At 70.5% G+C, this 57,671-nt stretch carries 46 protein-coding genes (1 of these 46 running past the window's edge); 36 read left to right on the forward strand and 10 right to left on the reverse strand.

Translation table 11 applies throughout. The features are described from left to right. The 4 genes from OV207_RS11255 to OV207_RS11270 all read left to right on the forward strand — a co-directional run. Positions 1 to 1,196 (forward strand): hypothetical protein (locus tag OV207_RS11255; protein ID WP_267554879.1); only part of this gene is annotated, 1,196 nt, incomplete at its 5' end. 55 nt (positions 1,197 to 1,251) lie between these two features. After that, positions 1,252 to 2,019: a DUF3592 domain-containing protein gene (locus OV207_RS11260; protein WP_267554880.1), complete on the forward strand. Its 768-nt coding sequence runs from the start codon at positions 1,252 to 1,254 to the stop codon at positions 2,017 to 2,019. A gap of 84 nt (positions 2,020 to 2,103) precedes the next feature. Then, complete coding sequence (locus OV207_RS11265; protein ID WP_267554881.1) at positions 2,104 to 3,936, forward strand: N-acetylmuramoyl-L-alanine amidase; 1,833 nt, start codon at positions 2,104 to 2,106, stop codon at positions 3,934 to 3,936. 16 nt (positions 3,937 to 3,952) lie between these two features. Further along, positions 3,953 to 7,525 (forward strand): DEAD/DEAH box helicase, encoded by a 3,573-nt coding sequence (locus OV207_RS11270; protein WP_267554883.1) that lies wholly within the window; start codon positions 3,953 to 3,955, stop codon positions 7,523 to 7,525. 378 nt (positions 7,526 to 7,903) lie between these two features. Here the strand turns inward: OV207_RS11270 and thiD are convergent, their stop codons facing one another. The 3 genes from thiD to OV207_RS11285 all read right to left on the reverse strand — a co-directional run bounded on the left by thiD (position 7,904) and on the right by OV207_RS11285 (position 10,700). Further along, positions 7,904 to 8,713 (reverse strand): bifunctional hydroxymethylpyrimidine kinase/phosphomethylpyrimidine kinase, encoded by an 810-nt coding sequence (thiD, locus tag OV207_RS11275; RefSeq protein WP_267554885.1) that lies wholly within the window; start codon positions 8,711 to 8,713, stop codon positions 7,904 to 7,906. A gap of 63 nt (positions 8,714 to 8,776) precedes the next feature. Then, positions 8,777 to 9,835, reverse strand: a complete 1,059-nt coding sequence (locus OV207_RS11280; protein WP_267554887.1) for a hypothetical protein — start codon at positions 9,833 to 9,835, stop codon at positions 8,777 to 8,779. A gap of 157 nt (positions 9,836 to 9,992) precedes the next feature. Beyond that, positions 9,993 to 10,700, reverse strand: a complete 708-nt coding sequence (locus OV207_RS11285) for a TVP38/TMEM64 family protein (RefSeq protein ID WP_267554889.1) — start codon at positions 10,698 to 10,700, stop codon at positions 9,993 to 9,995. A gap of 367 nt (positions 10,701 to 11,067) precedes the next feature. On the opposite strand from OV207_RS11285, the gene OV207_RS11290 reads away from it, so the two are divergent. The 7 genes from OV207_RS11290 to xerD all read left to right on the forward strand — a co-directional run bounded on the left by OV207_RS11290 (position 11,068) and on the right by xerD (position 17,190). Next, positions 11,068 to 11,526, forward strand: coding sequence for a general stress protein (locus OV207_RS11290; RefSeq protein ID WP_193348847.1), 459 nt, complete (start codon positions 11,068 to 11,070; stop codon positions 11,524 to 11,526). 39 nt (positions 11,527 to 11,565) lie between these two features. Beyond that, the gene (locus OV207_RS11295) at positions 11,566 to 11,901 is read left to right on the forward strand and encodes a hypothetical protein (RefSeq protein ID WP_193348848.1); all 336 of its coding nucleotides are present in this window, start codon (positions 11,566 to 11,568) and stop codon (positions 11,899 to 11,901) included. Between the two features lie 35 nt (positions 11,902 to 11,936). Then, a complete protein-coding gene (locus tag OV207_RS11300; RefSeq protein ID WP_267554892.1) occupies positions 11,937 to 13,205 on the forward strand; it encodes a sodium:proton exchanger in 1,269 nt (422 codons plus the stop codon). Further along, on the forward strand, positions 13,202 to 14,500 hold the full coding sequence (locus tag OV207_RS11305; protein WP_267554894.1) for a cation:proton antiporter: 1,299 nt from the start codon (positions 13,202 to 13,204) through the stop codon (positions 14,498 to 14,500). The genes OV207_RS11300 and OV207_RS11305 overlap by 4 nt, the downstream gene beginning before the upstream one ends. Before the next feature lie 47 nt (positions 14,501 to 14,547). Then, the gene (locus tag OV207_RS11310; RefSeq protein WP_193348850.1) at positions 14,548 to 15,168 is read left to right on the forward strand and encodes an L-threonylcarbamoyladenylate synthase; all 621 of its coding nucleotides are present in this window, start codon (positions 14,548 to 14,550) and stop codon (positions 15,166 to 15,168) included. Positions 15,169 to 15,277: 109 nt separating this feature from the next. After that, complete coding sequence (locus OV207_RS11315; RefSeq protein ID WP_415835062.1) at positions 15,278 to 16,180, forward strand: hypothetical protein; 903 nt, start codon at positions 15,278 to 15,280, stop codon at positions 16,178 to 16,180. Between the two features lie 74 nt (positions 16,181 to 16,254). Then, entirely contained in the window at positions 16,255 to 17,190 is a 936-nt protein-coding gene (gene xerD, locus OV207_RS11320) for a site-specific tyrosine recombinase XerD (protein WP_193348852.1), read from the forward strand. A gap of 27 nt (positions 17,191 to 17,217) precedes the next feature. Here the strand turns inward: xerD and OV207_RS11325 are convergent, their stop codons facing one another. The 4 genes from OV207_RS11325 to OV207_RS11340 form a co-directional block, all read right to left on the reverse strand. Continuing rightward, positions 17,218 to 20,355, reverse strand: a complete 3,138-nt coding sequence (locus tag OV207_RS11325; RefSeq protein WP_267554896.1) for a CHAT domain-containing protein — start codon at positions 20,353 to 20,355, stop codon at positions 17,218 to 17,220. A 124-nt stretch (positions 20,356 to 20,479) separates the two neighbouring features. Next, on the reverse strand, positions 20,480 to 21,880 hold the full coding sequence (locus OV207_RS11330; RefSeq protein WP_267554898.1) for a hypothetical protein: 1,401 nt from the start codon (positions 21,878 to 21,880) through the stop codon (positions 20,480 to 20,482). Positions 21,881 to 21,973: 93 nt separating this feature from the next. Further along, positions 21,974 to 22,222 (reverse strand): hypothetical protein, encoded by a 249-nt coding sequence (locus tag OV207_RS11335; RefSeq protein ID WP_267554900.1) that lies wholly within the window; start codon positions 22,220 to 22,222, stop codon positions 21,974 to 21,976. Between the two features lie 122 nt (positions 22,223 to 22,344). Next, positions 22,345 to 23,313 (reverse strand): RNA ligase family protein, encoded by a 969-nt coding sequence (locus OV207_RS11340; RefSeq protein WP_267554901.1) that lies wholly within the window; start codon positions 23,311 to 23,313, stop codon positions 22,345 to 22,347. Positions 23,314 to 23,371: 58 nt separating this feature from the next. Between OV207_RS11340 and OV207_RS11345 the strand changes: the two genes are divergently transcribed. Together OV207_RS11345 and OV207_RS11350 are read left to right on the forward strand one after the other, a co-directional pair. After that, the gene (locus OV207_RS11345; protein WP_267554903.1) at positions 23,372 to 24,415 is read left to right on the forward strand and encodes a hypothetical protein; all 1,044 of its coding nucleotides are present in this window, start codon (positions 23,372 to 23,374) and stop codon (positions 24,413 to 24,415) included. A 171-nt stretch (positions 24,416 to 24,586) separates the two neighbouring features. After that, on the forward strand, positions 24,587 to 24,949 hold the full coding sequence (locus tag OV207_RS11350; protein WP_267554905.1) for a DUF2019 domain-containing protein: 363 nt from the start codon (positions 24,587 to 24,589) through the stop codon (positions 24,947 to 24,949). A gap of 3 nt (positions 24,950 to 24,952) precedes the next feature. Here OV207_RS11350 and OV207_RS11355 read toward each other — a convergent pair whose 3' ends face one another. After that, a complete protein-coding gene (locus OV207_RS11355) occupies positions 24,953 to 26,146 on the reverse strand; it encodes a DUF4388 domain-containing protein (RefSeq protein WP_267554906.1) in 1,194 nt (397 codons plus the stop codon). A 244-nt stretch (positions 26,147 to 26,390) separates the two neighbouring features. Between OV207_RS11355 and trpS the strand changes: the two genes are divergently transcribed. The 23 genes from trpS to OV207_RS11470 all read left to right on the forward strand — a co-directional run bounded on the left by trpS (position 26,391) and on the right by OV207_RS11470 (position 55,276). Next, positions 26,391 to 27,404, forward strand: a complete 1,014-nt coding sequence (gene trpS / locus OV207_RS11360; RefSeq protein WP_267554908.1) for a tryptophan--tRNA ligase — start codon at positions 26,391 to 26,393, stop codon at positions 27,402 to 27,404. A 144-nt stretch (positions 27,405 to 27,548) separates the two neighbouring features. Further along, positions 27,549 to 28,424 (forward strand): segregation and condensation protein A, encoded by an 876-nt coding sequence (locus OV207_RS11365; protein ID WP_193348870.1) that lies wholly within the window; start codon positions 27,549 to 27,551, stop codon positions 28,422 to 28,424. Then, a complete protein-coding gene (gene scpB, locus OV207_RS11370; protein WP_193348871.1) occupies positions 28,411 to 29,406 on the forward strand; it encodes an SMC-Scp complex subunit ScpB in 996 nt (331 codons plus the stop codon). Before OV207_RS11365 ends, scpB begins: the two co-directional genes overlap by 14 nt. Positions 29,407 to 29,438: 32 nt before the next feature. Then, on the forward strand, positions 29,439 to 31,946 hold the full coding sequence (locus OV207_RS11375; RefSeq protein ID WP_267554913.1) for a pseudouridine synthase: 2,508 nt from the start codon (positions 29,439 to 29,441) through the stop codon (positions 31,944 to 31,946). A gap of 97 nt (positions 31,947 to 32,043) precedes the next feature. Then, positions 32,044 to 34,155, forward strand: coding sequence for a HEAT repeat domain-containing protein (locus OV207_RS11380; RefSeq protein ID WP_267554915.1), 2,112 nt, complete (start codon positions 32,044 to 32,046; stop codon positions 34,153 to 34,155). Beyond that, entirely contained in the window at positions 34,156 to 36,135 is a 1,980-nt protein-coding gene (locus tag OV207_RS11385; RefSeq protein ID WP_267554916.1) for a cyclic nucleotide-binding domain-containing protein, read from the forward strand. Between the two features lie 118 nt (positions 36,136 to 36,253). Further along, a complete protein-coding gene (locus tag OV207_RS11390; RefSeq protein WP_267554919.1) occupies positions 36,254 to 37,195 on the forward strand; it encodes a hypothetical protein in 942 nt (313 codons plus the stop codon). 6 nt (positions 37,196 to 37,201) lie between these two features. Further along, a complete protein-coding gene (locus tag OV207_RS11395) occupies positions 37,202 to 38,920 on the forward strand; it encodes a long-chain fatty acid--CoA ligase (protein WP_267554921.1) in 1,719 nt (572 codons plus the stop codon). A 12-nt stretch (positions 38,921 to 38,932) separates the two neighbouring features. Beyond that, positions 38,933 to 39,319, forward strand: coding sequence for a DUF4280 domain-containing protein (locus OV207_RS11400; protein ID WP_193348877.1), 387 nt, complete (start codon positions 38,933 to 38,935; stop codon positions 39,317 to 39,319). Then, positions 39,312 to 40,376: a type VI secretion system protein IglI family protein gene (locus OV207_RS11405; protein ID WP_267554924.1), complete on the forward strand. Its 1,065-nt coding sequence runs from the start codon at positions 39,312 to 39,314 to the stop codon at positions 40,374 to 40,376. Before OV207_RS11400 ends, OV207_RS11405 begins: the two co-directional genes overlap by 8 nt. 15 nt (positions 40,377 to 40,391) lie before the next feature. Further along, complete coding sequence (locus tag OV207_RS11410; protein ID WP_193348879.1) at positions 40,392 to 41,288, forward strand: hypothetical protein; 897 nt, start codon at positions 40,392 to 40,394, stop codon at positions 41,286 to 41,288. A 134-nt stretch (positions 41,289 to 41,422) separates the two neighbouring features. Continuing rightward, positions 41,423 to 42,061 carry a type VI secretion system contractile sheath small subunit gene (gene tssB / locus OV207_RS11415; RefSeq protein WP_193348880.1) on the forward strand — a complete coding sequence of 213 codons (639 nt, stop codon included), beginning with the start codon at positions 41,423 to 41,425 and terminating at the stop codon, positions 42,059 to 42,061. A gap of 38 nt (positions 42,062 to 42,099) precedes the next feature. Continuing rightward, positions 42,100 to 43,587, forward strand: a complete 1,488-nt coding sequence (gene tssC / locus OV207_RS11420; protein ID WP_193348881.1) for a type VI secretion system contractile sheath large subunit — start codon at positions 42,100 to 42,102, stop codon at positions 43,585 to 43,587. Between the two features lie 52 nt (positions 43,588 to 43,639). Beyond that, complete coding sequence (locus OV207_RS11425; protein WP_193348882.1) at positions 43,640 to 44,221, forward strand: hypothetical protein; 582 nt, start codon at positions 43,640 to 43,642, stop codon at positions 44,219 to 44,221. 85 nt (positions 44,222 to 44,306) lie between these two features. Next, positions 44,307 to 45,557, forward strand: coding sequence for a type VI secretion system baseplate subunit TssK (gene tssK, locus OV207_RS11430; protein WP_193348883.1), 1,251 nt, complete (start codon positions 44,307 to 44,309; stop codon positions 45,555 to 45,557). A gap of 4 nt (positions 45,558 to 45,561) precedes the next feature. Next, positions 45,562 to 45,951 (forward strand): GPW/gp25 family protein, encoded by a 390-nt coding sequence (locus OV207_RS11435; protein ID WP_267554929.1) that lies wholly within the window; start codon positions 45,562 to 45,564, stop codon positions 45,949 to 45,951. After that, positions 45,951 to 47,615: a hypothetical protein gene (locus tag OV207_RS11440; protein ID WP_267554931.1), complete on the forward strand. Its 1,665-nt coding sequence runs from the start codon at positions 45,951 to 45,953 to the stop codon at positions 47,613 to 47,615. Before OV207_RS11435 ends, OV207_RS11440 begins: the two co-directional genes overlap by 1 nt. A gap of 25 nt (positions 47,616 to 47,640) precedes the next feature. Continuing rightward, entirely contained in the window at positions 47,641 to 48,243 is a 603-nt protein-coding gene (locus OV207_RS11445; protein ID WP_267554932.1) for a hypothetical protein, read from the forward strand. 49 nt (positions 48,244 to 48,292) lie between these two features. After that, on the forward strand, positions 48,293 to 49,939 hold the full coding sequence (locus OV207_RS11450) for a type VI secretion system baseplate subunit TssF (protein WP_193348887.1): 1,647 nt from the start codon (positions 48,293 to 48,295) through the stop codon (positions 49,937 to 49,939). A gap of 12 nt (positions 49,940 to 49,951) precedes the next feature. Beyond that, on the forward strand, positions 49,952 to 50,593 hold the full coding sequence (locus tag OV207_RS11455) for a DotU family type IV/VI secretion system protein (protein WP_193348888.1): 642 nt from the start codon (positions 49,952 to 49,954) through the stop codon (positions 50,591 to 50,593). Between the two features lie 47 nt (positions 50,594 to 50,640). Continuing rightward, positions 50,641 to 50,940, forward strand: a complete 300-nt coding sequence (locus OV207_RS11460; protein ID WP_267554934.1) for a hypothetical protein — start codon at positions 50,641 to 50,643, stop codon at positions 50,938 to 50,940. A gap of 2 nt (positions 50,941 to 50,942) precedes the next feature. Continuing rightward, positions 50,943 to 54,761: a type VI secretion IcmF C-terminal domain-containing protein gene (locus tag OV207_RS11465; RefSeq protein ID WP_267554935.1), complete on the forward strand. Its 3,819-nt coding sequence runs from the start codon at positions 50,943 to 50,945 to the stop codon at positions 54,759 to 54,761. Further along, entirely contained in the window at positions 54,758 to 55,276 is a 519-nt protein-coding gene (locus OV207_RS11470) for a hypothetical protein (protein ID WP_267554936.1), read from the forward strand. Before OV207_RS11465 ends, OV207_RS11470 begins: the two co-directional genes overlap by 4 nt. A 10-nt stretch (positions 55,277 to 55,286) precedes the next feature. Here the strand turns inward: OV207_RS11470 and OV207_RS11475 are convergent, their stop codons facing one another. Together OV207_RS11475 and OV207_RS11480 are read right to left on the reverse strand one after the other, a co-directional pair. Further along, on the reverse strand, positions 55,287 to 57,410 hold the full coding sequence (locus OV207_RS11475; protein WP_267554938.1) for a hypothetical protein: 2,124 nt from the start codon (positions 57,408 to 57,410) through the stop codon (positions 55,287 to 55,289). Further along, a protein-coding gene (locus OV207_RS11480) for a hypothetical protein (protein WP_267554941.1) crosses the window boundary here: on the reverse strand, positions 57,407 to 57,671 show its end. The gene runs 1,667 nt beyond the window's last position; only the last 265 of its 1,932 coding nucleotides appear in the window; the start codon falls outside the window, past its right edge — the gene reads right to left on this strand; it ends in the stop codon at positions 57,407 to 57,409. The genes OV207_RS11475 and OV207_RS11480 overlap by 4 nt, the downstream gene beginning before the upstream one ends.

The following is a 57,671-nucleotide window of genomic DNA, read 5'->3' on the forward strand; positions in this document are numbered from 1 at the left end:
AGGTGTATGACCTCGACGCTGACAGCCGGAAACACACCTACTCGATCCCCTTCTTCGACCTGGTTCAGAAGAAGCATACGACCCAGGAGATGGAGGTGGAGTTCGCCACCGACGTCGAATCCAAGGCGATGTCGAAGAAGTTCAAGGGCAGCTGGCGGCAGGGCGGGAACGAGCTGGAGGTGTTCCTGGAAGGTGTCATCGACACCATCGTGAAGAGCACGCTGAACCGGACGTGCGTGCGGGAGGGGTTCGGCAGCCGTCCCCCGGAGATCATCGTGCTGGGGGAGCTGTATGGCGAGGACCTGAAGGGGAAGACCTTCAAGGGCTACCAGGTCATTGATGGAATGAACCCCACGGGTGACTCGCGGCACCGGTTCACGGTCCTGAAGAACGAGCACAGCCGCATCGATCGCATGGACCTGAAGCTCCATTCCTTCGACGGGACCTCGAACAACAACAAGAATGAAAAAGCCATCTGCATGACGCTGGAGGTGATGGGCTGGCTCATGGCGTTCGTGCACATCCCGAACGAGATCTGCAACAACAGCGAGAAGGTGGTCGCGTACCTGAAGAACAACGCCGTGCGTTCGACGGGCAGCGAAGAGCTGGATCTGGTGATCGGCGACACCAACCAGCAGCGCGACGGCTTCGTGCGGGAGGCCCTGGGGAACACGCTGGGCGGCACGGACTGGGTGACCAGCATCCACGAGGGCCGGCAGGAGCTGGTGGGGTACGGCGGGCACGAGACGTTCAGCATCTCCGGAACCAACAGCGGCTTTGATCGCCACTTCGACATCGCCTGCAGCCGCCACGTCGTCGTGAAGATCAAGGACAAGAAGATCGTCGGCTGCGATCCGAAGGAGCTGGAGAATCCGAACTACGAGCCCGTCTTCATCTTCCATGGGCTGACGGACAAGTTCACCCAGCTCAAAGGCAAGGCGTATGCCTACAGCGATCACAACGGCGTCATCGTCGAGGTGCTGCGCAGGAAGAACCCCCTGGCCTACAAGGCCTTTCAACGCGGGTTCATCTTCTGCCGCCTGTGCGATGAGAAGTTGCACGGCATCGAGACCCTCACGGGCATCCACCTCCGGTGCCCGACCCCGCGCCTGACCCAGGGGACGAAGCGCAAGTACGAGGAGTCGGAAGTCGACCTGGATTCGGGGCAGGCCCCGGTCAAGAAGTTGAAGCTGTAGGGGCGTCTGCCCGAAAAGCGGCGAAGCCTTCCCCCTGCGGTAGGCTCGCGGCCCCATGCAATTCGCCATTCCCCATGCTCCCCGCCGTGTGCGTCTGGCCCAGGTCCCCGGCGCGGTGGCGCGGCTGGTGCGCGGGGTGCTGGTGGCGCTGGGGGTGACGGCGCTCCTGGGGCTGGGCATCGGGTGGGTGGGGCGCTTCTTCGTGGAGGAGCAGCGCTTCGCGGCGCGCGCGGAGGAGGTGCCCGCGCTGGTGGCCCGCAGCCATGCGCCTCCGGCGTCCGCTCGCGAGGACGCGGATGGCACGCTGGACGTGCTCTACACGTTCGCGGACATGGAGCACACGGTGGCGGGGGTCCGCACCCGGGCGGACTTCGCGGCGGGCCTGGGGCCGGGCGCGCAGGTGATGCTGCTGGTGGACCCTTCACGCCCCGGGCAGCCGCGCGAAGCCGCGTATGCGCGCGAGCGTGCCTCCCGCATGGGGTGGATGCCCTGGGGCCTGGGGCTGGGCGCGCTGGTGGCCGCCGCTGGCTTCGGCTGGGAGGTGCGGCGGCTGTGGCGCAAGGAGGTGGTGCCCCTGCGCCTGGGCGCGCTGGTGTGGCTCACCCCGGACGACGGCCACCTGCCAGAAGGCAAGGGCGAGGCGGAGTTCCCGGCGCACTACTTCCGCCAGGAGGTGAAGCAGGCCGTGCGGGCGCGCTGCCGCCCCCAGCGGGCCCCCGTGCGCAATGGCGGCAAGGTGCTGGCGGCCGTCGTCCCGAGCGAGCCCGGGTGGTGTCGGGTCATCGACGAGGAGCTGGCGCGGAAGCTGGGCTGGGTGCGCTGAAGGACGTGCCGTCAGGGCCGAAAAGTTGCCGGCCCCCAGACACCGTGTGACACACGCCTGTAGCTGCAACGGCTGGAGGCCTTCATGCGCGTACGCTTCTCCCACCTCGTGCTGCCCGTGCTGATGCTCATGGCGCCGAACGCCGTCGGGGCCAGCAAGCGCAACGAGGCCGAGGAGGCGTACCAGCAGGCCCGCCGCGCCTACTACGCGCTCAAGGACGACGCGGCCCGCCGCAAGCTGCGCCACCACTGGCTCAACGTGGTGCACCGCTTCGAGGCCGTGGCCAGCCACTACCCCAAGAGCGACCGCGCCCCCGACGCCCTCTTCACCGCGGGCGATCTGCTCCAGGAGCTGAGCCGCATCTCGTTCGTGGAGGGGGATCTCCAGTCGGCCATCAGCGACTACACGAAGCTGCTGGAGGCGCACCCCAAGCACCGGCTCGCGGACGACGCGGCGCTGGCGCTGGCGCGCATCCACGTCAACCGCCTGGACAAGCCGGACACCGCGCGGAAGATCCTCACCGAGTCGCTGGCCACCAACCCCAAGGGCGACCAGGGCAAGGAGATCAAGGCGCTGCTGGCCTCGCTGCCCGCGTCCAACAAGGCGCCGTCCGTCCGGCCCGCCGTGAAGCCGCTGCCGCCGACGAAGGGCGCCCAGGGCACCGCCGTCGCCGAGGCCACCGCGCAGGACCGCTCCGCCCTGGTGGACGCCATCTCCAAGCTGGCGCGCGAGCCGGCCCCCGTGCCGCCGCGCCACGAGCCGAGCGTCCCCGCGAAGGAGCCGGCGGTGGTCATCGCGGACGCGCCGACCGTCGCCGACAAGGCCCTGGACGCGAAGGACGCTGGCCGTGCGTCCTCCGACGCGAAGGCCCCGGAGTCCAAGGCCCCCGAGGCCGTGGCCTCCGTGCGCGGCACCGTGCTCCAGCCGCTGAAGCCGGACGCCGCCCCCTCCGAGTCCCCGAAGCCCGCGGCTCCGGCGGTCGCGGCGGCTCCCCCGGCCTCCTCGACTCCGGCGACGGACAGCGCCACGGCGTCCCGCACGGGGTCGAAGCCGGCCGAGCCGGAGGTCGTCTCCTCGAAGCCGCCCCGCGCGGTGGCGGTGTCGCCCATGCCGGAGGCCCCGCGTCCGGTGACGGCGCCGGTGGACGCGCAGGTGGCGCAGGCGCGGCTGCGGACGGTGGCGAAGCAGTCCCGCAACGCGGAGCTGACGCTGGCGGAGCAGCTGGGGCTCAAGGTGCGCCGCGTGGTCATCGATCCGGGCCATGGCGGGCATGACTCGGGCGCGGTGGGCAAGGGCGGGACGATGGAGAAGGAGGTGGCGCTGGCCATCTCCAAGAAGGTCGCGGACGGCCTGCGGGAGAAGGGGCTGGAGGTCGTGCTCACCCGCGACGACGACACCTTCATCCGCCTGGAGGACCGCGCGAAGCTGGCGAACGAGGCGCACGGCGACCTGTTCATCTCGGTGCACTGCAACTCGGCGGCGACGCACAAGCTGCGCGGCATCGAGACGTACACGCTCAACACCTCCGCGGACCGCTACTCCATCCGCCTGGCCGCGCGCGAGAACGCCTCTTCCGAGAAGGGCATCAGCGACCTCCAGTTCATCCTGGCGGACCTGGCGACGAAGGCGAACACGGAGGAGTCGTCCCGGCTGGCGAAGTCCGTGCAGCACAGCCTGGTGAAGGGCCTGGCCAACAAGTACGACGGCATCAAGGACCTGGGCCACAAGGAGGCGCTGTTCTACGTGCTCCTGGGCGCGCGGATGCCGGCCATCCTGGTGGAGACGTCCTTCTTGTCGCACGCGGAGGAGGAGAAGCGCCTGGCGTCCGAGCGCTACCAGGACGAAGTGGCGAAGAGCATCGTGCTCGGAGTGGAAGAGTTCCTCGGAGACCGGCGCCGCGTGGCCAAGGTAGACTGACGCTCGCGTCGTCACCATGGCCGAGCAGTCTCCCCCGTCCGTCCCCCGTCCCTCGCAGGACCCGAGTGCACCTCCGTTCCAGACGGAGGCGGACCTGCGCGCGTGGCTGCGGGCGGAGGGGCTGGAGCACCTCACCCGTCTGAGCCTCGCGCTGCTCACCCCGCGCGTGGAGGCCGCGTACCTGCCGCAGGTGCGCGCGGTCATCTCCCGCCGGCGGCTGGTGGAGCTGCTGGCCACGGACTCGCTCGACCGCTGGACGGCGGAGATGCTGCCCACGCCGCGCATGCGGGACGTGCTGCCGAAGCTCGCCTGGCGCTACGTGGAGGAGGAGCGGGCGGGCGTGGCCGAAGCGCGCGCTTCGCTGTCTGAGCGGCTGGCCCCTCCCGCGGAGCCCCGCACGCACAAGGTCCACGGGATGCTGCTCGCGTGGCGCGCCCTGGTGCCCCCCGGCGTGGCGCCGCGTCCGGCGCGCGCGCTGTCGCTGGACGCCCTGGTGGAGGAGCCGGACCTGCCGGGCTTCCGCCTCAAGGAGACGCGCATCTCCGAGCTGCCGGTGGGCCCGGCGAGCAGCGTCTTCATCCTGCCGGACGCGCGGCTGACGTTCAGTCCGTCGGGCGTGGCGGTGGACTGCTCCTGCGGCGCCACGTTCTGCGTGCACCAGCTGGCGGCGGTGGACACCACGCTCGTCTGGTTGCGCCAGCGCTGGACGGAGGCCTTCGGCGAGACGCTGGAGGAGCTGGTGCGGCCCCCCTGGGCGCGGACGCTGCGCGCGCTGGAGCGGGCGGTGGAGGAGGGCCCGGGCGGCGGGGGTGTGGAGATCTCCTGGCGCATGGACGTCATCGAGGGCTACGGCGTGGAGGTCGCGCCCTACGTGCACCGGCGCACCAAGAAGGGCCAGCGCACGCTCGGGGCGAAGCTGGGCCGGCGCAAGCTGTTGCAGGAGTATGGCTCGCAGCTCACCCCCGCGGACTCGCGCATCGCGGCGCTGCTGGCGGACAATGAGGCCCCGGCGTCGCGCGCACTGCTGTTCGAGCTCATCGACCATCCGCGCATCTACCTGGAGGGCCTGGACCCGGACCTGCTCGTGCGCATCGAGCGCCAGAAGGTGGGGCTCGTCGCCGAGGACCGGGGCGGCACCGTCGTGGTGAACACGGGCGTGGATGGCACCGCGCTGCCCGCAGCGATGCTGGAGCGCGTGCGCAAGTCGCGGCCGGAGGAGGCGGTGTTCCTCTGGGACGAAGGCTCGCGCCTGCTCACCGTGCTGGACGTGACGCCGGAGGTGCGCGCGCTCACCACGGTGCTGTTGCGCCACGGCAACGCGTTCCCCCCGGAGAGCCACGGCGCGCTGCTGGAGCAGCTGTCCCGCTTCTCCATGCGCCTGCCGGTGGCCATGCCCCGCAGCGTGATGGGCGAATCCGTGGCGCCCGAGCAGCTCCCGGTGCTGCGGCTGGAGGGACAGCCCGGGGGCGGGGTGCGCCTGGAGCTGCGCGTGCGACCGCTGCCGGACGGGCCGTCGTTCCTGCCCGGAGAGGGGCCGCGGGACGTGCACGTGCGGCGTGGCACCGCGTCCTTCCACGCGGTGCGCGACTTCGGCCGGGAGCTGGCGGCGGCCACGGCGCTCCAGGCCCGGCTGCCCCTGCAGTCCGCGGAGCCGCAGGAGCAGCCCTTCTGCTTCCTCTTCCACAGCGCGCAGGGCGGGCTGGCGGTGCTGGCGCTGTGCGCGGACTTCAAACCCCGGCCGGAGCTGGAGTGGGTGGGCCCCTCCATGCGGCTGGTGGAGAAGCGGGGCGTCCAGGACCTGAAGGTCGTCCTGCAGCGCAAGCGGGACTGGTTCGGCGTGCTGGGCGGGCTGGCGGTGGAGGGCGAGCGGGTGGAGCTGGCGCGGCTGCTGGACGCGGCCCGGCGCAAGGAGCGCTTCGTCCAGGTGGACGCGAACACCTGGGTGGAGATTGAAGCCGCGCTGCGCGAGCACCTGGAGCGGCTGTCGGACCACACCTATGCCTCCCGCCACGGGCTGGAGGTGGGCCCGTCCGCGGCGGAGGCCCTGGCCGGGCTGGGCACCGCGGGCGCGGACATCGAGGCCGACGCGTCGTGGAAGACGCTGGTGGAGCGCATCTTCGCGGCCCGGGAGCTGAAGCCCCGGGTGCCGGCGTCGCTCAAGACGGAGCTGCGCGACTACCAGCACGAGGGCTTCCGCTGGCTCACGCGGCTGGCGTCGTGGAACGCCGGTGGGGTGCTCGCGGACGACATGGGCCTGGGCAAGACGGTGCAGGCGCTGGCCGTGCTGCTGGAGCGCGCGAAGCTGGGCCCCGCGCTGGTGCTGGCGCCCACGTCGGTGGCCTTCAACTGGCGGGACGAGGCGAAGCGCTTCGCGCCGTCCCTCAAGGTGACGCTCTTCTCCGAGACGGAGGACCGGGGCGGCACGCTGGAGCGGCTGGGGCCTCGCGACGTGCTGGTGCTCAGCTACGGCCTGCTCACGCGCGACGTGGAGCGGCTGGCCGCGCAGCGCTTCGCCACCATCGTCTTCGACGAGGCCCAGACGCTGAAGAACGCGGCCACGCACCGCTTCCGCGCGGCCCGGGCGCTCCAGGGGGACTTCAAGTTCGCGCTGTCCGGCACGCCCCTGGAGAACCACCTGGGCGAGCTGTGGGCGCTCTTCGCCGTCGTCTTCCCGGGGCTGCTGGGCAGCCTGGAGGCGTTCCGCGCCCGCTTCGCCGCGCCCATCGAGCGGCAGATCGATCCCACGGCCGCGCCCGCGCTGGCCCGGGTGCTCCAGCCCTTCCTGCTGCGCCGCACCAAGGCGCAGGTGGAGGCCCAGCTTCCGCCGCGCACCGACGTGCACGTGCCCGTCGTGCTGTCCCCACCGGAGTGGACGCTCTACGAAGACGCGCGGCTGGCGGCCCTGTCGGACCTGGAGACGCGCAAGTCGAAGCTGAAGGAGCAGGAGCGGCGCATCGAGGTGCTGGCCGCCCTGACGCGGCTGCGGCTGCTGGCGTCGCACCCCCGGCTGTACGACGCCAGCTCCAAGCTGGAGTCCTCCAAGCTCGAGCGCTTCATGGAGCTCATCCAGGAGCTGCGCGAGGAGGGGCACCGCGCGCTCGTGTTCAGCCAGTTCACGTCCCACCTGGCGCTGGTGCGCGAGGTGCTGGACGCGCAGGGCATTGCCTACGAGTACCTGGACGGGCAGACGCCCGCCGCCGCCCGCGCAGACCGCGTGCGCGCCTTCCAGGAGGGCGACGCGCCCCTGTTCCTCATCTCCCTGAAGGCGGGGGGCTTCGGCCTCAACCTGACGGCCGCCACCAGCGTCATCCACCTGGACCCCTGGTGGAACCCGGCCGTGGAGGACCAGGCGTCCGACCGGGCCCACCGCATCGGGCAGCAGCGGCCCGTCACGGTGTACCGGCTGGTGGCGCGAGGGACGATTGAAGAGCAGATGCTCGCGCTCCATGAGCACAAGCGCGCCCTGGTGACCGGCGTCCTGGAGGGCAAGGATGCCGCCGGGCGCCTGTCCACCCAGGAGCTGCTCGGTCTGCTCGCGCAGCGGCTGCCGGCCATTGACGGCCTGGACGCCGACGCCCCGAAGCACTGAGCCGGCTCCAGCGTGGCTTCCCTGGGTTTTTCCCAGGGCTTCCGCGCACCTGAACCGACACTGAACAAACATTGAGGCATTTTCGCGCCCGGCCAGGGCTGAACGGTCGAGCAGTCCTGTCTTCCTGATCGCGTATGCCTACATGAAAAGGCGATCAGGTGGGAGAGGGGGCCCTGGGCTGGCAAACAATCCGATGTAGGGAAAACCGCGCCTTCCCGCGCTCCTGCGCCACCGTGCCTACATGATCGGACTATCAGTGGGTCGGTGCCACCACCAAGACATATCAAATACAAAACATGTTTCAATCAAATGCAGACGCAATGAATTTAAGTGTCTGCAATTGAATGCAATCAATTGCATTTAATTTGTATCGATGTTTCACGACGGGTTCAGCGGGAAGAAGTGCCCGATGGGGCCGTTCCCGTGACCCACGGCGAGCGGGTAGCGCAGCGCCGCCGTGACGTACGTCTTGGCGAGCCGCACGGCCTCCAGCGGCGCGCTTCCCAGGGCGAGCCGCGCGGCGATGGCCGCGGACAGCGTGCACCCGGTGCCGTGCGTGTTCGGCGTCTCCACGGGCTCCACGGCGAGCGTCTCCAGGTGCGTCCCGTCGAACCACACGTCGGTGCCTCGCAGGGCGCCCTGCATGCCGCCGCCCTTCACCAGGACGGCGCGGGGGCCCAGGGCGTGGATGCGGCGGGCCGCCTCGCGCATGTCCTCCAGTGTCTCGATGTCCATCCCCGCGAGCAGCCGCGCCTCATGGCGGTTGGGCGTGAGGATCGCGGCCAGGGGGAGCATCCGCGCGCGCAGGGACGTCACCGCCGCGTCGTCGAGGAGCTGGGAGCCCGCGCGCGACACCATCACGGGATCCACCACGACGGGCCCCACCGGGACGTGGGCCAGCTGCTCCGCCACCGCCTCGATGATGCCCCGGTGGGCCAGCATGCCCACCTTGACCGCGTCCACGCGCATGTCCGACGCCACGGCCGCCACCTGGGCGGTGACGGACTCCGGCGGCAGCAGGTCCACGCGGGTGACGCCGCGCGTGTTCTGCGCGGTGACCGCCGTGAGGGCGCTGGTGCCGTGGACGCGGTGGAAGGAGAAGGTGCGGAGATCCGCCTGGATTCCCGCGCCACCGCCGCTGTCAGAGCCGGCGATGGTGAGGGCGATGGCGACAGGGAAGGGCGTCATGGAGCGGCATCCTACCGGGGCCGTCCGCTTCCGCGCCCGGAGAAGCGCATCCCCGCGCCGCCGCTAGAACTGGCCCTGGCGCGCCTGTTCGAAGCCCACGCGGTGCTTGAGGTACAGCGTGTCCAGCATGTGGTTGCTGATGGGGTTCGCGTTGCCGTCGGTGAAGCGGTGCACCACCGCGCCCTTGCCCGCGTCCTTGAGGAACGCCAGCGGATCCACGGAGCCCCCCAGGCCCGTGAGCGTGGGCACGGGGTCCGCGTTGTTGACGTAGTGCACGTACTTGGGACCGTCCGGGTACTTCGTGGACGCGGCGCCGAAGGTCTCCACGCTCAGGTGGTTCATCTTCGCCTCGACCTGGGCGGGGGACAGCCCGTCTTCGATGCGCAGCCGCTTCGCCACGTCGTTGAGCGCGCGCGCGGTGATGAGGCCGCCCTGGCTGTAGCCCACCAGATGCACGTCGCGGCCGGCCTTCAGCTCCGAATAGAGCGTGTCCGCCAGCGTGTCCACGGCGGGGTTCTTGCCCTTGTCCAGCTTGTCCGTCACGCACTGGGCCAGGTCCTTCACCAGGCCTTCGGTCGCGTTGTGGATGCCCACGACCTTGGCGCCGGACGAATCCGCCAGCGCCTGCATCTCGCTCACCTGACCCGGCGTCGTCGTCATGATGCCGTTGACGTAGAGGATCGTCTTGTCCGGGTTCGGGTTGTTCTTCGGCGTGACGCCGGGGACGTCACCCAGCTTCGTGCTGGCGGGCAGCGTCTTGCCACCCGCGCCCACGAACATGCCGTCCTGCGCGCGGTCCGGCTTGGGGCCCCCGAAGAGGCTGGTGACCTCCCGCACCGTGGTGGCCTCGAAGACGCCCAGGCCCATCTCCACGAAGCGGGGGATGTCCTTGATGCCGCCCACCACCGCGTCGAGGACGCCGCCCAGCAGGCCCTGCTTCTGCGCGGGCGCGGCCTTCGCGGACTGCGCGGCCACGGTGTTCCTGGGGGCCGGGGACGACTCGAACGAGGACTGCTGGAAGGCGGGCTTGTGGGGCGCCGACGTCGATGGCTGCGAAGGCTCGGTGGGCTTCCGGGACGTGGACGGCACGGCGAGGGGGCGGGCGCGGTCAATCGTGCTCATGAAAACCTCCAGCCACCGGGGGACGTGGGCTTGGGTAGGTTATCCGAAGCCCTGCCCGCGAAGTTGCGTGCCGGTGTCCTGCCCCCCGGGCCTCCACGCCCCGTCCGTGACGCGACAGGTCAATCCAGACGCCCCGGACTGGCGGAGGCGCCGGGCCTCACGGCGTGGTGAGCGGGACCTTGGCGCCGGAGAGCTGCTGGGCCGGAGATGCGCCGCCAAGCTCCGCCTCTGGAACGGGGGACTCCGCGGCCGCTTCGTTGACCTCCTTGTAGAAGCGGCGGCCGAAGACGACGCCCAGCACCAGCGAGACGACCATGCCGACCGCGGCCACGGCGGTCATCATCGTGCGGCCCTGCGCGAGCCCGCTGCCGAACTGCGCGGTGAGGATGGTGCCGGGGATGGTGCCCAGCACCACGCCCAGCACGGACGGCCAGAAGCGCGCGCCGCTGGCCGCGCCCGCCACCAGCATGATGTCCGTGGGGCACAGCGGGTTGATGCACGCCAGGAACGTGAACTGGAAGTCGTGCCGCTTCGCCGCCTTGGCGATCGCCGGGTACTTGCTGCCAGCCAGCCGCTGCATGGGCCGGGTGCCCAGCTTGCGGGCAACGAAGTAGAGCAGCGTGGCAGACAGGAAGCTGCCTGTTAGTGAATAGAGGCTTGCTGCGAGCGTCCCGAACATCATCCCACCGACGGCGGTGAGGATCTGCCCCGGCAGCAGCGTCAGGGGGCGGATCGCCAGGAAGGCCACGTAGGCCAGCGGCGCGTAGTCGCCCAGGGGCAACAGCAGCTCGCGGATGGTGCGCTGATCGATGAAGTCCGGCCCCAGGAGCCGGAGCATCACCAGACCGCCGATGGACACGACCATGGGGGCGAGGATCCGCAACCAGGTCGCTACCGCACTCCTGCCACTCGCCACCGAAGCCTCCCCCACGAGCGCCGGACGGTTGTGTCAGGCGTTGCGCACAAGGTGGGAACCGAGCAGGGAATCGGCAATGTGATCCGAATTGTTGTGAACAATGAGAGCGTCCTGCCGGGCAATCACCCGTCCAGTCCGGACGCCCAGCGAGCCTGACAAGCGCGCGAAATCCTTGGGGATTATGCATGCAATGTCAGGACGGAACGGCTGGCGGTGTACGGAGCTTGCTTGCATCGGGGCGCTTCCGTCCCAAGGTTTCAGGCAAGGGACACCGAGGCGCGGACGGGGTTGGTAGTCACCGAGAGGAGATACGGACATGTCGGACAAGGACAACAAGGGCAGCATGACGGTGGCCGAGGCGGGGCGTAAGGGCGGAGAGACGGTCCGGAACGAGCGCGGTCGCGAGTTCTACGAGACCATCGGCCGCAAGGGCGGCGCCACGGTGAAGGCCGAGCGCGGTCGTTCCTTCTACGAGGAGATTGGCCGCAAGGGCGGAGAGACCGTCAAGGCCGAGCGCGGCGCCAAGTTCTACGAGGAGATCGGCAAGAAGGGCGGGGACCGCGTCAAGGCCACCCGCGGGCCGAACTTCTACGAGGAGATTGGCCGCAAGGGCGGTCAGAAGGTCAAGAAGCTCATTGAGGAGGGCAAGCGCGCGGCGCTGGCGGCGAAGGTCGCCCAGGAGGCCGCGGCCGCTGGAGGCGCGCCCCAGCAGGAGGGCGCGGCCCCCGCCACCACCCCTCCGGCGGAGCCGACCACGACGCCCGGCAACGAGTAACGGGGGACAGGACACGCGCTCTTCCGGTATGAGGGTCGCGTGTACCTGGTCATCACGTTCCTCGAGCAGGTGGAGACGACCGAGCGGGCGATCGGTCGGCTCCGGGAGTTCGGCATCCCGGAGCCGCTGGTCATCCGGGCGCGCAGCGCGGCTGCCGCCCTGTCCGCGGAGGTGCCGGTGTTCGCCGGCCTGCGCAGCCTCGCGCTGGGCGCCGACGAAGATCGCATCGTGCTGGTGAGCGTGCTGCCCGGCCTCCCCGCGGAGGAGATGGAGCGGCTCATCCAGCGCGTGCAACTGGAGATGGACGCGGACGACCCACCCATGGGTCGGCTGGTGGCCCTGCCCGTTTTGGCGGCCCCCACCCACCGACGTTGATGACGCGCGGGGCAGGCCGGGTGTAAGCACACGTCGTGCAAGCGCTGCTCGTCTTCCTCATCGTCGCGGCGCTGTCGCTGCTCGCGTCGAGCCGTTCGCTGCTCGCGCCCGGCCGCTTCCCGGCCCTGGCGCAGCTGGCGGCGAGCGGCCTGATGTTCCTCATCTTCGGGGCCCTGCTCGGGCCGTCCCTGCTGGGCGTGCTCACCCCGGGGAACCTGGACTCGCTGCGCCCCCTGGTGGCGCTGGGTCTGGGGATGGCGGGCGTGCTGCTGGGACTCAACCTGGAGCCTCGCCTGCTGCGGCTGTTGCCCCGGCCCGTGTACGCGGCGGCGGTGGCGCACGCGGGCACGGCGTTCCTCTTCGTCGCGCTGCCCCTGTCGGTGCCGCTGGTGCTGTCCATGGGGCTGCGGCCCCTGGTGGCGGTGGGCGCGGCGGCGCTCCTGGGCGCGGCAGCGAGCCTTTCCTCGGGACACTTCGCGGTGCTGGGCTACCGCAACGGGCGGCTGGAGCGCTCGCGCGGCCTGGGCGTCGCGCTGCTCACGATGATGGACGACGCGGTGGGCCTGGGCGTGCTGGCGCTGGGCCTGGTGCTGGGCGTCACCGGCAACGTGGTGGAGGGGCTGGGCCTGCTGGGGCTGGCGCTGATCCTGGGCGTGGCGTGCGGCGCGCTGCTGGCGTTCCTCACCCACGCGCTGAAGGACCCGGCGGAGCAGACCACGGTGACGCTGGGCATGGTGGCGCTGGTGGGCGGCGCGGCGGCGTACCTGCGGCTGTCGGCGCTGCTGGCCGGCGTGGCGTGTGGCGCGACGCTGGCGCTGATGGGCGGGCGCACGGCGGAGCGGGTGGCCCGGGCGCTGTCGCGGGTGGAGCGGCCCACGTACCTGGTGCTGGTGTTCATGGTGGGCTGTCACCTGCACGCGCGCGACCTGGCGGCCTGGGCGCTGCTGCCCGCGTTCGTGGGCCTGCGCTTCGTGGGCAAGGTGCTGGGAGGGCGCTTCGCGCAGCGGCTCACGCGGGGCGTGCTCGACCTGCCTCCGCAGTTCGGCTACGCGCTCATCGCGCAGGGCGGGCTGGCCCTGTGCATCGTGGCGGAGTACGTGCTGCTGGTGCCGGGCTCGCTGTCGCAGCGGGTGCTGGACGTGGTGGCGGTGGGCGCGGTCGTCAACGAGATGCTCGCGCACGGCGCCTTCCGGCACGTGCTGGGCGCGGAGGCCGCCTCCCGCAGGAAGGCCAGCGCGCCGCCCGACGCTCCAACGGACGTCCCGCCCGGGGCGCCAGGCGCTGACACGGGGGTGGTGGCGTGAAGGGGTCCGTCTTCCGGTTGATGCTGCTGATGGCGCTGCTGGCGGCCATCACCCAGGCGAAGGTGATGCGCGCGGACGCGGGCACGCCGGTGCTGCTGGCGGCGGGCGCGCTGCTGCTGTGTGGCCTGTTCGCGGGCAAGGTGGCCAAGGGCCTGGGCCTGCCGCGCCTCACCGGCTACCTGCTGGTGGGCGTGGCGGTGGGGCCGTACGCGCTGGGCTTCATCCCGAACGCGGGCGTGAAGGGGCTGGAGCTGGTGAAGGGGCTGGCGGTGAGCCTCATCGCGCTGGTGGCGGGCACGGAGCTGCACCTGGGCCTGCTGCGGCGCGTGGGCGCGCGCGTGGCCATCCTCTGCGCGACCGTCTGCGGGGTGACGTTCGCGGTGTGCTTCGCGGCGACGTTCGCGCTCAAGCCCCTGCTGCCGTTCCTCCAGCCCATGACGGTGCCGCAGGCGCTGGCGGTGAGCGCGCTGATGTCCACGGTGGTGGTGTCGTTCTCCCCCACGGTCACCATCGCCATCGTGCAGGAGACGTCCGCGAAGGGGTCGTTCACGGAGTTCCTGATGGCGCTGGTCATCATCGGGGACCTGTTCGTGATGGTGGCCTTCGGCCTGGCGGCGGGCGTCACCCGGGCCACGTTCGGCGACGGGCTGGACGTGGCGGCGCTGGTGGGCGGGGTGGGGTGGGAGCTGTTCGGCTCGGTGGCGGTGGGGTGCCTGCTGGCGGTGGCCATGCTGCTGTACATGCGGGGCGTCAACCGCGAGCTGCCCCTGTTCCTGGTGGGCCTGTCGTTCGCGGCGGCGGAGGGCGGGGCGCGGCTGCACCTGTCGCCGCTGCTGGTGTCGCTGGCGGCGGGCGCGCTCATCGCGAACCTGGACGAGCGCGAGGGCCGGCGCATCCACCACGCCATCCAGCAGGCGGGCCTGCCGGTGTTCGCGCTCTTCTTCGCCGCGGCGGGGGCGGGCCTGAAGCTGGACGCGCTGGTGACGGTGGGGCCGGCGGCGCTGCTGCTCGTGGGCCTGCGGGGGCTGGCCATCTGGGCCGCGTGCCGCAAGTTCGCGCCCGCCGACGACCCGCGCCTCAAGCGCTACCTGTGGATGGGGCTCATCTCCCAGGCGGGCGTGACGTTCGGCCTGGCGGCGCTGGTGTCGCGCACCTTCCCCACGTTCGGGCCGCAGGTGGAGGTGCTCATCATCGCGATGATCACCGCGCACGAGCTGGTGGGCCCCGTGCTGACCCGGCGCGCGCTGCTGGGCAGTGGCGAAATCCGTGCGGAAGAGGCGCGCGGCGGCGCATAGTTGGCCCGCAGTCCCCGTCCTCTCCCTTCCAGGAGTCGCGCTCCGTCATGCCCCCCGCCGTCGCCCCCATCCTCGAGGTGGACGTGGAACACCCCTCGCCGCGCCACATCGCTCGCGCGGTGGAGGTGCTGGAGAAGGGGGGCATCATCGCCTATCCCACGGATACCTATTACGGGATTGGTTGTGACCTGAACGCGAAGAAGGCCATCGAGCGGCTGTACCAGCTCAAGGGCCGCGACAAGAAGAAGCCCCTGTCGCTGCTGTGCCCGGACCTGTCCGACGTCGCCCGCTACGCGCACGTGAGCAACTTCGCCTACCGCGCCATGAAGGGGCTCACCCCGGGGGCCTTCACCTTCATCCTGGAGGCCACGCGCCTGGTGCCGGAGGTGATGATGACGAAGCAAAAGCAGGTAGGACTGCGCGTCCCGGACGCCGCGCTGCCGCGCGAGCTGGCGAAGGCGCTGGGACGCCCGCTCATCACCACGTCCGCCACACATACCGATGGTACGGTTTTGTCAGACGCCCGGGACATCAAGGCCGCGCTGGGACATGGATTGGAGCTCATCCTGGACGGGGGCGTGACGTTGAACGAGCCGTCCACGGTGGTTTCACTCGTAGGCGATGCGCTTGAAATCCTGAGGCAAGGCAAGGGTAGGCTGGAAGCCTGAACCTGAACCAGAGGGGGGAGCCTTGGCCGAGGGGGAGCGTCAAGAAGCGCCAGTGATTGTGGATGTACCGGAGCGGGTGCCTGGGGCGCTCGCGCTGTTGGGGCTGCTGATGCTCCGGCCCATTGATTTGCACTACCGCCTGCGCGAGGCCGGCATCCGCCTGCCGGCGGGGCGCATTGGACAGTTATGGCGGGAGCAGGCCGAGGGCGGCCGGGCGGCCGGGGCCTTCGTCGGACGGATGCTGCTGCTGCTTGTGGTGCTCTCGCCGGGCCTCACGGTGCTGACGGGGCTGGTGCTGCACCTGATGGGCGTGCCCATGGAGGGCGAGTGGTTCCTCTCCGCGGCGCTGTGCTCCGCGGTGGGGTTGGTGGTGGCGCTGGTGTCTGGACTTGCATCGGGGGTGCTGCTGGGGTCGCTGGCGAGCATCTCCATGCTGGCGGGGCTGCACGCCACGGCGGGCGGCGCGTTCGGTCCTGAGTCCGGCGGCATGGCGGCGATGGCGGTGGGCATCTGCCTGGGCATCGTGTCCGGCCTGTCCGCGGGGAGCATTGGCGGGCTGGCGAGCGGGCGCGGGCCGTCCGTGCGCAACGTGCAGGTGGCGGCGATCGCGACGAGCGTGGTGCCCATGTTCGTGTGGAGCGGCGCCTCGTCGGTGTCCTTCGCGGGCGCGGTGGCGGCGAGCGCGCTGGTGGCCTTCCTGGCGTCCGCGTTCCGGCTGCCGTTCTACGCGCTGGAGGTGCTGGCGCAGGCGGTGGCCTACGCGGTGGAGCGCTTCACGGGGCGGCCCACGCTGCGCTGGGTGCCGGTGCGCCACCACAACCTGAGCTACCTGCCGCACCCGTTCCTGGGCCGGCACCTGGCGCTGGCGGTGCGCTCCAGGCCAGCGGAGGTGCTGGCGGTGGCGGATGCGTGCCTGCGCTCGCCGGGCAACATCCTGGTGGGCTGGCCGTGGGTGGTGGAGGCGCTGGAGCGCGCGCACGCACAGGAGGCCGCCACCGAACCCCACGCCTGAGGTGCGTGGGGGCGCGTGCTTCGCGCCTGGCCGGGGAGTTGCCCCGGCGCATTCCTTCGCTACCCTCCGGGCCCATGGAAGGTCTGCTCGACGCGTTCATCGCCTTCATCCGCGCGGAGCGGGGGCTGTCCGGCAAGACGGTGGACGCCTACGCGGCGGACCTCACCGTGTACTTCGAGGACCTGCGCTCGCGCGGCAGGGACGACGCGGCCCGCGTCACCCAGGAGGACGTGCTCGCGCACCTGACGACGCTGGGCAAGCAGGGCCTGAGCCGCCGCAGCCAGGCGCGCCACCTGGCCGCCATCCGCGTCTTCCACCGCTTCCTCGTCGCGGAGCGGCTGGCGGACAAGGACCCCACCGAGGACGTGGACACGCCGAAGTCGCCCCGCAAGCTGCCGGTGTTCCTCACGCTGGAGGAGGTGGAGCAGCTGCTCGCCGCGCCCGACGAGCGCACCGTCACGGGCATGCGCGACAAGGCGATGCTGGAGGTGCTCTACGCCACGGGCCTGCGCGTGACGGAGCTGTGCACGCTGGAGCTCAACAACGTGCAGCTCACCGCGGGCTACCTCATCGCGAAGGGCAAGGGCTCCAAGGAGCGCATCGTCCCGCTGGGGCGCGTGGCGATTGAAAAGGTCCAGGCGTTCCTGGCGCTGTCGCGGCCGGAGCTGCTGGGCAAGCGTGAGGCGAAGGCGCTGTTCGTCACGCCGCGCGGCGGAGGCTTCACGCGGCAGGGCTTCTGGAAGCTGCTCAAGCGCTATGCGCTGAAGGCCGGCATCCTGAAGCCGCTGTCGCCGCACAAGCTGCGGCACTCCTTCGCCACGCACCTGGTGGAGCGGGGCGCGGACCTGCGCGCGGTGCAGCAGATGCTGGGCCACGCGGACCTGGCGACGACGCAGATCTACACGCACGTCAACGGCGCCCGCCTGCGCAAGGTGTACGACGAATTCCACCCGCGCAGCGACGCGTTCAAGCCGAAGCCCGCCGCGCGCAAGCGCCCGCCCACGGCGTGAAGGGCGCGGGGCAGGGCGCGGTGGGACTCAGGGCCCGCGCTGCTTCAGCACGAAGTCCGGGTTGCCGTAGAAGAGGTAGTCCGCCCAATCCCGCGAGAGCATCCGCCGCAGCTCCATGCGCCCCGCCTGGAGCGCGGCGTTGAGGCCCGCGCCCCGCAGGAGTTCCCGGTAGAAGCTCAGGGAGAACGTCTCCGCCGCGGCGTCACCGACCGGCCAGTAGGTCCCCACGAAGTTGGCCACCCCACCGCGCAGCAGCGCCTCCGCCAATCCGACGGTGTTGTCCAACTGCTCGACGGAGGTGCGCAGCGGCTTCATCACCTCCAGCCGCCCGGCCGTCCTGCGCAGCCGCCCCGACTCACAGGCATTGAAGAACACGAGCGTCGGCAGGTTCGGGAGTCCCGCCAGGTCGGCGCCGGAGAGCACGGTGTGGTGGTGGCAGACGACGCCGCTGCGGGTCGGGTTGTCCTCGTCGAAGAACGCGTGCCCGGCGAAGTGGACGACGTCGTACCTCCCCGAGCTGAAGGCGGCCAGGAGCGCAGGGCGGGTGGCCTCCTCCCCCTGGAGCACGTCGACCCGGGCGCCGGGGAGGTGCTGGAAGAGTTCGCCCAGACGTCTGCCTTCCAGCGCGGCGCCGGGCAGGTCCCCGGTCGGGTCCACGACGAGCAGCACCCGCAGGACGTCGTCCTCCACGCGCTCCGACAGCCACTTGGCCACGGACAGGTTGTCGGCGGAGTAGCGGCGACTGAGCCCCTGCTCCGCGGCGGGAAACCAGACCGCCTCTCCGTCATCGAGCGGCAGGGCCAACGTCTCCCACGGCACGCGTGAGAGCGGCGCATCATGCACCACCACGAGGTGGTGTCCGCGCTGGCGCGAGAGCACCGTGCGGACCGCGTCGGAGAGCAGGAGGTCGCCAAGCTGGCGCCCTCCCTGGCTGAAGTCCTGCACGTTCGCGGCGACCACGGCCTCCCGCGCGGCCTGGAGCTCCCGGGACTTGATGGTGCGAAGTCCACTGACGACCAGGGCCTTGTGGCCCGAGGTGAGCAGCGACGCGTGGATGTCCACCGAGTGCTCGGCCTCCGACGCGGTCGCCGTCTCCTGCCGCATGATGAGGTAGATCGGCTCCTCGCGGCGTGGGAGCGCCTCCCCCCGCGGAGGCGCCTCCGTCCGCGGAGGGAGGACCACCTCGTCCAGGGTGAGTTCGATCTGTTCGCACAGGGAGGTGCTGGACAGGCGGTACAGCTCCTCTTTCAGTTCGAGGAACCGCTGGGGATCCTGCTCGCAGATGATCAATCGCCGGAAGGCGTGATCGTGGTCGGCGTCACGGAGGCCCCGGAAGAAGCCGCTCAGCAGGTTGCGGAGCGCCCCGGCCGCGGTCTCCCCGGAGTTCGCTCCGAAGAGCACGGTGGCGAACTCCTCGATGCGCGTGTTGATGAACGTCCGCATGACGTTCTCCGCGGCCGTCTGGAGGACGGAGTCGTCGAGCTTGTCGAAGGAGCCCAGGCCCACGAAGCAGACGATGTCGGCCGCGAGCGGATGCCGGCCGGTCGGCATCATGAAGACCTCACCGATGCCGCGCGAGAACATGCGCCTGTCGTTGAGCGCGGTGATGGCGCCGCCGAGCCGCGCATCCAGGGCTTTCGCCGGGCCCGCCGGGACGACGTCACGGAAGATGCCAACCGACAGGGCGCGGGCGTCGACCTCGGTGATGCTGCCGAGTGCGATGCGGAGGTCCAGCCGGTGCTGCCGTCGCCGCCCCACGACGACCCGCTCGAACGGGTGGCGGAACCCGGCACTGGAGACCGTCGGTGCGACCGAAGGCAGCATCGGTCCGGCGCTGACAGCGTCCTTGCGTGCCGTGGGGGCGACGAGCTCCTGCGGCACTTCCCGGAGCTCGCGCTGGCTCAGCACGGGGCCTCGGCGCCCGTCATAGGGCTCCACGCGCAGCGCCGCTTCGGGGACCTCGGTGACAGGGGCGCGCAGCGCGCTCGGCGCATGGCGGGTGGGGAGCGCGTCCGTGTGCCCCCGGTCGAGGAGTTCACACACGGCGCGCGCCACCCGTGAGTTGTTCGGCAGGGCCCCGTGGTTCTCGGCGACGTAGTAGTGCGCCTTCGCCCCGCTCAGCTGGGCGAACTCGAGTGGCACCGTGCCATCGCCCTGGGAAGAGGTCTGGTAGACGAACCGTCCCTGCTCGTCGTGGCGCAGACCCACGGTCGTCTCCTGGTCCACGCCGCAAATGACGAAGAAGTCATCGCGGGCGCCCGCGAGCCCTTCACGCATCGGCGCGACGCCCTTGAGGAGGTCGTCGCGGGGGTGGAGCTCGTCGGGAGGCCATTGGGAGAGGTCATAGAGGTCCACCTCCGCCCAGCGCTCCGGATCCGGGAGCATCTGGGTCAGCCCCGGGAAGGTGGTGAAGAGGTCGCGCGAGAGCTGTTCGGGCGTGTGCCGCACGTCGAGCGCGCCGAGCTTGCGGACCACCGGATGGGTGGCGCGGATGGCCATCACCGGATCAAAGGAACCGGAGTTCGGGGTGCCGATCATGACGAGCCGCGCGTACTGCGCGCCCTGACCAATGGCCGCGCGCGCGACGAGCCCGCCCATGCTGTGGGCTACCAGGGACACCTTCTCCCCCGCGCGCTGTTGGAGCACGGCGGCCAGCTCCGCACCGAGTTCGGTGATGCCCCTGCGCCAGTCGAAGGCGTGAAAGTGCGCGTCAAAGCCTGCCTGACAGAGCCGGAACTTGAGCGTGAGGTAGGCGAACAGCATCACCCCGAGCGCGGAGCAGTCATTGCCCGGAGTGGGGAGCCGCAGCTGGGTCAACCTGCCAATGCCGATATCCAGGGGATCGAACCAGAAGACGTCTTCGAAGGGTCCGAGCTTCCGCTTGCGGCCAAGCTTCGAGCCCAGGAGGCCCGGAAGGATGAGGACCGGGGGGCCTCCGCGCAGCGTGCGGGAGGCGGTCGCATCGCGGGCGAGTCGGGTCAGTTCGGCGTACTGCTCCGGTCCGAAGTAGTCCTCGAGCAGTCCCTGGTGGGCGCCGGTGACGAGCGCTTCTTCCACGTCCTCGTCGCGCAGGTCGAACCCGGACTTGCGGGCGGCGTCTGGGACGGGGAGGGGAGGTGTCCCTCGGGGTGGCGGCTTCGAACGCGAGGGCTTCCGTGAGGCCATGGCTTCCTCCCCTGACACCGCGCCAGCACGATGACAGGGGAGGCTATGGCTTCAGGGGAGTGGGCGCAGGCCGTGCGCAGGGGATGTGCGGCGGTCCAACTGAACGCTGCCCCCAGGGGTGGCTTTACAGCCCGGTGCTCTTCAGGAGCAGGCGCGCGGGGCCGGGGAAGAACCCCGGCGTGTAGATGTTCGCGTCCGTGACGAACGCCGTGTCGCCGCTGACGACCAGCTTGGGTCCACTGGTGGGACGGATGAAGAGGGGCAGCGAAAGCTGCGTCTCCGGCCAGCGCACCACGCCGCCCGTCCCGAACGTCGTGTCCAGGTCGCCGTTGGCCTGGAAGCGGAACAGCGCGGGCTTCGCGCGCACGTTGGCGTAGACGAGGATCTTCCCGTCGGCCTGGATGGCGAGGCCGCTGACGTCCACCACGTCGAGCACGTCCTCGGGCGCGGTGAACTCGCGCACGCCCTCGGGGCCGAAGGTGACGTCGGGCTTGCCCTCCGCCGTATAGGCCACGAGCTTCATGACGCCGTGGCCCACGCCTCCAATCTTCACGTCCTGTCGGTCGCCCGCGAGCAGGAAGCCGCCTCCGGGGCGGGCCACCAGCGCGTGCGCCGTGCCGCCCACGCTCTTCGCGAGCCCGGACGTGCCGAACGTCATGTCCTGGGTTCCGGCCGGACGGATGCGCACCGCCGCGAAGTCGTCACCGCCGCCAATGACGATGCTCGTGCCCTGGATGACGATGCCCTGGACGGATTCGGCGCTCGTGTACGCGCCGCCAATCCAGCTTCCCGCGGGGCTCCCCGCGGACGTGAAGGACGTGTCGAGCGAGCCGTCCGCCTTGTAGCGGATCAGCGCGAAGTCCTCGTCCAGTCCGTCGGACTTCGTGAGGAAGCCGCCGACGTAGAAGCTGCCGTCCGCCATGGGCTGGATGCGGTGCACCGCGCCCCGGAACTCGACGCTGCCTTCCGCGCCGAAGTGCAGCCGGGAGCGGCCCGTCTTGTTGAAGCTGGTGTCGAACTGGCCGCTGGGGGTGAGCTTCACCACGGCGAAGTCGCGCGAGTCGGACGCCGCGCCGCCCCGCGCGAAGCCCGCGACCAGGAGGCTGCCATCCGCGAGCACCGCGACGGTGTCCGCGCGGTCGGCCTGTTCCCGCTCTCCGGAGATGGGTCCCTTCGCGGGACCTTCGAAGTCGACGACGACCGAGCCCTGCGTGCCGAACGCCGTGTCCAGCTCCCCGGTGGCCGTGTAACGACGGACCAACACGTCCACGCTGGTGGCGGCCAGGTTCGCTTCGGTGGAGCCCACCACGATGAGGCCCCCGTTGGAGGCCGCGAGCGCACGGCCCTCCTCGGCGGGCTGCGCGGTGCCAGCGTCCGTGCCGGCATCCGTCTGGGTGCCGCCATCCGTCGTCGGGCCGGGGCCCGGGTCGCCGTCGTCGCCGCCACAAGCCCCACTGCCCGCGACGAGGGCACCCGCCGCCACTGCCACCACGAACCGCCAACCACTCCGCACGCTGCGCTTCATTCGAGATGTCCCTTCTGGGGTGACAGGGACTCATCTGGGCACTCCCCGCACCCGGGGTGCAAGTGGGCCCGGGGACAGGGCCCAGGCCCGCGCTCAGGCGTTCGCGGTCGTCACCACGGCGCGCTCCAGCCGTCCCGCCGCCAGGTCTTCCGGGTGGATCAGGGCGTAGACCCAGTTTGTTCCCCAATGAAAGCCTGCGGGGTGGTCGTAGTTGACCCGCTCCGTCCGGACGTACGTGCACCTGCGCGGCGCGTCGTCGAGGAACCTTTCGACGCGGTCCACCAATGTCTGCGAGCGAGCGCGGAGCAACCGCCGCAGGTCTTCCGGAAGTTCAGGGCGCATGTCTTCGAGTCCAGCGCGACCATCCTACACAGCAGCCCGGGGGGCGGAGGTTCGCAAGGAGGCGGGTGGGCTGTTCGGCTCACGCGCGACGTCCATGGGCAGCCGAACTTCGCCCCTTGCGCCTACGTCTGTTCGAGTGCCTCGTTGACGAGTGGCCGGGCCTGCTCACGGAGATGCGCGGACAGGCTCGCCTCTCCTGCCAGGTCCAGGGACTGACATGCAGAAGGGAAGGTCAGCTCAAGGTCGACGCGGACATCCAGCTCCACCTCGTCCACCAGCAGGTCCGGGTCGCTCCTCCCGCATTTCGAGATCGCGCTGGCGATCCGCGCTGGGTTCACCAGCCGCGAGGCCCAGTCCTTCAACTCCGACAGGGACAGCCGCTGCTGGGGATCCCACGGGGCGCTCTCATCGAAGCGGGCCTCGTTGAACTCCTCGATCTTCCGCTTCATGGCGGCGCGTTGGCTGGGCGACGCGCGTTGTTCGCTCTTGATGACCAACCCCTCGGCCCAGTTGTCGGGGATGGGCGGAAGGCCCAGCAGTGCCGGGAGGCGGGACAGGGAGCGCGTGGGCACGGCGTCCATCTCCGAACGCGTTCCCCGGCGCATGACGGGGGGCGTCAGCACCCCTGCCTCGCGGGCCGCCTCTTCCAGTTCCCGGTGGGGCAGGAACTGGCCCTCATCCTCGTTGGAGCGGGCGACCAGGATGTCGAAGAGGATCCACTGGAGCTCGGGCGCGTACCAGATGCCCGTCTGCACCGGGGCCATGCCGGGCACGGCTGGCACTTCCGGGTGGGGATAGCGACCGCCCACCAGCTCTCCGTAGAGGTAGAGCTGTTCGTCCTTCGCACGGAGCGTTCGCGCAAGCTCCTTCGCCGCGCGGCTCAAGCGGAGGCGCAGCAACTGCCATCCGAAGAAGGGCTCTTCCTCCGTGAGCCACGCCTTGCGCTTGCCGAAATGGACCTGCCCGCCCTGCACCCCGAGCACCAGCTGGGCTCCATGGAGCTTCTCCAGGGCCACCCAGCTTCCCGAGGTGCCTGTCTGACCCCGGTTGTGACCCACCGCGGCCATCTTCAGGTAGGGACGAAAGAGCATGAGCTGGACTACCGCCCATCACGTCCCCCGGATTCAAGTCCTGTGGGAAGTTCGCGCCATGGAAATCCTCTACCTCAACTTCACCGCGCCTACGGACTTCGCCACCGGCAACGCGATTCCGCGCATCCTGGCCAAGTACCAGAATCGGGATCAGGCATCCCGGATGAACCGCTTCTCAGCGTATTGGTGGGGCGCGTCGGTGGTGGAGCAGGTGGATTGCTTCGCCAGCGTCGCGGAGCATCGACGCCACCTGCTCACGCCGTTGGGGCACGATCCCGGTCCCCTCGCGGCCTATGAGCAGGCGCGGGGGCAGGTGCGTGGCTTCTTCCTGAAGCATCCGCAGTGCAGCAAGATCATGGTGGGCATGCACGGGCTGTACGATGACACCACGTATGGCTACTCGCTGCCCAAGCACGACGCGCCCCGGCTGTCCTACGAAAATGCCGCGGACATCGTGCTCTCGTTCCTGAGAGATCATGTCGGCCGCCGTCCCATCAGCATGTCCCTGGTGATGTGCTACGGGGCGCGGTCGGCGCAGTACGACGTGTCGCATGATCCGGATCAGCTGGGAGGCGTCGCGCGGCCGGACCTGTCCAGCGCGTTCGCGTTCAAGTTCTACGCGGGCCTGTGCAAGTACCTGAACGTGAAGATGAGCGCGCGGACCGGAGCCGCCTCGTTCGATGACACGACGGGCGCGTCCCGCGTGGAATCCGAACTGACGCTGCGCCATCAAATCCAGATCGATCGCAATCCGCTCACGGAGCAAGAGCAGGAGCAGCTCTACACGCAGAACCAACTGGAACTCGAAATGTTCATGGATGAAATCCGGCCGCAGGCCGCAAACCCCCGCGACCAGGCTCAGGTCAAGGCCGCGGACCGGCAGGGCGGTGTGTTCGCGCAGGAGCAGCTCCTGTCCCTGGAGGGAACGGATCCGCTGACGCGCGCGAAGCGGGAGGCGGCGATGTCGCGGTTCAGGCAGCTCCCCCAGTCGAAGCCGAAGAAGTCCGGCAAGCTGACGTACGAGTACGACCCGGGCACGCACCAGGTCGTCATCAAGAGCAAATACCCGGAGCCGCGCGTCGTGCAGCGGGTGAACATTTGAGCGGGTTGCTCATGGCCACCCGGCTTTGCGTCGCCGTCCTGCTCCTCGCCCTCCTGAATGCGTGCGCCACTTCGCATGGGGTGCGGCTCGAAGCGGGGCGAGGAATGCCCCTGGAGTACAGGCCCAACGCGACTTGGGCTTGAAGCGCCTTCAGGCCTTCGGAGTCATTCCATGAACATGCGCGAACTCAAGTCGGTGAGCATCGAGGAACTGGTCCACGAATACGAGCAAGGAGCCACTGCCTATGGGCAGGCCCTGGCCGACGCGGACTCGCGCGCCGCAAATCGTGCCCACGACAGGATTGCGGGCGCCTACCGTGAACTCCGGAGTAGGGCTGCGGCTTCCAACCTCCTGCCACTGTTGAAGAGCGAGGACGACAACGTCCGGTCTTGTGCGGCGGCACACGCGCTTGAGTTCGCGCCAGCGCAGGGCGAGCCTGTGCTGATCGAGATGGCTACCCGCCCAGGTCTTCGGCGGACACCCGCCGAATACGCGCTCAAGGCTTGGCGGGAGGGCACCCTCAAGTTCCCTTGAGGCTCAGCCCCCACCCATCAAATCCCCCAGGTTCAGCCCATACGGCTCCGTCGTGGTGCGCCGGGGGGAAGAAGGCTCCACGGCCCCCTCCGCCAGGGGCGCCACGCGGATGAGCCCCGCGGCCATCAGCCGGTGCACCGACCGCGACGCGGCCAGCTCCCCCATGGCCGCCGTGCGCAGCGCCTGACGGATGCTCCGGCTGCCCCGCAGCTTCGAATACAGGTACAGGTCATCCGCCGTCAGGTCCGGCGGGGCAGGGCGGGGGATGGGCTCGAACACCAGCCTCCCATCCAGCGCGAACAGCTCATCACTCAGCGCCAGCGTCAGCCCCACCTCCGCCTCGCGGTACAGCGCGTGCGCCTCCGGCACCGGGCCCCGCTCCAGCACCTGCGCCGCCAGCGCCACCGCGTGGTCGTACTTGCGCGAGGACAGGAACGCCCGCACCAGCGCCAGCAGCTCCGTGAACTCCGTGGACTCGCCCACCTGCGGCCCCTTCGCCCGGTGCGGCGCCAGCGCTCCCCGCCGGTACAGGTGCAGCACCCACCGCGCGGCGAACAGCGGCGCCTCCCTGGCGCTCGCCAGCAGCTCCCCCAGCGTCGCCCCTCCGGCCGCCAGGTCCAGCAGCACGTCCTCCTCCTCGGAGAAGGTCTCCACCGCGAACTCGCGGAACACGCGGAACGTCGTGTCCAGGCGGGGGAAGATCTCCCGGAACATTGCCCACTCGCGCAGGCGCGCCACCGCGTCCCGGTGCAGCGGCCCCAACGGCAGCCGCAGCCCCACCGCCCGCGCCGACAAGGGCAGGCCCGGCGTGAACTCCACCTCGCCCGACTCCCAGGCGTAGCAGTCGAAGAGCGCCTCGCGCGCCTTGTGCTCCATCGCCTCGATGAGCTGCGACAGCTCCACGAAGCAGCGCTGCACCAGGAAGGTGCCGTAGGGCAGGTTCGCCCCCTCCGCCGCCTCGAAGGCCGCCGCCGCGCGCGGGGCCTCCAGGATGCGCAGGTTCACCAACACCTGCGCCAGGTGCTCGCGCGGATCCGTGGACGCCACCCCCACCAGATGCCCGTCCCGCAGGTAGAACTCCCGGCGCACCGCGCCCCGCTCCACCCGCAGCGTCCCCTCCAACCCCGGCGTCGAATAGAGCGGCGGCAACACCAACTGGAGCCGGTAGCTGGCCAGGTTTCCCGTGAACGCTTCCATCCGTGGACGCCCTCCAAGGCGGGCTGACTGCTGCATCAGCCGCCAGGGTAGCGGCAGACCCGAGCCCTCTCAACCCCCCGGAACTGCTCGCCTTTTCCTGGCCGGTCGCAATATTCCAGGCAGGGGAGGGGCGCGGATGTCGGGCGTTCGCCACAGGGCGCCGCCGTCAACGGAAGGTTGCAGGGGAGGGGCGGGTATGCGAACGAGCCGGTGTCCTCCACCCGTCATTGGAATCGCAAGCGCTATGCGGATTCTCTCAGGTGTCCAGTCGTCCGGAAGGCTGCACATTGGCAACTATTACGGAGCCATGCGGCAGTTCGTGCAGCTCCAGGATCAGGGAGAGGCCTACTACTTCATCGCGAACTACCACGCGCTCAACACCGTGCGGGACCCCAAGCTCGCGCAGGAGCTGACGCGCGACGCGGCGCTCACGTACCTGTCGCTGGGCCTGGATCCGAAGAAGGCCATCCTCTTCCGCCAGAGCGACGTGAAGGAGGTGGCGGAGCTGTACTGGATCCTCGGCACGGTGGTGCCCCAGTCGAACCTGGAGCGCGCCCACAGCTACAAGGACAAGGTCGCGCAGGGCATCAGCCCGGACTTCGGCCTCTTCGCCTACCCGGTGCTGATGGCCGCGGACATCCTGCTCTACAGCGCGGACGCCGTGCCGGTGGGCAAGGATCAGATCCAGCACATCGAGTTCGCGCGCGACTGGGCCGTGAAGTTCAACACCCAGTACGTCCCCGGCTATGACCCGGCGGACCCCGAAGGCAAGGAGCGGGGCCACTCGCCCGGCATCCTCAAGCTGCCCGCCGCCCACGTGCAGGAGTCCACCGCGACGGTGCCCGGCATCGACGGGCGCAAGATGTCCAAGTCCTACGGCAACACGCTGGAGCTGTTCGGCGAGGAGAAGGACATCAAGAAGCGCATCATGTCCATCAAGACGGACTCCACGCCGGTGGAGGCGCCCAAGCCCACCACGGACGCGCCGCTCTACGATCTGCTCAAGCTGATGCTCCCGGCCGCGGAGTTCGCGGAGGTGGACGCGACCTGGAAGGCGGGCGGCAAGGGCTACGGCGACTACAAGAAGAAGCTGCTGGAGGCCTTCCACACCACCTTCGGCCCCGCCCGCCAGCGCTACGCGGAGCTGCGCGCGGACACCGGGGAGCTGGAGCGCATCCTCCAGGACGGCGCCCAGCGCGCCCGCGCAGAAGCCCACCGCCTGATGGACCAGGTGCGCAGGGCCGTGGGAATCCCCTGAACACGCGTTCCTGTTCGAATGTTTGACCCACCTGGAAGGCACTGTTAAGGAGGTCTGTCCCCCCCGGCGCGCGCTAAAGGCCGGAAATTCGGGCCCTTGCGCGATGACGAAGCCCCTCCCTACACCCCCGAAGGACGCCGTCCGGTGAGCGAAGGTCGTAAGCCACCACCGCCGGACGACCTCCCTCCGGACCCGGACGGGGAGGGGACGCCGCGCACGCCCGCCGACGCCTTCCGGGTGGCGCTGCCCAACTTCGAGGGGCCCCTCGACCTGCTGCTCCATCTCATCAAGGAGCACCGGGTTGACATCTTCGACATCCCGCTGGCCCTCATCACCGCCAAGTACCTGGAGTACCTGGAGCGGATGCGGGAGCTGAACCTGGACATCGCCGGGGAGTTCCTGGTGATGGCCTCCACCCTCGCGCACCTGAAGAGCCGCATGCTCCTGCCCCGGCAGGACGCGGCCCAGGTGCCCGAAGGGGCGGACGCGCTCGCGGCGGTGGAGGAGGCCCAGGACCCTCGCGCGGAGCTGGTGCGCAGGCTGTTGGAGTACCAGAAGTACAAGGACGCCGCCGAGCACATGGCCAAGCAGGACATCCTGGACCGGGACGTCTTCACGCGCCGGGTGCCAGTGGAGGCCGTGCCCATCCCGGACGACGAAATCGGGCTCCAGGAGATTTCCGTCCTGAAGCTGGTGGAGGCGCTCGACCGGGTGCTCGAGCGCCTGACGCCCAAGGTGCAGCACGAGGTGGTGCTGGAGCGGGTGAGCCTGTCGGAGGCCATCCTCCGGATGGCCGAGCGCCTGCGCAAGGACGGGCAGGTGGTGTTCGAGGCGCTGTTCACGGAGGCGGCCACGCGCCAGGAGGTGGTCATCACCTTCATCGCCATGCTGGAGATGGTGAAGCGCCGCCTCATCCGGGTCTCCCAGGCGGAGCCCCTGGGCCCCATCCAGGTGATCCCCAACGGGGACGCGCTGGACACGCTGCTCCCCACGGAGGTTGACGAGAGTGACTACCGGTAACGGTCCCGACGACGGTGACGAGACGCCCGCCCCCGGCACGCCCGGAGGCCCCGGCCCGTTCTCCGAGGAGGAGATCGCCGCCGTCACCGGCCCCGGTCCCGACGACGCGGAGCTGGACGGGGTGGAGCCCGCCGCCATCGAGGAGGACTCGGACGACAGCGTCCCGGACCTCCAGAGCTCCTTTGAAAAGCTCGTCTCCAAGAGCCGCAACCTGTCCGCGGACCGCATCCGCACGGTGCTGGAGAGCGTGCTCTTCGTCGCCGAGCGGCCCCTGTCCGTGGATGAGCTGTACCAGGCCACCGGCATCCACCGGGACGCCATCACCCAGGCGCTGGATCAGCTCTCCGGCATCCACAGGGAGGGCATCAGCGGCGTCGTGCTGTACGAGGTGGCGGGCGGGTGGCAGTTCCGCACGGACCCCCACTCCGCGGAGTACGTCCGGCGCTACCTGCGGGTGAAGCCGCAGCGGCTGACGCGGGCCGCCGTGGAGACCCTGGCCATCATCGCCTACCGGCAGCCCGTCACCCGGCCGGAGCTGGAGGACATCCGCGGCGTGGACTGCGGCGCCGTCCTCAAGGCCCTGATGGACCGCAAGCTGGTGAAAATCCTGGGCAAGCGGGAAGAAGTCGGCCGCCCCATTCTTTATGGAACCACGCGCGAGTTCCTGGAGTTCTTCGCGCTGAAGGACCTGTCAGCGCTCCCCACGCTGCGGGAATTCCATGAATTGACCCAGGAGCACCGGGACATCGTGGAGAAGGAAGTGGCGCCGCCCGTACCCGTGGCGTCGGGGACGGTCCAGGCGCTGTCGGACCCGGGTTTCACGAAGCGGATGGAGAAGAACGAGGCGGCCAGTGAGGCCGCCCTGGAGGAGCTGGAAGAGGCCATGGCCGCCGCGGAGCGGACCCAGAAGGTCAGTTCCAGCGCCCTGGAAAGCCCCCCATCACCCGTGAAGGGTGATAGCGAGGGCCCCAAGCCCGAGTGACGGGCCGAATTGGAATGGAAGAAGGCTAAGGCATGGCGGCGGAACGTTTGCAGAAGTACCTGGCTCGCGCGGGAGTGGCATCGCGCCGGCACGCAGAGGAACTCATCACCAGCGGTCGGGTGGGAGTCAACAATGAGACGGTGACGGAGCTGGGCAGTCGTGTGACGCCGGGCGAGGACCTGGTCACCGTGGATGGGAAGCTCGTTACGCCGCCGGAAGAATCGTCGTACTACCTGCTCTACAAGCCCATTGGCGTCGTGACGACGCTGTCGGATCCGCAGGGTCGCCCCACCGTCGCCAACTACGTGGAGGAGACGGGCAAGCGCCTGTTCCCCGTGGGCCGCCTGGACTACGACGCGGAGGGCGCGCTGCTCTTCACGGACGACGGAGCGCTCGCGCACAAGCTCACGCACCCCAGCTTCCAGGTGCCGCGCACGTACCTGGCCAAGGTGAAGGGCGTGCCGGACATGCCCACGGTCGAGAAGCTGCGCGGCGGCGTGCGTCTGGAAGACGGCATGGCGACGCCCGTGTACGTGGGCCTCTTCGAGAAGGCCGAGCGCAACACCTGGCTGAAGATCGTCGTGGCCGAAGGCCGGCCGCACCTCATCAAGCGCCTGTGCGCGGCGGTGGGCCACCCGGTGGTGCGCCTGTTCCGTCCCGCCTACGCGGGCATCGGCGTGGAGGGCCTGCGTCCCGGCCAGCTGCGGCAGCTGAAGGTCTCGGAGGTGATGCAGCTCCAGGAGGTCGCGGATGGTCGCGCGCAGCCCGCGGAAGCGGAGATGAAGCTGCCGCCGCGTCGCCACGGCCGTGCCGCGCCGGGCTTCGACGGGCCGGATGACGACGACGTCGAGCTGTCCATGGACGACGAGCTGCCGCCGCCTCCGCGCAAGTCTGCGGGCAAGGCGGAGCGCGCGGAGAAGAAGGCCCCCACGGGCCCGAAGACCCGCGAGGCCCGTCCGGAGCGCAAGGAGTGGAAGGGCGTGCAGGACGGTGGCACGCGTCCGCCGAAGTTCGCCGTGCGCGGGGCGACGCTGCCCGCGGAGGACGAGGAGATCGAGGACGGCTTCGATGACTCCGACGTCCCGACGTTCGACGACGAAGGCGAGGAAGTGGCGGCGCCGAAGGCCGCGGCAGGCCGTGGCGCGGGTCGCGCGTCCGAAGGCAGGTCCGAGCGTGCGCCTCGCGGTGCCGGGGCAGGGCGCTCCGGTGGCGACGAGGGCGGTGCTCCTCGCGGCGGCGCGCGGTTCGGCAAGCCGGCGGGCGCGGGCCGTGGCGGTGACGAAGGCGCGCCTCGCGGCCGCTTCGGCAAGCCGGACGGTGAGCGTGCTCCCCGGGCCGGTGGTTTTGGCAAGCCGGCCGGTGGCGCTCGGTTCGGCAAGCCCGCCGGTGATCGCGCGCCTCGCGCGGGTGGCTTCGGCAAGCCTGCCGGTGGCAGCCGCTTCGGTGGTGACGAGGGCGCTCCTCGCGGGCGTTTCGCGAAGTCGGACGGTGACCGGGCGCCTCGGTCTGGTGGCTTCGGGAAGCCGGCCGGCGCGGGTCGTGGCGGCGACGAGGGGGCGCCTCGGGGCCGCTTCAGCAAGTCCGAGGGTGATCGCGCTCCTCGCGCGGGCGGCTTCGGCAAGCCCGCCGGTGATCGCGCGCCTCGCGCGGGCGGCTTCGGCAAGCCCGCCGGTGGTAGCCGCTTCGGTGGCGATGAGGGTCGTGCGCCTCGCGCGGGCGGCTTCGGCAAGCCCGCCGGTGGCAGCCGCTTCGGTGGCGACGAGGGCCGTGCGCCTCGCGCGGGTGGCTTTGGCAAGCCCGCCGGTGGCGCTCGGTTCGGCAAGCCCGCCGGTGATCGCGCGCCTCGCGCCGGTGGCTTCGGCAAGCCCGCCGGTGGCAGCCGCTTCGGTGGCGACGAGGGCCGCGCGCCTCGCGCGGGCGGCTTCGGCAAGCCCGCCGGTGGCGCTCGGTTCGGCAAGCCCGCCGGTGGCAGCCGCTTCGGTGGTGACGAGGGCCGTGCGCCTCGCGCGGGTGGCTTCGGCAAGCCCGCCGGTGGTGCTCGGTTCGGCAAGCCTGCCGGTGATCGCGCGCCTCGCGCCGGTGGCTTCGGCAAGCCCGCGGGCCGGTTCAGCCGTGACGAGGGCAGCGCGCCTCGCGGCGGTGCTCGCTTCGGCAAGCCGGCCGGTGGCAGCCGCTTCAGTCGTGACGAGGGCGGTGCTCCTCGCGGCGGTGCTCGCTTCGGCAAGCCGGCCGGTGGTGCCCGGTTCGGCAAGCCCGCTGGGGCGGGTGGCGCATCGCGCGGCGAAGGCCGTCCGGAGCGCCGCGAGTGGAAGCCCCGTGGCGAGGACTCCGGCAGCCGGGGGCCGCCGCGCACGAGCCGTGGTGGCGTGGGCCGTACCTCCAGCGCGAGCCGTGGTGGCGTGGGCCGTACCTCCAGCGCGAGCCGCCCTGGCGACTCCGCCCGGCCCACCGGCGAGCGCATCGTGCGCGCCGGCATCCGCAAGGGACCGCCGGGCGAAGGGGGCGGCGCCAGCAAGGGCCCCCGCCGTCCTCCTCGCTAGGACACCCTTCCTCCCGGGTCGTGCCGTCGGTGGGCGGCCCGGGGGGGCGTTGATATAACCGCCGCCTACCTCCACCGTCCGCCTCTTCGGGAGAACGATGCGACCCAGCGTGCGCCCCCTCTTCCTCGCCCTGGCCCTGCTCGCCGGGTGCCATGGCAACAGGGATCAGCTCCTCGCGGAGATCCAGGACCCCCGTCCGGAGATCCGCGCCGCGGCCGTGAAGAAACTGGCCGCCCAGAACAACGCGGACGACCTGGTCCTCTTCACGCGCGCGGCCAAGGACCTCTCCGCCATCGTTCGCGGTGAGGCTGCGGGCGCGCTCGGCGAAAGCCAGGACCCCCGCGTGGTGGACCTGCTCGGCGAGCTGCTCGAGGACGCGGACGAAGCCGTGCAGGGGCAGGCCGCGCTGGCCCTGGCCAAGGTGAAGAGCGACAAGGCCAAGGCGTACCTCACGCTCCAGTACGGGCGCAGGGGCCGCGCCACGCGACAGATCATCGTCCAGGCCCTCAAGAGCGCGAACGTCCCCAACCCCATGGCGACCGTCGTCGCCGCCGAGTCCAAGGGTCTCTGGGAGCGCAACCTCCTGGCCCTCACCGAAGGCGCGCTCCCGGAGCGCGTGGGCGCGGCGGAAGAGCTGGGCAGGAGCGGACGTGCCGCGGCCGTCAACCAACTGCTGCCCATGGTGCGCGACAGCCAGGTCCTCCTCGCCGCCGCCGCCGTGCGCGGGCTGGGAGACGCGGGCGATCCGCGCGCCGTGGCGCCCATCGCGCTGCTGCTCGACGAGAGCTTCCCGGAGCTGCGCGAGTCCGCCATCAGCTCCCTGATGAAGCTGAAGGATCCGACCGCCGCCACGCGGCTCCAGGCGGTGGCGGTGGAGAAGAGCGCGGTGAGTCCGCTCGCCACCGACGCCATCCTGACCTTCCAGCGCACGCCCTCGACGGACGCCGCGCTGTGCGCCATCACGCTCGACGGCGCCCGTGGGGAGGCCGTGAAGGCCGGCCGCGCCATGCGTTCTCGCGGCGGCTGCCCGGTGGACCCCATCGCGGACCGCCTCTCCCGGCCGGCCTCCGCGGCGGCGGGGCTCCACGCGGTGACGGGCCTGGGGCCGGCGGCGCGCGCGCTGCTGCCCAAGGTGACGCCGTGGCTCAACCAGCCGGACGTCGCGCTGCGCTCGCTGGCGGTGGAGGCGGTGACGAGCGTGGGCGATGCGTCCGTGGCCCCCGCGCTCCAGAAGCTCTACGAGCAGGAGGTCGCCGGGCTCGCGACGCTGCGCGCGGACTGGGTGCCCAACGCGCTGCCCCTGAAGTACAGCGCGGACCTGGATCCGGCCGCGCCGCGTGCGGCGTCGGCGAAGGCGGACAGCAAGGCCGGCAAGCACGCGCAGCTCTTTGATCGGCTCCAGGCCCTGAACGCGACGCGGGCGAAGGATGCCGGGCGGGTGGTGGTGCCTCCGCGCATTCCGTCGGAGCTGAGTGACGACGTGGATCCCGCGAAGCTCCAACCGCTGGCCACGCTGCTGACGGGGCTGGGCGCGCTCAAGGCCCCCGGTGCGCTGGAGATCCTCAAGGGCTACGCGGACGACGAGAGCCCCGTGCTGCGCGCGGCGGCCCTCGTCGGCCTCACCCATGTGGGGCCGGAGGGCATGGAGATTGCCCGCACGGCGCTGCTGGAGCCCGACCGCGAGCTGCAGAAGACGCTGGCGCTGGCGCTGGCGGAGCAGGGCGAGGGCGGGCAGCTGGCGCTGGTGGCCGCGCTGCCGAAGATGGGCAGCGAGAAGCTGGTGGTCCTGGATGCGCTGACGCGCGTGGGGCCTCCGCCGGCGTCGGCATCCGAAGTGCTCCAGGTGCTGGTGAAGGAGGGTGGGGCGGAGGCGGCGCTCGCGGCCATCCTGCTGGGCCGGATGGGCGCGAAGGACGCGGTGCCCACGCTGCTCAAGTCGCTCGACGACTCCAACAGCGTGGCCCGGCGCGACGTGCTGCTGGCCCTGGGCGCCATCGGCGATGCGAAGTCGGCGGAGAAGGTGGGCCGCGACCTGTACCACGACCTGCCGGAGATCCGCGCCGCGGCGGCCACGGCGCTGCGCAAGATGAACACGGGCGCGGAGGCCGAGCCGCTGGAAGCGCTCAAGGGTGACTACTTCCGCGAGGTCCGCGTCGCCGCGGGCGAGAGCCCGACGAAGGACGACAAGGTCGCTGACGGAGCGCGGTGAATGCAGCTGCGCGCGCTCAAGGACAAGGCGACCGAGGCCTTCACCAAGGGCCGCTTCTCCAAGGCCGCGGAGCTGTACGAGGACTACTGCCGCGCTGAGCCGAAGGACCACCAGAGCCGCCTGCGCATGGGCGACGCCTGGGCCAAGGCAGGGCAGCGCGGCCGTGCCGTCACCGCCTACCAGTCCGCGGCGGAGGGCTTCGCGAAGGAGGGCTTCCTGCCGCGCGCCATCGCCGCGAGCAAGCTGATCCTCGAACTGGATCCGGCCCATCAGGGCGTGCAGCAGATGCTCGCGGACCTGTACGCGCGAAGGGGCACGCCGACCACGTCCCGGGCGAAGCCGAAGGACGGCGCGCCCGCGACGCCCCCAGGCACGCCGGCCCTCGTCAGCCAGCGCGAAGCCACGGCCTCCGACGTGCCGCCGCCACCCGCGAAGGAGGCCGCGCGTCCGGCCCCCGAAGCGCGGAGCCGCCCGGAGCCGGAGGACACCGAGGTGGTCCTCTCCGTCGAGGTGGAGATCGAGCCTCAACACGACGGTCCTGGCTGGACCCTGACGCCCGAAGCCCCTCCGGAGCCGGAAGCCACCGCGCGGCCCATGGCGGAGGCAGGCCCCCGGACCTCCGACGCCCTCCCGACGCCCCCCATTCCCACGTCATCCGCCGTGGCCCAGGACCGCACGCCTCCAGGCCTGTCCGTCCGCGCGGTGCCGCCGCGAGCCCCGTCGTCCCCATCCTCCATGCCCGAGCTTTCCCAGATCCGGACCCCCAGCGGACGTTGGCAGGCCCTCGCGCCGCCCATCGCCGGGACCGACATGCCCGCGGAGCCGGCTGCCGCCGAGCCCAGGCCCTCCGCGCCTCCGGGCCTGCGCCCGCGCCGCGCCGACGCGCTCCCCACGAAGGCCGCCACCCCCACGCCCGTTGCCGGCGCCACGGTCGTGTCCACCCGCGCTGGCGCACCGGAGCCCTGGCGCGCGTCCGTGCGCGTCTCCAACTTCACGGAGCTGGAGATCGAAGGGGACTCGCTGCTGCACGCGGTGGAGCTCGCGGCCCAGCGCGGGCTCGCTGACGGCGCACCGGAGGAGGAGCCCGTCCTCGAGCTGACGGAGGAAGCCCCTCCCGCGGGCGAAGGCTGGGACGCGCTGCCGGCCATCCCGCTCTTCTCCGACCTGCCGCGCGAGGCGTTCATCCAGCTCTTTGAACGCTGTCCGCTGCGCCGCTTCGGACCGGGTGAGCGCATCCTCGCGCAGGGCAGCCACGGCGATGCCTTCTACGTCATCTGCGAAGGCAGCGTGCGCGTCTTCCGCGAGGACGACGGCCACCGCCAGGACCTGGCCACGCTGGAGGGTGGGGCGTTCTTCGGGGAGATGGCGCTGCTGTCCGGTGCCCCGCGCGCCGCGTCCGTGGAGTCCGCGTCCGACGACACGCAGGTGCTGGAGATCTCCGCGTCGGTGCTGGCCATGCTGTCGCACGGCCACCCATCCGTGGCCCAGGCCCTCAAGAAGTTCTGCCGTGAGCGCCTGCTCACCAACGTGATGAACGGCTCCGCGCTGTTCCGCCCCTTCAACCGCAAGGACCGGCGCGGCCTGGTGGAGCGCTTCCGCGCCCGCGACGTGGAGCGCGGCGACGTCATCATCCGCGACGGAGACCCCACGGACGGCCTCTACGTCGTCCTTTCGGGCGAGGTGGACGTGCTCAAGAACGGGCACGTGCTGTCGCGCCTGAAGGAGGGGGACCTCTTCGGGGAGATCTCCCTGCTCCAGAAGACGCCGGCCACGGCCACGGTGGAGGCCGCGCGCCACACCACGCTCCTGCGCCTGCCGCGCGAGGACTTCGACTCGCTCATCTCCAGCCATCCCCAGGTCCTGATGCTCGTCTCGGACCTGAGCGATCAGCGCCTGCGCCGCACCCAGGGCCTGCTGGACGCCGCGATGGACGCCGCCAGTCGTGCGGAGGAGGACGAGGACGATCTCATCCTCGTCTAGCGCCGGCGGGGGACCCGACCCCCTCGGTCGGCACCGCGCTTCCTCCCTGTGGTCCGTCCGCGCGGAGGGGCAGGGTGGCGGGTTGTGGCCCAGAGGGGGGCCCGCTATCCTTCCCGACATGGCAGGAGGCCAGGGCGGGGCGCCGCACGCGATAGCGGGACTGGGGCCCGACGATATCGCCGAGCTGGAAGCCCTCGGCTCGCAGCCCGGCTATGACGTGTTCCTCGCCCCGGCCCGCGCGCTCGAAGGCTCCGTGGACGAGTGCCGCTCCAACATCGCGCTCGCCTTCCACAACACGAAGCGCGGCGTGGACAACGTGCTGGGCCACGAAGCGGAGGTCGCCACGCTCCCGGGCGTGAACGTGGAGCACCTGCGGGAGCTGCCGCTGCTCGCGCAGGGGCTCGCCTGGGCCGCCTTGCAGGTGCAGCGCGACCTGCGCGCCAGCGCCTTCGGCGCGCTCTTCGAGCGGGCCCAGCACCTGCGCCGCAAGCTGCTCAAGACCGCCGAGGCGCTCGCCGAAGCGGCCTTCCTCACGCCCGCCGACGTGGAGGCCAGCCGCGGCGAGGGCCACCGCGACGTGGTGGGGGACTGCCTGGGGCTCGTGGCGCTGTTCCGGCGCAACGAGGAGAAGCTCACCGGCCGCTCTCCGGTGACGCCCGACGACGTGAACGAGGTGGAGCGCGTCGCGGAGCAGCTGCGCGCGCTGCTCGCGTCCCCCGGCGACGCGCGCGAGCACGAAGGCTCGCCCCTGCTCTTCGAGGCCACCGAGGTGCGGGATCGCTTCTGGACGCTGCTCACCCGGCGCCACGACGTCCTCTGGCGCTGCGGCGCGTGGCTCTTCGGCCGCGACGTGGACATGCACGTCCCGCCGCTCCAGTCCCGCCACCCGCTGGTGCGCGCCGTCGTCCCCACCTCCATTGAACGCGCGCAGCAGCAGACGCTCCGGCGCGCGGACTCCCGGGGCCAGGGCTCCTCCAGCGGCCCGGCGCCGGAGACCGGCTCCATGCGCTCCAAGGTCCGCTTCATGGTGAAGGTCGGCTTCGACTTTCCCTCCCGCTAGACACCCATGCCTTTCGACGTGAAGGACATCCTCCGGCAACTGGACGCGGGCTTCTCGCACGAAGGCGGCGCGCCGCCCTGGTGGCAGGAGAGCTGGGAGGACCCGGAGGGGTTCGCCAACGCGCTCGCGGAGGCCCACGCGGGCCGGGGCGTGCCGCCGCCCAAGAGCCGCCCGGGCCAGCAATACGACTTCTTCCACGACCTGGTGGTGCGCCACGTCGCGCTGGAGCGCCCCGCCTTCCGCACCCACGCGCGCATCCAGGGCTGGCAGAACCTGGGCTACCGCGCCCTGCACGACCAGGCCTCGCGCCGCGCCAGCGAATGGGCGGAGCAGGGCGTGGAGCCGGGCATGAAGGTGTGCCTGGTATACGGCGTGGGCCAGGAGCTGCTCGTGTCGCTCATGGCCACGCTCCAGTTGGGTGGCTGCTTCACGCTGCTGCCGCCGCTGGGCCCCCGCGCCATGGCCGCCCGGCTGGAGGCCCTGGCGCCGGACTTCATCGCCGCGGAGCCGCACCAGCTCCCCATCCTCCGGGGCCACGAGAAGCTCCTGCTCCAGAGCCGGGGAGGGGGCTCTCCCGGCTTCAGCTCGCACACGTACAAGCCCGGGGACGTGGTGGGGCTCATCTTCTCCCCGCTGGTGGATCCGCCGCACACCCCCGTGCCGCTCACCGCCGGGGACGCCTGGAAGGGCGCGCTCGGCGACGGGCTGCTCACCTTCGGGCTCGCGCCGGGAGAGGTGCTCGCGGCGCCGGACTTCCCGGTGCTCCAGCACCTGCCGGCCCTGCTCTTCGCCACGCTGCTCCGGGGGGCCACGTACCTGCACCTGGACATGGCGGACCTGGAGCAGAACCCGGCGCCCCTCCTGGAGCAGCCGCTGCGCTCCCTGGGCGTCACGCCGCGCCTGCGCGACCTGCTGCTCAAGCACCGCACCGGCGCGATGCGCAACGTGCTGCACTGGTTCCGCAACCCGGAGGAGCCCTACGACGCCCAGGCGTGGCGCGCGTGGGTGAAGCAGTGCGGCCTCCAGGCGGTGCCCTCGTCCAACGTCCTCATCGACGCGGCGGCCGGCGGCGCGGTGCTCGTGTCGTCGCGCGGGGTGAATGATCCGCACGCGGACGTGCACACGGACGTCTTCCCCGTGCCGGGCCGCGCCTGGACGCTGAAGGATCCGAACCTGAGCGGGCAGGGCGCCCCGACGGACGTGGGCGTCTTCACGCTCCTGCCCGACAAGGGCCGTCCCCCCGGCCACGTCCTGCTCGCGCGGATCCGCTCGCGCTACCACTACGGCGGCACGCTGGGCTTCCGGCACGACGGCCGCGCCTACCCGGCGAAGGAGGTCACCGCCGCGCTGGAGGGCGTGAGCTTCCTCGTGGGCACCAGCGTGGTGCCCGTCTCCACCGGAGGGCTCGCCAGCCATGCGCGCTTCGTCCTCCTGGCGTTCACCGGCCACGAGCCCGCTCCCCCGGAGGGCGAGCAGGAGATCAAGCGTCGCATCGAGATGCTCCTCGGCGGGGACTTCCTCCCGGACCGGATCGCGTTCTTTCCGCTCTTTCCACACCGCAAGAAGGGCGCCGTCGACGACGCGTGGTGCGCCTCGCAGTTCTTCACCGGCGCGCTGCACCGCAAGTCCACGGATCCAATGTTCCAGGCCCTCACCGCCCTGCGCGGACGGCTGCTGGAAAGCGCGGGCAACCCGGGCGAAGATGGCCCGTCGTCAACGAGCTGAAAGGGGCAGGACATGGGTGTCCAGGTCGTGATGGGAGCGATGCTGCAATGCAGCTTCGGGGTGGCTCCCTCATCGTTGATGGTGCTCCCGGCGAACAAGGTGCTGGCGACGACCCCCGCGGCGAACATCATGGACAACAAGCCGTTCATGAACGTGCTACCTTTCGGCATGTGCTCGTCCATGGCGAACCCCATGGTGGCGGCAGCCACCGCGGCGGCCCTGGGCGTCCTCACCCCCATGCCCTGCATCCCCGCGACCGCGGCGCCCTGGGTGCCCGGCTGCCCCAAGGTGCTCATCGGCAACATGCCGGCGCTGGAGAGCAACTCCAAACTCATGTGCAGCTACGGCGGCGTCATCCAGGTCGTCTCCCCCGGGCAGATGGTGGCCATCGATGGGTGACGCGGCGCTGGCCATTGAAGCCGTCGACTTCTCGCTGCTCGACGCCCCGTTCACCGGCACGCCCGTGCCCATCGACGAGGCGGAGGGGCCGGATCCGCGCCTGGAGGCCATCACCGGCCTGGTCGCCAAGGGCTCCTACGCGGAGGCGGCCCGCGCGGCCGAAGCGCTGCTGCGCGGGGGCGTGCGCGACGTGCGCCTGCTGGGGCCGTACCTCTTCGGCCACTTCGTGTCGGACGGCATGAAGGCGCTGCCCGTGCTCTTCCGCTCCCTGTCGCTGAGCCTCACGGAGAACTGGGACCACTTCGGCCCGGCGGGCAAGAAGCCCATCTTCCTGGACACCGGCCTGCGCTGGTTGCTCAAGATGATGAGCAAGACCCTGGAGCACCACACGCGCCTCAAGGACGCGCAGTGGCAGGCGTGGAACGCCGCCGGCAACCGCGAGCCCATGGAAGAGGCCCTGCGGATGGGCGACCCGCTCATCGCCACGCTCTCCGCGCTGCCGAAGAACGCGAGCGCGGACGCCTTCCGCACGCTGCTGGGCAACCTGCGCTCCCACGCCCAGGGCGTGCCGTACCTGCCCCCGCCCGAGGACCCCCAGGCCCAGGTCCAGCCGCTCGCCCTGGCCCCGGACGAGGACGACGACGACGAGGATGCCGGCGACGACGAGGAGGAGGCCCGCCCCACCCGGGCCCGCCGCGCCGCCGCCCCGGACGCGGACGCGGGACCGACCGTGCCCATGTCGCCCGCGCTCGCGCAGCTGGTGCGCAAGCTGTCCGCCTTCGAAGCGCTGGTGGCGCGCGAGGACTTCGTCAAGGCGAGCGTCATCGCCGTGGACGTGCTGGCCACCGTGGAGCGCTTTGATCCGCGCGTCTACCTGCCCATGCTCTTCTCCGGCTTCTTCAACGGCCTGAGCCAGCACGCGGACGCCATCGAACCGATGCTGCACGGCACGGAGTCCCTGGGCTTCCGTGCCCTGGATCAGCTCTACCGCGTGGACCTGGACGCGTTCCTCGTCGCCCCGCAGCGCCAGCCCCGCGGCTCCGGATACGAGGAATAGCGCCTGGTCCCCCCCTTGGAAGCGGAGCGCGAGCAGCCGGGCCGCAAGCTCACCGTCGAGGAGCGCATCAGCGAGCGCATCCGCAGCTTCGACGTGCCGGCCCTGTTGGATCTGCTCGCCAAGGAGGGCTACGGCGACGCGGAGGTGGAGTTCCGCAGCCACCGCAGCACCCTGCACCAGCAGCACCTGGTGCACGCCATCGAGTTCACCCGCCAGCCGCGCAAGCGCGTGGTCATCACCGTCAACCTGGGCCTGCTCAGCGTCCAGACGCCGCTGCCGTCCTTCCTCTTCCAGGCCATGGACCGGCTGGAACACGACGCGATGGCGGACTTCCTGGGTTACTTCGACCACCTGCTGCTGCGGACGCGCTTCGCGGGTCAGTTCCCGGATCGCGACGAGTCCCTGCTGCCCGGCTGGGAGCACTCCACCTTCCACCGCCTGCGCCTGTTGCGGCTCGCGTGCCCCAGCAGCCTGCACTGGCTCTTCGCCAAGGTGTTCCCGGAAGCGGAGGTGGTGGTGCGCCGCGAGACGCGCCGCCAGCGCATCGAATCCAAGGGCATCCGCCTGGGCGCCGCAGCGCTCGGGGACGGCAGCGCGGTGGGCGGCTTCGCCACCGTGCCGACGGGCGGCGTGGAGGTGCGGCTGTACCTCGACGAGCCCCACTCCGGCGCCGGCATCCCCTGGGCCGTGGAGGCCCGACGGCGCCTCAACACCCGCATCTTCCCCAGCCTGGCGGAGACCCCGCTGGCGCTCGCCGTCATCCTCGCGCTTCGTGATCAGTCCAGCCACGCGAAGCTTCAGAAGGGCAGTCACCTGGGTTACGAACCGTTGGTTGGCGGTCCGGAACAGACCCAGGAGGTCCTCCTGTTTTCGGGGGACACCGCTCAATTGCGATCAGCTGAATCCCGCTAGACCTGTGATGTCGCTTGGTTGACTCGATTTCCTGATCGCGCCTACGCTGTAAATGTTCACAGGCAGGGCGCACTCCCGGGGCGGCTCCATCAGGACGGGGGGAATCAGCGCACTGCGAATGTCAGGGAGTCACCGTGGCCATTCAGGACCAGCTTCCCAAATCCCGCATCACCCTCACGTACCGCACCACCATCAACGGAGAGCAGGAGACGGTGAACCTGCCGTTGCGCCTGCTGGTGATGGGGGACTTCTCGCTGGGGTCCTCGGAAGACCGCAAGAGCGACCTGGAGACGCGCCGCCTGCGCTCCATCGACGGGCGCAACCTGGACGAGCTGATGAAGGACATGAAGATGTCCGCCAGCTTCCAGGTCCCCAACCGCATCAACCCGGACGTGGAGTCGGAGCTCAACGTCACGCTCCCCATCGACCGGATGAAGTCCTTCCACCCGGACGAGGTCGTCAAGCACGTCCCGAAGCTCAAGGCGCTGCTGCTGCTCAAGACGCTCCTGGTGGAGATGCAGTCGAACATCGACAACCGCAAGGACCTGCGCCGCGAACTCTACGAGCTGTTCTCCAAGCCGGAGGCGCTCAAGGAGCTGCTCAACGAGCTGAAGGGCTACGAGAGCATGCGCCTGCCCGCCGGTGAGGCCGCCGCCGCCACCACGACGCCCGCCGCCGCGCCTGCCGCGGGCAAGCCCACGGGGGCCGCCGCCGCGACCGCCGCCGTCGCCGCCACCGTCGCCGCCGGGGCCAAGCCTCCGGCCGCGTCCTGATCCTCCTTCCCCCCTTCGACTTCTAAAAGGACTCCGCCATGGCCGAGACCACCTACCTGAAGCGCCTGTTCACCAGCGTTCGCCTGGATCCGCCCCAGTCGTCCGAGCCGATGATCCTCAGCAACTTCGGCGCCGTCGTCGACGAGCAGCAGGTCACCCTGGAGAGCCGGTTCCTCTCCAGCGTCGCCGCGCTGCTCCAGAACGTCGCGCCGGTGGAAGGACCGGACAACACCGCCCGCTTCGACAAGGGCCAGGTGCTGGACGTCATCAGCCGCATCGACCGCATGATCGACGCGCAGATGAACGAGATCCTCCACAACGAGACCTTCCAGAAGATGGAGTCGTCGTGGCGTGGCCTGGAGGATCTGGTCAACCACACCAACTTCAAGGCCAACATCGCCATCGACGTGCTGGACGTGGCGAAGGAGGAGCTGGCGGAGGACTTCGAGAACAACTCCAGCAACATCTTCGCCGGTGCGCTCTTCGACAAGGTCTACATCCAGGAGTACGACCAGTACGGCGGCCGTCCCTTCGGCGCCATCGTCGGCCTCTACGACTTCTCCTCCACGCCCGCGGACCTGACGTGGCTGCAGCGCATGGCGAAGGTGTCCAACGCGGCGCACGCCCCGTTCATCTCCGCCGTCAGCCACACGTTCTTCGGCTGTGAGACCATCGAGGAGATGGAGGCCATCAAGAACCTGGAGGGCGTGCTCGCGCACCCCCGGTTCGGCCGCTGGAACGCGTTCCGTGAGACGGAGGAGGCCGCCTACGTGGGCCTGACCTTCCCGCGCTACGTGCTGCGCCTGCCCTGGCACCCGGACAAGAACCCCTGCGACGTCCTCAACTTCACGGAGACGGCGCGCGGCGAGTCGGAGAAGTACCTCTGGGGCAACTCCGCCATCCTGCTCGCGCGCAACATGGTGAAGGCGTTCGAGATCTCCGGCTGGTGCCAGTCCATCCGCGGCCCCAAGGGCGGCGGCCTCATCTCCGGCCTCCCGGTGGACACGTTCTCCCTGCGCGGCCAGGACGAGATCAAGGCCCCCGTGGAGATCGCCATCCCGGACTACCGCGAGTACGAGTTCGCGCGCTCGGGCTTCATCCCGCTCGTGTACCGGAAGGGCTCCAGCGACGCGACGTTCTTCAGCACCCAGTCCGCCAAGGTCGCCAAGACGTTCAAGGACCCCAAGGACTCGGAGAACTCGCAGCTCGTCACGAACCTGGCCTACACGTTCTCCATCACGCGGCTGGCGCACTACGTGAAGTGCATCATGCGCGACAACATCGGCAACACGGCCGACGCGGACTACATCCAGCGCCAGCTGGACTCCTGGTTGTCCAACTACGTCACCACCGTGGCGAACCCGGACGACCTCACCGTGCGCCGCTTCCCCTTCAAGGCGAGCAGCGTCGTCGTGTACCCGCGTCCCGGCGAAATCGGCTGGTACGACTGCAAGCTGGCGGTGCTGCCGCACATCCAGTTCGAAGGCCTCAACGTGGAGCTGATGCTCGAGTCGCGGCTCGGTTAAGCCGCACCCCCATTGGGCAGGTGAGAGCCTGCCCTTCACCCTGGAGTGACAGATGCCCCAGTTTTCGCGCAACCTGGACGTGTATCAGGGCTTCAACTTCAAGAAGGACAAGCAGACCCCGGTTGGCTACATCACCGCGCTCACCATCGGTGGCGTGGCGCTGAAGGCGGACCAGGAGACCATCAAGGATCCTGAGAACCCGGACGCGGCCATCGCGGACAAGGTCGTCGCGGTGCTCAACCACTACCTGTGGGACACGGGCGTGACGGACGCCATGTACTTCTCCGGGCAGGTGTCCGTGGCCAACAAGCAGGCCGTGGCGGAGATGCTGCTGGGCAAGTTCAGCAACATCGAGGTCGTCATCAAGTACGTCGTCTACGAGTACGACCCGCTCGGCAAGAAGTACTTCAAGTCGAACTTCCTCGACGCGGAGATCAAGGGCCTGCTGGAGAAGAACGGCGATGAGCTGAACATGGCCGTCGCGGACAACGAGTCCCGCGAAGTGCAGTCGCCCAAGAACTACACGTTCACCCTGGGCGTGAAGCCGCAGGCGCTGGAGCAGTCGCTGAACCTGGCCACCTCTTCGACGAAGAAGTTGGCCAAGAAGTGGGGCGTCACGGAGACGGCCAGCTAGCATCCCGTACCGGTAACAAGTCGCGCCCGGGCCGGGAGCACCCTCGCTCCCGGCCTTGCTGGCGCGAAAGAAGAGAACGAGGCACATGCAGCGGTACAAGCTCGCACGGGTCCGCTGGCACGTGGGCCAGACCCTCCTCCCCGAGCACTTCATCGCGCAAGAGGATGCGGTGGACGCCGAGATCCGGCTCCACGCGACACTGTCCGGCCTGCCGTCCCACGGCGTCGCGTACCTGGCCTGGAACGAGTCGCTCCTGCTGGGCGGCAGCCTGTCCATCTCCGCGCTCACCGTCGTCACCAAGACGGGGGAGCTGCTGGACGTGCCCGGCAACGCCGTCATCGCCCCCCTGGCCCTGGACGCCATCGGCAAGTCGGAGTTCATCATCTACCTGCACGTGCTGAAGGAGACCGTCAGCGCGGAGGGCATCCGCCTGTACGCGGATGATCCGCCGGTGCTCCAGCGCGTGCTCAACAAGCTTCAGCTGTCGTCGGAGCCGGTGATGGACGGCGCCGTGGCGTCCTTCGGGCTGGCCGCCGTTTCGCAGGACGAGGACGGCGCGTGGCGCACGTCGCCGGACTGGGTGCCCGCGCTGCTGCTCGTGGGGCCCAACCCCTTCCTGGAGACGCTGCTCACGTCGCTGGACGACCTGTTGGACCAGGTGCGCCAGCAGCTGCTCACGCACATCTCGGACACGTACCTGCGCACGGACCGGCTCACCAACGCGCGCCGGGCGCTCTTCGAAGTCCACCACCTGCTCGCCCTGCGCAAGGACATGTTCCGGCAGGTGTACGTGCACCCGTACCACCTGTTCGACGGGCTGCGCCGGCTGTACTTCGAGGCGTGCTGCTACCTGGAGATGCTCCCGGATGACCAGATGCCGGTGTACCAGCACGAGGAACTGGCCACGGGCCTGGGCGGGTGGATCCGCCTGCTCACGCGCAGCTTCCAGCCAGAGGCCACGCGCTCCACGCACAAGGCCTTCCAGGTGAAGGACGGCCAGTACGTCTGCTCTCCGCTGCCGCCGGAGGTGAGCGCCGCCAGTGAAGCGTACCTGCTCGTGCAGCGCACCAGGCCCGGGGAGCGCACGCCCATGGACGGCGTGAAGCTGGCCAGCCCCTCGCGGCTGCCGCTGGTGCGCCGCCAGGCGCTGAAGGGCGTGCCCTACACCCACGTGCCGTACCCGTCGTTCCCGCACGCGCTGGGGCCCGAAATCGACTGGTACCTGCTGGGCAAGGGCGAGGAGTGGCAGCACTCGCTGCGCGAGGACGGGGTGGCCTTCTACGTGACGCCCGCGCTCAAGGGCGCCCAGACGTCGCTGTTCTGGCGGAGGAGCTGACGCCATGGCGCGCGCGCCCTTCCTGGACAAGTTCGCGGCCCGCTCCCAGCGGCCCAACGTCCGGGACAGCCTGGAGCACGTGATGCGCAACATCGAAGCCGTGCTCAACACGAAGAAGGGCTACGGCTTCTTCATGCACGACTTCGGCCTGGGCGGGTACACGGAGAAGCTGGGCACGCGCGAGCTGGTGGAGGCGCTCACCGCTGAAATCCAGCAGGAGATCACCCAGCACGAGCCCCGGCTGGTGGGCCCGGAGGTGAAGCTGCGCGGCCGCGACAGCGGGCTGTGGCTGCACTTCGACTGCAAGGGCGCCTTCGACGACGTACCCTGCCACCTGCGGCTGGTGTTCCACACCGTCACCGGCCAGGTGCGCGTGCACGCGGAGGACACCTGATGGCGCCCCACGCCGAGCGGCTGGACCTGACGCTCACGCTCACCATCGCGGGCAAGGCGCACGCCATCGCCTCGGCGGACGTGCTCGCCTTCGAGCTGGACCTGCACGGGTGGGGGCACGAGGGGAGGGTGGAGTTCCGCGTCCTCGACGAGACGGCGCACGGCGGCCAGAAGAAGGACAAGCTGCTGGCGGACTTCCTCAAGCCGGACCTGGTGGAGGTGGCGCTGGAGCTCAAGGCGGTGCACTCCGACACGGCGACGAAGCCGACCTTCACCTCCCTCAAGGTGAAGGGGCTGGGGCTGGACAAGGCCCTCACGGAGGAGACCGTCGCCCAGGTGAAGGGCGCGGGCATCACCTACCGGCACTACACGCTGCGCTTCGTGGATCCCGCCCGGCTGCTGTGGACACAGCACTTCCCGTGCGCGCTCTACACGCAGAAGACCCTGCAGGACGTGCTGGACGCGCACAAGGGCGACAAGATCGCCCTGGCCAACGACTGGGACGCCCAACTGGGGGTCACCTGCCCGTTGATCTTCCTGGGCCTGTCCCCGGAGTCCGGCGCCAGCTTCTACGACTTCGTCGTGGCGTTCGTGCACGCGCGCAACGGCGTGCTCGCGTACGACTACACCGCGCAGAACTACCAGCTCCGCGCGGCGAAGGCCGCCACCGGCACGCCGCTGGAGCTGCGCTCACAGGACGTGGACGCGGTGACGGTGGTGTTCCCGGAGGTGGCGCGCCACGACGTGGCCATCCTCAACGCCGCCGCGGAGAGCCCGAAGAACCAGGCCATCACCAACGCGCAGGCCGTCACCGGCGTCCGCCAGGACGTGCTCCTGCGCACGGACATCGCCAATGACGTGCAGCAGCGGGTGACGCTGGAGACGGCGCGCCTCAAGGTGCGCGGGCTGGAGGTGGACCTCTCCTGGAACCGCTTCCCCACGGTGGCGTTCGCCCCCGGCGCGCTGGTGAAGCTGCCCAAGACGGCCGGGTGGGTGGCATCAGGCGTGCCCGGCACGGACACCTTCCGGGTGCGCCGGATGACGCTCCGCGCGGAGCCGCTGCCGCCCGAGGACCTGGAAGCCGACGGGGAAGGGGAGGCGCGCCGGCCCTCGCCGGAGAGCCGCTACCTGCTCACGCTCACCACGCGGCTGGAGCGCAAGGACGAGCTGCATGTGGACCTGCCGGCCTTCACGCCGCCGGTGTATCCGCGCTTCGTCGAAGGGCTCATCGTCAGTGAGGTGGGCGAGACGAAGGACGAGACGTGGCAGGCGTACACCGACAGCGCCACGTCCCTGGACGGCTACAAGGTGAAGATGCCGCTCTTCGCCAACCAGATCATCCAGGTGCCCTTCAACGCGAACCTGCTGCCCGGGCACTTCTACTTCCCGGCCTACAAGGGCGCGCGGGTGCTGGTGGCGCTGGACTTCCAGCGCGCGTGGCTCAAGCGCTACCTGGACTGGCGCGCGGGCGCTCGGCTGCCGTCGGACGGGCAGGGCGTGCACCTGCTCGTGGGCAAGACGACGGAGAATGGCACGTCCATGCGCCACTTCTACGACGACAACAAGCCGCTGTTCCGGCTCCAGCGCACCCACGACACGGACACGGAGAAGATCGAGCTGAAGGAAGGCACGCTGCTCATCCTGGTGAAGGAAGAACCCGCGTGAGCGCGGGTTCGGACGGAGAGGACTGATGGGAACGCTGGTTTGCAAGATCGAGCTGGACAAGGTGAAGGGCATCACCGTCCAGGTCGACAACGCGGACGATCAAATCACCCAGACCGTGGTGATGGACGGCACCAGCATCACCATCACCGTGAAGGGCCCCCAGGAGACGAGCACCTACGTGCAGAAGCAGGACAGCATCGTCGTCACGGTGAAGGACCTGACCTTCGACACGGACACCCTCACCATGAAGTCCAAGGGCGTGTCGCAGTGGACCAGCCAGGACACGCTCACGGTGAAGAGCACGAAGGACATGACCCTCAACACCAGCGCGAAGCTGACCCAGACGGCCACCAGCGACGCGAAGCTGTCCTCCAGCGCCAACGTGAACATCGAGGCGACGTCCAAGCTGGCCATGAAGGGCAACATGGGCGCGGAGATGGTGACGTCCGGCGGCGAGGCGAAGGTGGACGGCGTGACGCTGAAGCTCGCCGGCAAGACGACCGCGGAGATGTCCGGGGCGATGACGAAGGTGACCGCCACCGGGAAGCTCGACCTGGAGGCCAGCGGCATGGCCAACCTCAAGGGCTCCATCACCAGCGTGGGCGGCGCGCTGGTGAAGCTGGGCTGACGCGATGCACGGAATCCTCTTTGACTGACGGACGGCGGGAGAGCGGGCGGTGAAGGACTTTTCAGAGAAGATCTACCTCGACTTCCTGTCGGAGCTGGACGGGCTGGAGCGCTTCCGGCAGCGCTTCCAGGAGCGACACCCCGCCGCCCCGTTGGACCGCGAAGACCCGGACGTGCGCCGCCTCATCGAGGCGATGGCGTTCTTCTCCGTGCAGACGCGGCACGCCACGCTGCACAACCTGCGCTCCACCTGGCGGAGGCTCTTCGCGGGCTTCTTCGACTTCCTGCTGGAGCCCGTGCCCGCCGCCGCCATGGCGCAGGCCGTGCCCACGGAGAAGATGGTGGAGCCGGTGCTGCTCACCCGGGGCACGGAGCTGCGCCTGACGCCCGCCGAAGGGGTGGCCGGCTCCTTCCGCCTCCAGCGCGACCTGCGCGTGCTGCCCATCTTCCTGAAGGGCACGGACGTGGTGCCCCAGGTGCGCAGCGGCCACCGGCTCATCCTGCGCTTCGAGTCCCGCTTCGCGCGCAAGGACGCCATCGACGTGCTCAGCCTGCACGTGCGGCACCTGGACGAGTACCGCTCGTCGCTGGCCGTCTTCCACGCGCTGCGCAAGCACCTGAAGCAGATCAGCGTCGTGTACGACGAGTCCGCGGACGAGCACTCGGTGGGCAGCCCCTGCGAGGTGTCCTTCAACCGCGATCCGCCCGCGCCGGACGACGGGACCGTCTACGCGCACCCGTTCCAGCGCCTGCGCGCCTTCTTCCAGTTCCCGGAGCAGCAGCTGTTCCTGCACGTCAAGGTGCCGCCGCCGCGCGGCAGCTCCTGGATGAAGTTCTGCCTCTGCCTGGACCTGGACAAGGACTGGACGGTGGGCAAGTCGCTGCACCCGGACTTCTTCCAACTCTTCACCGTGCCGGTGGTGAACCTCAAGGCGGAGCCCGCGCAGGTCGTCGTCGCGGACGGCACGCGGGCGGAGCACCCCATCCTGAGCATGAGCGCGGGGCGCGAGTTCAGCCTGCACTCGGTGACGGGCGTCTTCGAGATGACCAAGGCGGGGCTGTCTCCGCTGCGCCCGGCCTTCCTGCCCGGCAAGGGGCCCAGCTACGAGGTGGACGAGACCTTCGATGAGAAGCTCACGTCCCGGCAGAGCCTCATCGTGCGCATGCCGGAGGCGTTCACCGCGCCCCGGAAGATCGTCCTGGAGGCGCTGTGGCACCAGCCGCAGTTCTCGTCGCAGGCGGCGGGCAGGGTGGAGGTGTCGGTGCCGGGCCGGCACATCGAGGGCTTGAAATGGCAGACGGTGGGCAGCCTGCAACCCCACCGCGACAGCGTGCTACGGGATGACGTGGAGGCCCTGACGCAGTTCCTCGCGTGGAAGGCGAAGGCGACGCTGGGTCGGGATGAAGTGGTCGCCCTGTTGGGTCACCTGGGCACCCCGGCGGAGAGCCCGTTCCGCCGCGTCCTTCCCTGGCTCAAGGAGTTGAAGTTCAGTGTGGTCCCCGACAGCGCCATGAAGGGCTCCGGGATCCGCCACGCCTACGAGGCCGTCATGGAGCCGTTCGACTTGAGCTTCGAGCCTGTCGTCATCTGCTTTCTTGAGCAGCTGCGGGACCTGCTGGATGCTTGGAACAATGAGGCCTCGGTGGAACTGCGAGCCTCCGTGGCGGGACTGGGGCCGCTGCAGCTTCCAACGTAGCGCTCGAACATCATGAAACTGGAGCATTGGAATTTCCTCCTGGCCGCACAGCGACGCGTGCGCCAGCTCCTCGACCGGGCCCTGCCCGCCGAGCCCGCCCCTGGCGCGCGCCGTCCGCAGGGCAGGGTGGGGCAGGAGGCGCTGGATCACCTGGAGCAGGCGCTGCTCGTGGAGCTGGAGAAGCTGCGCGCGGCCTTCGGGGAGGACCTGCGCCCGGACGAGGTGGAGGATCTGATCCGCCCCTTCGTGTACTTCCTGGATGAATGGGTGCTGCGCCGGCTGTCGGATGCGGAGCAACAGCTCTGGCCGCTCCTGCAGCAGAACCTGTTCCAGGTCGACTCGGGTGGCGACCTCTTCTACGACTTCGTGGAAGAGAAGTTGCGTCGCAATGAGACGCCGCCCATCGTCTTCGAGATGATCCGTTTCTGCCTCGCCGCGGGATTCACCGGACGCCTGGTGGGGCAGCCTGAGCGGATCCGCGACTTCTCGAATCGCATCTCCGAGCGCATCCCCCAGCCCGCATCGCTGATGCAGCCCGCGCCCGTGGTGCCGCTGGGGCCGCCCACCGTCTATGACTTCCCGGTGCGCTACTACGCCGTGACGGCCGCCATCGTGCTGGGGCTCCCCGTCCTCCTGTGGTGGGCGTCCAATTGAAGCCCATCGTGCTCCGCGCGCCCGTCGCCCCCGTGGAGGCGCCCGGCATGTCCCGTCGCCCGGGGGCTCCGCCCGCGTCCCCCGCGCCGAAGCCGCTGACGCTCCTGACGGCGCTGGAGCAGCGGGTGGAGGAGGCGCTGGGCCCCCTGCGCGAGGGCGCGCAGCCGCTGCTGGATGACGTGCGCCAGGCGCTGGTCGCGTTGGATCCGCCCGGGGACATGATGCTGCCGTCGCCCCAGGAGCAGCAGAAGCTTCGCGCGAAGGTGACCGCCACCCTGGAGGAGGCGGAAGACGTGCTGGAGGCGCTGCAACTGGGCGCCCGCTCCGGCGGACGGGGAAGCGACTGACCGTGGGAGTGATCCAGTCCATCCTGGCGGCGCTGAAGGCCCACTGGGTGCTCGTGTTGGGCATCCTGGTGGTGCTGGGCGCCATCGGCGTGGGCGCGTGGTACTGGTGGCGCAAGCGGCGGGAGCCGGCGGCGCTCGCGGGAGGGCAGAAGCCGCTGACGTCGTGGCAGCTGCTGGCCATCCGGACCCGGTTCCTGCGCAGGCTGCCCTGGCGCTACCGCGCGTCCGTGCGGGACTTCCCCACGCTGGTGGTGCTGGGGCCCGCGGGCAGCGGCAAGTCGGAGCTCATCAGCGCGGAGGTGGACTGGAAGCGGCAGAAGCACCAGTTCATGCCCAGCCTCCCGGACGAACCGCTGGTCCAGATGTACCTGGGCCCGGACGTCGTGGTGCAGGAGGTGGCCGCGCCCGTGCTGGAGGACGACTCCCGCCACGCCCGCGCCGCGCTCCGGCGCCTGTGGAAGGCCAGCTTCGGCCGCCGGCACGTGGGGCGGGTCGCCATCGTGCTGGACGTGAGATGGCTGCTGGACAAGTCACCGGACGAGGTGAAGCGCGTCACCCAGCTCCTGCGCGGCAAGGTGAACCTGCTGGCGGAGGTGTGCCAGGCGTCCGTGGAGACGCGGCTGTCGCTCACGCACATGGACTCGCTGGTGGGCTTCACGGACTTCGCGCAGCTGCTGCGCAAGCACGGCGTGCCGCTGGAGCTGACCGTGCCTCCGCCGGGGAGGGAAGGGGAACTGGCGAACGCGCTCCAGCCGCTGGAGAAGTACCTGGCGCTGGGCCTCACCACGCTGTCGCCGGAGGCCTTCGAGCGGCTGGCGTCGTTCTACTCGCGCGGCGGCGAGGCGTTCGCGGTGCTCGCGCGCTTCGTGTCCACGCTGGTGGAGAGCGGCTCGCTGGTGTTCCCGCTGAAGCTGGAGCGCGTGTACCTGTCGTCCCGCACGAAGGACGAGCGGGCGGCGGGCGCGCTGGCGGTGCACTCGGATCAGCCGGCGGATGAGCGGATCGCGCGCTACCGCTGGACGCACCTGCGCCGGTGCGCGGTCATCGTCGCGGTGGGGTGCCTGCCCGTCATCCTGGCGTATGCGCACTTCTACCGGCTGCTGCTGCGCGCGCAGGACAAGCTGGACGCGTTCCAGGTCACCGTGCAGCGGCTGGAGGAGCGCAACCAGAGCGTCTCCGGCTCCGTTGTGGAGGGGCAGACCACCGAAGCGGTGAAGGCGATGGAGGCCCTCTGGGGTGCCACGCGCTACTGGCCGCCCCTGGCCCACAGCTTCACGGACGAGTGGGAGGAGCTGCGGGCCCGGCTCGCGCGCAGCATCCGGATGTCCTACCTCAAGCCGATGCTGGAGCGGTGCCAGGAGCAGTGCCGGCGGTGCTCCGGACGGGTCCCCGGCTGCCAGCCGGCGCCGGCCTTCAACACCCGCTCGACGCGCGCCACGCCCCTGGCGGCCTCCGCGGAGAACGAGTCCTGCCACCAGGAGACGCTGTGCCGTCCCGAGCAGGCGCTGTACACGCTCGGCATCCTCTACGCGTCGCGCAACGAGGGCCTGGGCCGCTTCGTGCTGCGCAGCGTGCGCGGCGCGCACAAGAAGCAGCTCGACTGGACGGCGGAGGCCTACGGGCTGAGCCTGAACGGCGGGGAGCCGGAGACGAGCTGGCTGGAGGCCATGGGGCTGGCGGAGCCGATGATCGCCAGCTACGTCATCGCCAGCGACAAGCCCTTCGACGAGAACGTCCCCTGGACGCGCTGGCCCTACGTGTGGCTGACGATGGACGGCCTGCTGGGGCCCTGGCGCGAGCACTTCATGAACCTCCAGGCGGTCCTGGAGGCCAAGGACCTGGACCTGCCCCGCTGGTACGCGCTGCGCGACGAGCGGGAGCACCTGCGGGCCTCGCTGGAGCGGAGCGCGCCGTTCAGCAACGCCCGGCAGGTGATGGACCTCATCAACGCGTCCGACGCGGAGCCGGACGCCAGCCAGTTGAAGGGCGTGGGCAACCTGCTGGACTCGCTGGACTGGATGCGCCTGAACCGCCAGACGCTGGAGGCCATCCTGCACATGGAGGACGAAGCGGACGCCGCGCTGCGCGCCGCCGAGCGGATGACCCCCGCGGAGCTGCTGACGCGCGCGGACGGCCTCTTCGCCCCCAGCGACGGTGACGCGCGCTACGCCGTGGAGGTGCTCAAGCGCGACTACGTGTTCCGCCCGGTGGACGTGTCGCGGCAGCTGCTGGACAAGGTCCTGCGCTCGCTGAAGGAGACGGGCCGCTCGCCGTTCATGGGCCGCCCCTTCAACCCCGGCGCGGGGGAGACCACGTCCGAGGTCGCCTCCGAGGGGGCAGGGGACGACGACACGGAGTTCGCCAGCGCGCAGGCCCCGGTGGTGGGCAAGGTGCTGGGCCGGGCCGCGTTCGACGCGCAGCTCAGCCCGCTGGTCGACGAATTCACCGAGCGGCTGGCCAAGTCCCGGCTGTCGCGCGAGGAGGCCGTGGAGCGCGCCACCTTCGTGCAGAACAAGGTGCAGACGTTCGCGAAGCGCTACGGCCAGGACCTGTACGCCAGCTACCGGGGCTACCGCTTCCGCACGTCCCGGGGCGCGCTGACCACCGACCTGGCCGCGCTGCTCCAGCCGTCGTCCGCGCTGGAGGCGATGCTGCGCGACGTGGCGGGCCGCGCCAGCGTGGGCCCCCTGGACAGCGAGTACTACGCGCCCATGCGCGACGCGGTGGCGCCCTTCAAGCCCATCGTGCAGCTGATGACGCCGGACAAGAGCGGCGCCCTCACGGAGCTGGCGGCCTACACCACGCTGGTGTCGCAGCTCCAGCAGGAGCTGTCCGGCGTGAAGCCCGCGGTGGTGAAGCCCGCCGCGCCCAAGGACCCCGCGGCGCCCGGAGCCGCGGGCGCGACGACGGCCGCGGGGGGCTCGCAGCTGGCGGAGATGCTGTCGCCGGTGGGGCGCGTGGCGCTGAGCATGTTGCTGGAGGAGGAGGACTCCTACCTGCGCCGGGTGGATGCGTGGCTGGACGCGCACGGCCTGGTGGGGGAGTTCCGGCTGCCCTTCCGCCAGCCCTTCGTCGTCGTGCGCAACCGGGGCCGCGCGGAGGTGGAGCGCGTCATCGCGGAGCAGTGGGCGTACCAGTCCCGGCGCACGCTGGAGCCGCTCGTGCGGCGCTACCCGTTCAACCCCAGCGCGTCGCAGGAAGTGGATCCGGTGGAGCTGGAGGTGCTGCGCCGCAAGGACGGGGCCTTCTGGCAGTTCGTCACCCAGGTGCTGTCGCCGGTGGTGGAGGAGCGCGGGACGGACTGGTCGCTGCGCTGGCCCCTGAAGTCCCGGCTGCTCCTGCCGCCGCGCATGCTGGCGGTGCTGGGGCAGATGGGCCGCCTGTCGCGGCTCTTGTGGGATGACGAGGGCAAGGTCCGGCCCATCAACATGCAGGTGCGGCCCCTGCCGCTGCCCTCGGCGCCCACGCCGGACAGCTTCGTGACGCTGTCCTACTTGAAGTGCGGTGGGGCGTCGTCGTTCGGGTTCAACCAGCGTCCGGCGTGGGGCGACTTCCCGCTGAGCTGGTGGAGCCCGCAGCCGTCGTCCATTGGCGTGGAGCTGCGCTCGCCGGCGCGCGAGGGCAAGCGCTACCGCTCCATGGAGATGTCCGAGTCGTCGTGGAACTGCTTCCGCCTCCTGGAGTCCGCCACGCTGACGGATCAGCAGAACGTGGTCTGGGTGCTGCCGGGGCGCGGGCTGGCGGCGAGCGAGCGGGTGCTGGAGATCAGCTTCGGGTTGCGTGGTGAGCCGTGGGCGCCATTCCGTGGGGTGGTGCCATGAAGGGCAGGGGCATTCGGTTGGCGGCGGGCGTCGTCGCGGCGGTGGTGGGCGGCAGCTGCGCGTCCCCCAGCCTGACGGTGAACATCAAGGCCCCGGCGGGCACCAACCAGGGCCGGCCGCTGTACATGCTCATCCGCACCGTGTCGAAGACGACGATGACGGAGGGCTACGCGGACGTCGCGGCCAAGGTCATCAGCCCGGACGACTCCGTGTTGCAGACGGTGGTCATCTACCCGAGCCGCACGAAGCAGGTGAAGATCCCCCTCCCGCCGGAGCAGGCCGTGGCGGTGAGCTTCCTGTTCACCACGCCCAACGGCGCCTGGCAGGCCCTGCTGGACGTGCCGGTGCCCAAGACGGTGGACATCGAGCTGCAGGAGAGCCGCATCCGCACGGACCTGCCCCGGCAGATGTCCACCCAGGAGTCCGCGCCGTCGGTGCCCGAAGTCCCGGAGGCGCCCAAGGCCCCCGCGCCCAAGACGCCCGAGCCTCCGACGTCGCTCGCCTCCCCCAAGTAGGGGAGGCCCGTCAGGTGGCGAGCGCGTCCAGCTTCGGCCCCAGGGCCTGGAGCGCCGCCGTCACCCGCCCGTTCGCCGCGCCCACCGGCTTCGCGAAGACGCCCGCCTGGAGCTGGGCGCCGATCGCGTCGAGAGGGGAGAGCAGCTGCGGCTTCGACGCGGTGGCGTTGCTGGTGACGGCGTCCACCTGCGCCTGCGCGCCTGACTTCAGGGCCTCCGCGCGCTGCTTGAAGGCCGCCAGCGCCTTGTCCACCTGGCCCGCGAGCGTCGTCTCCGCGCTGGCGCGGGCCGTCTCCAGGGACTTCAGCGCGGCCGCCACCGACGTGTTCGTCGCGCCCAGGTGCGAGTCCAGCTGGCCCTTCGCCGCCGTCACCTGACCCTCCGCCGTCGCCCGCGTCGTCTTCATCGCCTGGACGGCCGCGGCGACACCGGCGCCCACCTGGGTGTCCAGGGCCTTGAGGCGCTCGGGCACCTGCGTGTCCAGCGGTGCCACCTGGGCGGCCACCTGCTGCTGCATGGCCTTTATCTGCTGCACGCCCTGGTCGCGCGCCGCGCCAATCTGCGTCACGCCCGTGGCGATCACCTGCCCCACCTGGGCCGTGGCCTGCTGGATGGCCTGGAGCACGGACTGCGTCAGCGTGCCCATCTGCGTGACGACCTGGGTCGTGGCCGTGTCTATCTGCGTCTGCGCCTGGGTCTGCACCGTCTCCACCTGGGAGACGATGGTCTTCTGCACCGTCTGGAGCTGGGTGCCGACCTGGGAGGAGAGGGTGCCCAGCTGCGTGGTGATCTGCTGCACCACCTGGCTGATGCCCTGCACCGCCGGGTTCACCAGCGGCTTGGGCAGGTCCGCGGCGGGGATGGCGTCCAGCAGGCCGACCGCGCGCTCCAGCAGGGCCTCCAGCGAGCCCACGAGCTGCTGGAAGAGGGCCTGCAACTGCTCCAGCTTCTGGGGCAGCAGGTCGAACATGGCCATCACCTGCTGCTTCAGCGCGCTGACGCTGGCCACCAGCGTGTCCAGCGTCGTGAAGGCCGCGTCGAGCGTCTGCTTCAGCGGCGCCTTGAGCGTCTCCACCGCCGTGAGCGTGCCCTGCACCAGGCCGTCGATGGTGGTGCTCACCTGGGTGATGGCGGCCTCGATGCGCGCCTGCACCTGGTCGATGAGCTTCTCCACCGCCGCGAGCTGCGCCGTCACGGTGGCCACCTGACCCGCCACCGTCTTGCCCAGCGTCTCCAGCGTCCCGGACGCCTGCGTCTTCCCCGCCGTGAGCGAGGGGGCCACCTGCGCGTCCACCGGGTCCACGATGCCGGCCGCCGCCAGCGCCGCGGCCTTCACCTGCGCCACGAGCGCCTTCTGCTGCGCCTCCAGCGCCGCCTGCTGCTGCTGGTGGGCCTGCTGCGTCGTCTTGCCCGCGCTGACGATCTCCTGGTGCAGCGTCGTCAGCGCGCGCACCGGGTCGTTGATGGCGCCGTCCAGCGTCCCGGTGAGCTGCGTGCTCCGGCCCGTCGCCGCGTCGCGCGAGGTGGCCAGCCGCACCAGCACCGCCGCGAGCGCCGCCGCGAGCGTCGTCCCCACGCCCTGGAGATCCTGGGTGAGCTGCGCCTTCGTCTGGTCGATGAGCGCGTGGCCCTGCGCGCGGCGCGCCTCGGTGTCCGCCTTGGAGCCCTTGCGCGCCTTCAGCTTCGCGTCGAAGGCCTGCTTGTCCGCGTCGCAGCGCTGGGCCACCTGCTGCTGGAGCGCCGTGAGCTGCCCCTGGGACGACTCCGCGGACGCCTTGGCCTGGGCCTCCAGCCCCTGGCCCTTCGCCGCCGCCTCCTTGCCCAGGGACTCCACGGACGCCCGGGCCTTCGTGCCCGACGCCGTCAGCGCCTGCTGGTGGCCCTGCACCTGCGCGGCCAGCGCCTGGAAGCGGGGGGAGGGGTCCAGCACCTTCACGTTCGCGGCGCTCGCCTGCGTGAGCAGCTTGCCGACGGTGCCGTCCACCGTCGGGCGCAGCGTGGCGACGAGCGTCAGCACGCCCTGGGCCAGGGCCTCCACCTCGCCCTTGGCCGTGGTGAGGCGCGGCGTCACGCCGGAGCCGAAGCCCTGCACGGTGGCCTTGTGCTTCGCGACGGTGGCTCTCAAGTCGTTCATCGCAGTGCCGCCAGCGCGGCCTTGGCTTCGGCGGCGGATCCGGAGAGTGCGCCCGTCTGTCCATCCAGGCCGTTGAGCGCGCCCGTCAGCTTCGCGCGGGACTCCGCGGCCTGGCCCTTCACCTTCGCCTCCGCGGCGGCGAGCGCCGCCCCCGTCTCCTCCGACGCCGCGTTCAGCTTCGCGTTCACCGCCGCCGTGGACGCCGCATAGGCGGCCGTCGTCTCACCGACCGCGCCCTCCACGCCCGCGGTGAGGTCGCCC

The organism is Corallococcus sp. BB11-1, from assembly GCF_026626625.1.
In the GTDB taxonomy this organism is placed as follows: Bacteria; Myxococcota; Myxococcia; order Myxococcales; family Myxococcaceae; genus Corallococcus; species Corallococcus soli.

Bases quoted from the DNA above. Each gene is read 5' to 3' on its own strand.
- OV207_RS11345 (WP_267554903.1), top strand. From the start codon at position 23,372: ATGGAAATCCTCTACCTCAACTTCACCGCGCCTACGGACTTCGCCACC.
- OV207_RS11460 (WP_267554934.1), top strand. From the start codon at position 50,641: ATGTCCCGTCGCCCGGGGGCTCCGCCCGCGTCCCCCGCGCCGAAGCCG.
- OV207_RS11330 (WP_267554898.1), bottom strand. From the start codon at position 21,880: ATGAAGCGCAGCGTGCGGAGTGGTTGGCGGTTCGTGGTGGCAGTGGCG.
- tssK (WP_193348883.1), top strand. From the start codon at position 44,307: ATGCAGCGGTACAAGCTCGCACGGGTCCGCTGGCACGTGGGCCAGACC.
- OV207_RS11445 (WP_267554932.1), top strand. From the start codon at position 47,641: ATGGGAACGCTGGTTTGCAAGATCGAGCTGGACAAGGTGAAGGGCATC.
- OV207_RS11325 (WP_267554896.1), bottom strand. From the start codon at position 20,355: ATGGCCTCACGGAAGCCCTCGCGTTCGAAGCCGCCACCCCGAGGGACA.
- OV207_RS11270 (WP_267554883.1), top strand. From the start codon at position 3,953: ATGGCCGAGCAGTCTCCCCCGTCCGTCCCCCGTCCCTCGCAGGACCCG.
- OV207_RS11470 (WP_267554936.1), top strand. From the start codon at position 54,758: ATGAAGGGCAGGGGCATTCGGTTGGCGGCGGGCGTCGTCGCGGCGGTG.
- tssC (WP_193348881.1), top strand. From the start codon at position 42,100: ATGGCCGAGACCACCTACCTGAAGCGCCTGTTCACCAGCGTTCGCCTG.
- OV207_RS11335 (WP_267554900.1), bottom strand. From the start codon at position 22,222: ATGCGCCCTGAACTTCCGGAAGACCTGCGGCGGTTGCTCCGCGCTCGC.
- OV207_RS11400 (WP_193348877.1), top strand. From the start codon at position 38,933: ATGGGTGTCCAGGTCGTGATGGGAGCGATGCTGCAATGCAGCTTCGGG.
- OV207_RS11265 (WP_267554881.1), top strand. From the start codon at position 2,104: ATGCGCGTACGCTTCTCCCACCTCGTGCTGCCCGTGCTGATGCTCATG.
- OV207_RS11280 (WP_267554887.1), bottom strand. From the start codon at position 9,835: ATGAGCACGATTGACCGCGCCCGCCCCCTCGCCGTGCCGTCCACGTCC.
- OV207_RS11440 (WP_267554931.1), top strand. From the start codon at position 45,951: ATGGCGCCCCACGCCGAGCGGCTGGACCTGACGCTCACGCTCACCATC.
- OV207_RS11290 (WP_193348847.1), top strand. From the start codon at position 11,068: ATGTCGGACAAGGACAACAAGGGCAGCATGACGGTGGCCGAGGCGGGG.
- OV207_RS11475 (WP_267554938.1), bottom strand. From the start codon at position 57,410: ATGAACGACTTGAGAGCCACCGTCGCGAAGCACAAGGCCACCGTGCAG.
- OV207_RS11405 (WP_267554924.1), top strand. From the start codon at position 39,312: ATGGGTGACGCGGCGCTGGCCATTGAAGCCGTCGACTTCTCGCTGCTC.
- OV207_RS11350 (WP_267554905.1), top strand. From the start codon at position 24,587: ATGAACATGCGCGAACTCAAGTCGGTGAGCATCGAGGAACTGGTCCAC.
- OV207_RS11355 (WP_267554906.1), bottom strand. From the start codon at position 26,146: ATGGAAGCGTTCACGGGAAACCTGGCCAGCTACCGGCTCCAGTTGGTG.
- OV207_RS11455 (WP_193348888.1), top strand. From the start codon at position 49,952: ATGAAACTGGAGCATTGGAATTTCCTCCTGGCCGCACAGCGACGCGTG.
- OV207_RS11395 (WP_267554921.1), top strand. From the start codon at position 37,202: ATGCCTTTCGACGTGAAGGACATCCTCCGGCAACTGGACGCGGGCTTC.
- OV207_RS11435 (WP_267554929.1), top strand. From the start codon at position 45,562: ATGGCGCGCGCGCCCTTCCTGGACAAGTTCGCGGCCCGCTCCCAGCGG.
- thiD (WP_267554885.1), bottom strand. From the start codon at position 8,713: ATGACGCCCTTCCCTGTCGCCATCGCCCTCACCATCGCCGGCTCTGAC.
- trpS (WP_267554908.1), top strand. From the start codon at position 26,391: ATGCGGATTCTCTCAGGTGTCCAGTCGTCCGGAAGGCTGCACATTGGC.
- OV207_RS11385 (WP_267554916.1), top strand. From the start codon at position 34,156: ATGCAGCTGCGCGCGCTCAAGGACAAGGCGACCGAGGCCTTCACCAAG.
- OV207_RS11380 (WP_267554915.1), top strand. From the start codon at position 32,044: ATGCGACCCAGCGTGCGCCCCCTCTTCCTCGCCCTGGCCCTGCTCGCC.
- OV207_RS11375 (WP_267554913.1), top strand. From the start codon at position 29,439: ATGGCGGCGGAACGTTTGCAGAAGTACCTGGCTCGCGCGGGAGTGGCA.
- OV207_RS11260 (WP_267554880.1), top strand. From the start codon at position 1,252: ATGCAATTCGCCATTCCCCATGCTCCCCGCCGTGTGCGTCTGGCCCAG.
- OV207_RS11285 (WP_267554889.1), bottom strand. From the start codon at position 10,700: ATGGTCGTGTCCATCGGCGGTCTGGTGATGCTCCGGCTCCTGGGGCCG.
- OV207_RS11425 (WP_193348882.1), top strand. From the start codon at position 43,640: ATGCCCCAGTTTTCGCGCAACCTGGACGTGTATCAGGGCTTCAACTTC.
- OV207_RS11310 (WP_193348850.1), top strand. From the start codon at position 14,548: ATGCCCCCCGCCGTCGCCCCCATCCTCGAGGTGGACGTGGAACACCCC.
- xerD (WP_193348852.1), top strand. From the start codon at position 16,255: ATGGAAGGTCTGCTCGACGCGTTCATCGCCTTCATCCGCGCGGAGCGG.
- OV207_RS11340 (WP_267554901.1), bottom strand. From the start codon at position 23,313: ATGCTCTTTCGTCCCTACCTGAAGATGGCCGCGGTGGGTCACAACCGG.
- OV207_RS11390 (WP_267554919.1), top strand. From the start codon at position 36,254: ATGGCAGGAGGCCAGGGCGGGGCGCCGCACGCGATAGCGGGACTGGGG.
- OV207_RS11315 (WP_415835062.1), top strand. From the start codon at position 15,278: ATGCTCCGGCCCATTGATTTGCACTACCGCCTGCGCGAGGCCGGCATC.